Origin of the sequence: Pseudonocardia sp. ICBG1034 (genome assembly GCF_020131375.1) — a bacterium.
GTDB classification, from domain to species: domain Bacteria; phylum Actinomycetota; class Actinomycetes; order Mycobacteriales; family Pseudonocardiaceae; genus Pseudonocardia; species Pseudonocardia alni.
In genome coordinates, this window is the sequence record NZ_JAHLEK010000017.1 from 1 (window position 1) to 56,304 (window position 56,304).

General features: G+C 75.4%; 55 protein-coding genes (1 of these 55 only partly in view). 32 read left to right on the forward strand and 23 right to left on the reverse strand.

Features of this window, described 5'->3' with window-relative positions:
- Positions 1–109 precede the first annotated feature (109 nt).
- From KPF22_RS14900 to KPF22_RS32120, 4 genes are read right to left on the reverse strand one after another with little or no spacing between them, the layout of a single operon-like run.
- Positions 110–760, reverse strand: a complete 651-nt coding sequence (locus KPF22_RS14900; protein WP_224400882.1) for an alpha/beta fold hydrolase — start codon at positions 758–760, stop codon at positions 110–112.
- Positions 761–799: 39 nt separating this feature from the next.
- Complete coding sequence (locus KPF22_RS14905) at positions 800–1,819, reverse strand: site-specific integrase (RefSeq protein WP_208820836.1); 1,020 nt, start codon at positions 1,817–1,819, stop codon at positions 800–802.
- A 4-nt stretch (positions 1,820–1,823) separates the two neighbouring features.
- Entirely contained in the window at positions 1,824–2,495 is a 672-nt protein-coding gene (locus tag KPF22_RS14910) for a class I SAM-dependent methyltransferase (protein WP_224400883.1), read from the reverse strand.
- Between the two features lie 2 nt (positions 2,496–2,497).
- Positions 2,498–2,623 (reverse strand): hypothetical protein, encoded by a 126-nt coding sequence (locus tag KPF22_RS32120; protein ID WP_255623970.1) that lies wholly within the window; start codon positions 2,621–2,623, stop codon positions 2,498–2,500.
- Positions 2,624–2,873: 250 nt separating this feature from the next.
- Here KPF22_RS32120 and KPF22_RS14915 point away from each other — a divergent pair, with 250 nt between their 5' ends.
- Positions 2,874–3,917 carry a response regulator receiver protein gene (locus KPF22_RS14915; protein ID WP_224400884.1) on the forward strand — a complete coding sequence of 348 codons (1,044 nt, stop codon included), beginning with the start codon at positions 2,874–2,876 and terminating at the stop codon, positions 3,915–3,917.
- A gap of 55 nt (positions 3,918–3,972) precedes the next feature.
- Here KPF22_RS14915 and KPF22_RS14920 read toward each other — a convergent pair whose 3' ends face one another.
- Positions 3,973–5,553: an alpha/beta hydrolase gene (locus KPF22_RS14920; RefSeq protein WP_224400885.1), complete on the reverse strand. Its 1,581-nt coding sequence runs from the start codon at positions 5,551–5,553 to the stop codon at positions 3,973–3,975.
- A 143-nt stretch (positions 5,554–5,696) separates the two neighbouring features.
- Here KPF22_RS14920 and KPF22_RS32690 point away from each other — a divergent pair, with 143 nt between their 5' ends.
- On the forward strand, positions 5,697–6,848 hold the full coding sequence (locus KPF22_RS32690; protein ID WP_208820838.1) for a sensor histidine kinase: 1,152 nt from the start codon (positions 5,697–5,699) through the stop codon (positions 6,846–6,848).
- On the forward strand, positions 6,845–7,519 hold the full coding sequence (locus KPF22_RS14930) for a response regulator (protein ID WP_374107439.1): 675 nt from the start codon (positions 6,845–6,847) through the stop codon (positions 7,517–7,519). The genes KPF22_RS32690 and KPF22_RS14930 overlap by 4 nt, the downstream gene beginning before the upstream one ends.
- A gap of 7 nt (positions 7,520–7,526) precedes the next feature.
- Here the strand turns inward: KPF22_RS14930 and KPF22_RS14935 are convergent, their stop codons facing one another.
- On the reverse strand, positions 7,527–8,321 hold the full coding sequence (locus tag KPF22_RS14935) for a potassium channel family protein (RefSeq protein ID WP_224402443.1): 795 nt from the start codon (positions 8,319–8,321) through the stop codon (positions 7,527–7,529).
- 9 nt (positions 8,322–8,330) lie between these two features.
- On the reverse strand, positions 8,331–9,536 hold the full coding sequence (locus KPF22_RS14940) for an FAD-binding oxidoreductase (RefSeq protein ID WP_224402444.1): 1,206 nt from the start codon (positions 9,534–9,536) through the stop codon (positions 8,331–8,333).
- Between the two features lie 71 nt (positions 9,537–9,607).
- Here KPF22_RS14940 and KPF22_RS14945 point away from each other — a divergent pair, with 71 nt between their 5' ends.
- Positions 9,608–10,492: a LysR family transcriptional regulator gene (locus KPF22_RS14945; RefSeq protein ID WP_208820844.1), complete on the forward strand. Its 885-nt coding sequence runs from the start codon at positions 9,608–9,610 to the stop codon at positions 10,490–10,492.
- A 15-nt stretch (positions 10,493–10,507) separates the two neighbouring features.
- Here KPF22_RS14945 and KPF22_RS14950 read toward each other — a convergent pair whose 3' ends face one another.
- Positions 10,508–11,302, reverse strand: coding sequence for a hypothetical protein (locus KPF22_RS14950; protein WP_224402445.1), 795 nt, complete (start codon positions 11,300–11,302; stop codon positions 10,508–10,510).
- Positions 11,303–11,447: 145 nt separating this feature from the next.
- Here KPF22_RS14950 and KPF22_RS14955 point away from each other — a divergent pair, with 145 nt between their 5' ends.
- From KPF22_RS14955 to KPF22_RS14965, 3 genes are all read left to right on the forward strand, one after another.
- Entirely contained in the window at positions 11,448–12,287 is an 840-nt protein-coding gene (locus tag KPF22_RS14955) for a DUF3097 domain-containing protein (RefSeq protein ID WP_224402446.1), read from the forward strand.
- A 113-nt stretch (positions 12,288–12,400) separates the two neighbouring features.
- On the forward strand, positions 12,401–12,850 hold the full coding sequence (locus KPF22_RS14960) for an NfeD family protein (protein WP_224402447.1): 450 nt from the start codon (positions 12,401–12,403) through the stop codon (positions 12,848–12,850).
- An 88-nt stretch (positions 12,851–12,938) separates the two neighbouring features.
- A complete protein-coding gene (locus KPF22_RS14965; RefSeq protein ID WP_208820852.1) occupies positions 12,939–14,189 on the forward strand; it encodes an SPFH domain-containing protein in 1,251 nt (416 codons plus the stop codon).
- 191 nt (positions 14,190–14,380) lie between these two features.
- Here KPF22_RS14965 and KPF22_RS14970 read toward each other — a convergent pair whose 3' ends face one another.
- The 5 genes from KPF22_RS14970 to KPF22_RS14990 all read right to left on the reverse strand — a co-directional run bounded on the left by KPF22_RS14970 (position 14,381) and on the right by KPF22_RS14990 (position 18,015).
- Entirely contained in the window at positions 14,381–15,124 is a 744-nt protein-coding gene (locus tag KPF22_RS14970) for an energy-coupling factor ABC transporter ATP-binding protein (protein WP_208820854.1), read from the reverse strand.
- On the reverse strand, positions 15,121–15,885 hold the full coding sequence (gene cbiQ / locus KPF22_RS14975; protein WP_062395227.1) for a cobalt ECF transporter T component CbiQ: 765 nt from the start codon (positions 15,883–15,885) through the stop codon (positions 15,121–15,123). The genes KPF22_RS14970 and cbiQ overlap by 4 nt, the downstream gene beginning before the upstream one ends.
- Positions 15,885–16,235, reverse strand: coding sequence for a PDGLE domain-containing protein (locus KPF22_RS14980; RefSeq protein WP_073574795.1), 351 nt, complete (start codon positions 16,233–16,235; stop codon positions 15,885–15,887). The genes cbiQ and KPF22_RS14980 overlap by 1 nt, the downstream gene beginning before the upstream one ends.
- Positions 16,232–16,945 carry an energy-coupling factor ABC transporter permease gene (locus KPF22_RS14985; protein WP_174525502.1) on the reverse strand — a complete coding sequence of 238 codons (714 nt, stop codon included), beginning with the start codon at positions 16,943–16,945 and terminating at the stop codon, positions 16,232–16,234. Before KPF22_RS14985 ends, KPF22_RS14980 begins: the two co-directional genes overlap by 4 nt.
- Before the next feature lie 188 nt (positions 16,946–17,133).
- Positions 17,134–18,015, reverse strand: a complete 882-nt coding sequence (locus KPF22_RS14990; protein WP_208820856.1) for a glycosyltransferase — start codon at positions 18,013–18,015, stop codon at positions 17,134–17,136.
- Between the two features lie 558 nt (positions 18,016–18,573).
- On the opposite strand from KPF22_RS14990, the gene KPF22_RS14995 reads away from it, so the two are divergent.
- From KPF22_RS14995 to KPF22_RS15015, 5 genes are all read left to right on the forward strand, one after another.
- Positions 18,574–19,653, forward strand: a complete 1,080-nt coding sequence (locus KPF22_RS14995) for a glycosyltransferase family 2 protein (protein WP_224402448.1) — start codon at positions 18,574–18,576, stop codon at positions 19,651–19,653.
- Between the two features lie 100 nt (positions 19,654–19,753).
- Positions 19,754–20,131 carry a hypothetical protein gene (locus KPF22_RS15000; protein WP_062395221.1) on the forward strand — a complete coding sequence of 126 codons (378 nt, stop codon included), beginning with the start codon at positions 19,754–19,756 and terminating at the stop codon, positions 20,129–20,131.
- A gap of 13 nt (positions 20,132–20,144) precedes the next feature.
- Complete coding sequence (locus KPF22_RS15005; RefSeq protein ID WP_208820858.1) at positions 20,145–21,701, forward strand: lipopolysaccharide biosynthesis protein; 1,557 nt, start codon at positions 20,145–20,147, stop codon at positions 21,699–21,701.
- Positions 21,698–23,767, forward strand: coding sequence for a hypothetical protein (locus tag KPF22_RS15010; protein WP_208820860.1), 2,070 nt, complete (start codon positions 21,698–21,700; stop codon positions 23,765–23,767). The genes KPF22_RS15005 and KPF22_RS15010 overlap by 4 nt, the downstream gene beginning before the upstream one ends.
- Complete coding sequence (locus KPF22_RS15015; RefSeq protein ID WP_208820862.1) at positions 23,764–24,099, forward strand: hypothetical protein; 336 nt, start codon at positions 23,764–23,766, stop codon at positions 24,097–24,099. The genes KPF22_RS15010 and KPF22_RS15015 overlap by 4 nt, the downstream gene beginning before the upstream one ends.
- A 64-nt stretch (positions 24,100–24,163) precedes the next feature.
- Here KPF22_RS15015 and KPF22_RS15020 read toward each other — a convergent pair whose 3' ends face one another.
- On the reverse strand, positions 24,164–25,636 hold the full coding sequence (locus KPF22_RS15020; protein ID WP_208820864.1) for an NAD-dependent succinate-semialdehyde dehydrogenase: 1,473 nt from the start codon (positions 25,634–25,636) through the stop codon (positions 24,164–24,166).
- A gap of 67 nt (positions 25,637–25,703) precedes the next feature.
- On the opposite strand from KPF22_RS15020, the gene KPF22_RS15025 reads away from it, so the two are divergent.
- Positions 25,704–26,900, forward strand: a complete 1,197-nt coding sequence (locus tag KPF22_RS15025; RefSeq protein ID WP_224402946.1) for an acyl-CoA dehydrogenase family protein — start codon at positions 25,704–25,706, stop codon at positions 26,898–26,900.
- Complete coding sequence (locus KPF22_RS15030; RefSeq protein ID WP_224402449.1) at positions 26,900–27,961, forward strand: acyl-CoA dehydrogenase family protein; 1,062 nt, start codon at positions 26,900–26,902, stop codon at positions 27,959–27,961. Before KPF22_RS15025 ends, KPF22_RS15030 begins: the two co-directional genes overlap by 1 nt.
- Before the next feature lie 10 nt (positions 27,962–27,971).
- Here KPF22_RS15030 and KPF22_RS15035 read toward each other — a convergent pair whose 3' ends face one another.
- On the reverse strand, positions 27,972–29,717 hold the full coding sequence (locus KPF22_RS15035) for a sigma-54-dependent Fis family transcriptional regulator (protein WP_224402450.1): 1,746 nt from the start codon (positions 29,715–29,717) through the stop codon (positions 27,972–27,974).
- Between the two features lie 83 nt (positions 29,718–29,800).
- Between KPF22_RS15035 and KPF22_RS15040 the strand changes: the two genes are divergently transcribed.
- Positions 29,801–30,844 (forward strand): alpha/beta hydrolase, encoded by a 1,044-nt coding sequence (locus KPF22_RS15040; protein ID WP_224402451.1) that lies wholly within the window; start codon positions 29,801–29,803, stop codon positions 30,842–30,844.
- A gap of 27 nt (positions 30,845–30,871) precedes the next feature.
- Positions 30,872–32,491, forward strand: coding sequence for an NAD(P)/FAD-dependent oxidoreductase (locus KPF22_RS15045; protein ID WP_224402452.1), 1,620 nt, complete (start codon positions 30,872–30,874; stop codon positions 32,489–32,491).
- Between the two features lie 58 nt (positions 32,492–32,549).
- Here KPF22_RS15045 and KPF22_RS15050 read toward each other — a convergent pair whose 3' ends face one another.
- Entirely contained in the window at positions 32,550–33,008 is a 459-nt protein-coding gene (locus KPF22_RS15050) for a pyridoxamine 5'-phosphate oxidase family protein (protein WP_208820872.1), read from the reverse strand.
- A gap of 71 nt (positions 33,009–33,079) precedes the next feature.
- On the opposite strand from KPF22_RS15050, the gene KPF22_RS15055 reads away from it, so the two are divergent.
- From KPF22_RS15055 to KPF22_RS15095, 9 genes are all read left to right on the forward strand, one after another.
- Positions 33,080–34,237 carry a type III PLP-dependent enzyme gene (locus tag KPF22_RS15055; protein ID WP_255624808.1) on the forward strand — a complete coding sequence of 386 codons (1,158 nt, stop codon included), beginning with the start codon at positions 33,080–33,082 and terminating at the stop codon, positions 34,235–34,237.
- A gap of 11 nt (positions 34,238–34,248) precedes the next feature.
- Complete coding sequence (gene speD, locus KPF22_RS15060) at positions 34,249–35,565, forward strand: adenosylmethionine decarboxylase (protein WP_224402454.1); 1,317 nt, start codon at positions 34,249–34,251, stop codon at positions 35,563–35,565.
- A 194-nt stretch (positions 35,566–35,759) separates the two neighbouring features.
- A complete protein-coding gene (locus tag KPF22_RS15065; protein WP_224402947.1) occupies positions 35,760–36,743 on the forward strand; it encodes an SGNH/GDSL hydrolase family protein in 984 nt (327 codons plus the stop codon).
- 41 nt (positions 36,744–36,784) lie between these two features.
- A complete protein-coding gene (locus tag KPF22_RS33155) occupies positions 36,785–39,112 on the forward strand; it encodes an FUSC family protein (protein WP_224402455.1) in 2,328 nt (775 codons plus the stop codon).
- A gap of 9 nt (positions 39,113–39,121) precedes the next feature.
- Positions 39,122–39,862 carry an enoyl-CoA hydratase gene (locus tag KPF22_RS15075; RefSeq protein ID WP_224402456.1) on the forward strand — a complete coding sequence of 247 codons (741 nt, stop codon included), beginning with the start codon at positions 39,122–39,124 and terminating at the stop codon, positions 39,860–39,862.
- A 188-nt stretch (positions 39,863–40,050) separates the two neighbouring features.
- On the forward strand, positions 40,051–40,560 hold the full coding sequence (locus tag KPF22_RS15080; RefSeq protein WP_224402457.1) for a L,D-transpeptidase: 510 nt from the start codon (positions 40,051–40,053) through the stop codon (positions 40,558–40,560).
- A gap of 74 nt (positions 40,561–40,634) precedes the next feature.
- Positions 40,635–40,976, forward strand: a complete 342-nt coding sequence (locus tag KPF22_RS15085; RefSeq protein ID WP_100880464.1) for a BlaI/MecI/CopY family transcriptional regulator — start codon at positions 40,635–40,637, stop codon at positions 40,974–40,976.
- Between the two features lie 79 nt (positions 40,977–41,055).
- The gene (locus KPF22_RS15090; RefSeq protein WP_208820880.1) at positions 41,056–41,961 is read left to right on the forward strand and encodes a M56 family metallopeptidase; all 906 of its coding nucleotides are present in this window, start codon (positions 41,056–41,058) and stop codon (positions 41,959–41,961) included.
- Positions 41,958–42,737, forward strand: coding sequence for a hypothetical protein (locus KPF22_RS15095; protein WP_224402458.1), 780 nt, complete (start codon positions 41,958–41,960; stop codon positions 42,735–42,737). Before KPF22_RS15090 ends, KPF22_RS15095 begins: the two co-directional genes overlap by 4 nt.
- 2 nt (positions 42,738–42,739) lie before the next feature.
- On the opposite strand, the gene KPF22_RS15100 is transcribed toward KPF22_RS15095, so the two are convergent.
- Both KPF22_RS15100 and KPF22_RS15105 read right to left on the reverse strand, forming a co-directional pair.
- Positions 42,740–43,915, reverse strand: a complete 1,176-nt coding sequence (locus tag KPF22_RS15100) for an oxygenase MpaB family protein (RefSeq protein WP_208820884.1) — start codon at positions 43,913–43,915, stop codon at positions 42,740–42,742.
- The gene (locus tag KPF22_RS15105; RefSeq protein WP_208820886.1) at positions 43,912–44,562 is read right to left on the reverse strand and encodes a TetR/AcrR family transcriptional regulator; all 651 of its coding nucleotides are present in this window, start codon (positions 44,560–44,562) and stop codon (positions 43,912–43,914) included. The genes KPF22_RS15100 and KPF22_RS15105 overlap by 4 nt, the downstream gene beginning before the upstream one ends.
- 105 nt (positions 44,563–44,667) lie before the next feature.
- Here KPF22_RS15105 and KPF22_RS15110 point away from each other — a divergent pair, with 105 nt between their 5' ends.
- Together KPF22_RS15110 and KPF22_RS15115 are read left to right on the forward strand one after the other, a co-directional pair.
- Positions 44,668–46,062: a sigma 54-interacting transcriptional regulator gene (locus KPF22_RS15110; RefSeq protein ID WP_178373746.1), complete on the forward strand. Its 1,395-nt coding sequence runs from the start codon at positions 44,668–44,670 to the stop codon at positions 46,060–46,062.
- Positions 46,055–48,013: a VWA domain-containing protein gene (locus KPF22_RS15115; protein WP_224402459.1), complete on the forward strand. Its 1,959-nt coding sequence runs from the start codon at positions 46,055–46,057 to the stop codon at positions 48,011–48,013. The genes KPF22_RS15110 and KPF22_RS15115 overlap by 8 nt, the downstream gene beginning before the upstream one ends.
- Before the next feature lie 154 nt (positions 48,014–48,167).
- Here KPF22_RS15115 and KPF22_RS15120 read toward each other — a convergent pair whose 3' ends face one another.
- The 3 genes from KPF22_RS15120 to KPF22_RS15130 all read right to left on the reverse strand — a co-directional run bounded on the left by KPF22_RS15120 (position 48,168) and on the right by KPF22_RS15130 (position 50,811).
- Positions 48,168–49,049, reverse strand: coding sequence for an NAD(P)H-binding protein (locus tag KPF22_RS15120; protein ID WP_208820890.1), 882 nt, complete (start codon positions 49,047–49,049; stop codon positions 48,168–48,170).
- 95 nt (positions 49,050–49,144) lie between these two features.
- Positions 49,145–49,924 (reverse strand): transporter substrate-binding domain-containing protein, encoded by a 780-nt coding sequence (locus KPF22_RS15125; RefSeq protein ID WP_374107492.1) that lies wholly within the window; start codon positions 49,922–49,924, stop codon positions 49,145–49,147.
- A gap of 11 nt (positions 49,925–49,935) precedes the next feature.
- Positions 49,936–50,811, reverse strand: a complete 876-nt coding sequence (locus tag KPF22_RS15130) for a LysR family transcriptional regulator (RefSeq protein ID WP_224402460.1) — start codon at positions 50,809–50,811, stop codon at positions 49,936–49,938.
- Positions 50,812–50,891: 80 nt separating this feature from the next.
- On the opposite strand from KPF22_RS15130, the gene KPF22_RS15135 reads away from it, so the two are divergent.
- From KPF22_RS15135 to KPF22_RS15150, 4 genes are all read left to right on the forward strand, one after another.
- Positions 50,892–51,884: a bile acid:sodium symporter family protein gene (locus KPF22_RS15135; RefSeq protein WP_224402461.1), complete on the forward strand. Its 993-nt coding sequence runs from the start codon at positions 50,892–50,894 to the stop codon at positions 51,882–51,884.
- A complete protein-coding gene (locus KPF22_RS15140) occupies positions 51,881–52,060 on the forward strand; it encodes a hypothetical protein (RefSeq protein WP_224402462.1) in 180 nt (59 codons plus the stop codon). The genes KPF22_RS15135 and KPF22_RS15140 overlap by 4 nt, the downstream gene beginning before the upstream one ends.
- Before the next feature lie 88 nt (positions 52,061–52,148).
- Positions 52,149–53,387, forward strand: a complete 1,239-nt coding sequence (gene mshC / locus KPF22_RS15145; RefSeq protein ID WP_208820898.1) for a cysteine--1-D-myo-inosityl 2-amino-2-deoxy-alpha-D-glucopyranoside ligase — start codon at positions 52,149–52,151, stop codon at positions 53,385–53,387.
- A gap of 53 nt (positions 53,388–53,440) precedes the next feature.
- A complete protein-coding gene (locus KPF22_RS15150; RefSeq protein WP_208820900.1) occupies positions 53,441–53,800 on the forward strand; it encodes a DUF2237 family protein in 360 nt (119 codons plus the stop codon).
- A gap of 3 nt (positions 53,801–53,803) precedes the next feature.
- Here KPF22_RS15150 and KPF22_RS15155 read toward each other — a convergent pair whose 3' ends face one another.
- Complete coding sequence (locus KPF22_RS15155; protein ID WP_224402463.1) at positions 53,804–54,928, reverse strand: MFS transporter; 1,125 nt, start codon at positions 54,926–54,928, stop codon at positions 53,804–53,806.
- A 16-nt stretch (positions 54,929–54,944) separates the two neighbouring features.
- On the reverse strand, positions 54,945–55,835 hold the full coding sequence (locus KPF22_RS15160; RefSeq protein ID WP_062395159.1) for a PAC2 family protein: 891 nt from the start codon (positions 55,833–55,835) through the stop codon (positions 54,945–54,947).
- A gap of 99 nt (positions 55,836–55,934) precedes the next feature.
- Here KPF22_RS15160 and metH point away from each other — a divergent pair, with 99 nt between their 5' ends.
- Positions 55,935–56,304, forward strand: partial view of a methionine synthase gene (metH, locus tag KPF22_RS15165; RefSeq protein ID WP_224402464.1) — the 5' portion only. The gene runs 3,326 nt beyond the window's last position; only the first 370 of its 3,696 coding nucleotides appear in the window; it begins with the start codon at positions 55,935–55,937; its stop codon lies off the right edge, out of view.

Below are 56,304 nucleotides of genomic sequence, written 5' to 3' on the forward strand. Positions count from 1 at the left end.
AAACGACGACAACCGAACCGCCAAGACCGGGAGAGGCCGGCGCCGGCCGGGGAGGTCCGGTGGCCGGGCCGGCGACCGGTGTGCGGTGTGGTGTGGTGCGGACCCCGGGTCAGCGGGTCGCCGGGTCCTCGGAGCGTCGGCTCGGCCGGTGGCCCGGTGCGAGGGAGACGTGGGTGTCCTCCCAGCGGCACCACTCGCGGGCGGCGTCCTCGCGCACGGCCGGGTCGGGGTCGGCGAGCAGGGTCGCGTAGGCGTCCACGAGGCGGATGCCACGCAGGTGGGCGGGCACGGCGCCGGCGAAGCGGTCCCACGCGGAGGGGAAGATGCGGCGCATGTCCTCGGTGACCCAGCGGACCTCCCGCCCGGTCGTCGTGGTGACCGCGGCGAGGACGAGCGCGTCGACGCGCTGTGGGTGGGCCTGGGCGTAGGCGAGGGCGAGGGTGCTGCCCCAGGAGCCGCCCCGCACGACCCAGGAGTGGATGGCCAGCAGCTCGCGGAGCCGCTCGATGTCGTCGAGGAGCAGCTGTGTGGTCTGCGTGCGCCCCAGGTCGACGCCCGGGTCGGAGGCGAGCGGTCTGCTGCGGCCGCAGCCGCGCTGGTCGAGCAGCACGATCCGGTACCGCTCGGGGTCGTAGTACCGGCGGGCCCCGGCCGAGGCACCCGATCCGGGGCCCGCCGTGCAGGTCCAGCGCGGGTCGTCCGTCGGGGTTGCCGCAGGTCTCCCAGTAGAGGGCCTGGCCGTCGTCGGTGGTGAGGACACCGGCGTCGTGGGGCTCGATCGGCGGGTGGAGGGGCACGGCTACAGACCTGCCAGCAGGGCGGCGGAGTTGTCCTCCCAGGCGTTGTCGATGCGGATGTAGGCGCCGACGGTGGCCAGGGAGCGGTGTCGGGTCTGGTGGGCGATGGCCCGGTCGGAGGCGCCGCGCTGGTGGGCGTAGGTGACGTGGCCCGCGCGCAGGGAGTGCGCCGACCAGGGGCCGGGGCCGATGTCGGCACGGGCCACCGCGCGCTGGACGATCTCGTTGACCGACTCCGGGTGCAGCGGCCGGTCGGTCACCCGGTTGCCGCGGGTGACCTTGCGCAGCACCGGGCCCTCGGTGATCCCGGCTGCGTCGAGCCAGGTCCGCAGCGCGGTGACCGGGCAGCGCGCGGCCCGGTGCGCGTGCGGGAGGACGACGAGCTCGGGTTCGGTGCCGTACGGGTTGGTCTTGGAGCGGGGGATCGACAGGACGCGGCCGCGCGGGTGGTCGGCGACGTCGGCGACGGTGAGCGCGGCCAGCTCGGAGCGGCGCAGCGCGGAGAAGAACCCGACCAGCAGCAGGGCCCGGTCGCGCAGGCCGGCGAGGTCGTCCTCACCCGGGCGGGTCGCGTAGCTGCGGGTGGTGGGGCAGGCGTCGACGACGTCGTCGAGGTCGGGGGGCATCAGCGGCCGGGCCTGGACCGGCGGGGCGCCGTGGGTGCGGCGGATGCCTTCCCAGACGGCGGTGACGCGGCGGGCGTCGGTGGGGTCGGGCAGGTCGCGCATGACGTGCACGAACCGGATCGAGGACAGCCGGCGGCTGATGGTCCCGACCTTCGCCCCGGCCCCGGCGAGCTCGGTGATGTAGCCGGACAGCGCCTCGGGGGCGGCAGGCAGGGCCTCGTGCCCGTGCCGGGCGCACCAGCCGCTGAACTCCCGCCAGTCCGAGGCGTAGCCGCGACGGGTGTTGGCCGACCGGGCGGCCGCGACGTAGGCGGCCTCCTGCTCGGTCAGTGGCAGGTCCACCTGTGGTGCGAGCAGCTCGGCGCCGGGGACGCCGGTGGGGGCGGGGTCGGTCACGGGGTCATCCTGCCGGTCCCGGTGCCCGCGCCATGATCACCACGCCCGGGCCGGTCCGTTCGTCGGGATGCAGGAGGAGCTCGGCCTCGGGGTGCAGTCCGGCCCGCCCGAGGAGGTCGCGCAGCTGCTCGGGCCGCCACAGGTGGGTGGTCCAGCGGACGGGCACGCCGCCGTAGCACTCGGTGCGTTCGAGCTCGCCGTCGCCGACGTGGGTCGCCAGGATCAGCCGCCCACCGGGGGCGAGGGCGCGGGTGAAGGAGGCCAGGACGTGCGGAAGGACGTCGCGGGGCAGGTGGAACAGCGACCACCAGCCCAGGACCCCGGCGAGCGAGGCGTCGGGGACCGCGAGCTCGGTGGCCGAGCCGACCGAGAACCGGCAGTGCGGGTACAGCCGCCGGGCGTGGGCGACCATGGCGGGGGAGAGGTCCATCCCGGACGCGTCGACGCCGCGCTCCACGAGGTGGGCGGTGACCTGCCCCGGCCCGCAGCCGACGTCGAGGACCGGCCCGCGGCCCGCGACGGCGTCGGCGAAGGTGTCCATGGCGGCCCGGAGCCAGGGATGGGTGCGGACGTCACCGAGGCCGGTGGTGACGACCATGTCGACGTAGTTGTCGGCGACGCGGTCGTAGGAGTCGCGGACGGCGTCGAGGTCGGCGGGGCGCGGGACCGGGTGCACGGTCAGTGCACGACCGGGACGACGAGCAGTGCGGCGGCGGACGCCGCCGTCACCACCCGGCCCTGCCGGGTCTGCGGGCGCAGCCCCCACCCGACCCGCTTCGGCCCGATCCACGGTGTCCTGCCCATCGCTGCTCCTCCCGCCCGGGTCACGACCAGGCTATCGCCGGTGACCGGGGCCCGACGCCGCGCGGCCACGCTCGATCCCTCCGCCGCCCCCCGGTTCCCCGCGTGCTCCCGCGCGCCCCGGCGACGGTCGATGCACCCGTGGCTCGGCCGACCCGGGATTCTCTGCATTATCCCGTGTTGTGCTAGTTCAGGTAACTGAACCAAGAACCGTGCAGCAGTTCGTATGAACCGAACCGGTAGCATGGCCGACGTGACGGACACGGTGGTGCGGTGCGGATACAGCCGGTGCCGGGCGGAGCTGCCCCCGCCCGGGCCGCAGGGCGGCCGTCCGCGGTCGTTCTGCCGGGATACCCGGTGGGAGCAGGGGCGGACGTGCGCGCAGATGGCCCGCGCCGAGCGGGAGGCCCTCGGTGCTCTCGGCCTCGACACCGGGACCGGGGCGTTCGCGCTCGACGCGGACCGGCTCCGCGAGCACGTCGGCGCGCTCGCCGGGCCGGTGGCCGAGCTGTCCGGGGCGCTGACCGCTGTGCTGGACCGGCTCGACGAGATCGAGCGCGACGCCCTGGCCGCCACCGAGGCGGCCCGCGCGGGCGCCGCCGAGTCCGACGCCGCCCGTCGGCAGGCCGACACCGCCCGGGAGACGGCCGAGCGCCGGGCCCGCGAGGCGGACCGGGCCGCGACCGAGGCCCGGCAGGAGCGGGCGGAGGCGGTGACCCGGGCCGAGGAGGCCGCCGCCACCGCCCTCGCGGCGACCGAGGCCCTCGGTGCGGCGCGGCAGCAGGCCGCCGACGCCGTCGCCGCCCGGGACGCCGCCGTCGCCGACGCCCGCGAGGCCCGGGACACCGCCGCGACCGCCACCCGGGACCGGGAGGCCGCGCTGCTCGCCGCCCGGACCGCCGAGCACGAGCGCGATACCGCCCTCGCCCGCGCCGACGCCGCCACCCGCGACCGGGACCGCCTGGACGCCGACCTGACGGCGCTGCGGGCCGACCACGCCGCGGTCGTCGCCGACCGGGCGGGTCTGGTCGAGACCGTCGTCGAGCAGCGCAGCCGGCTCGCCGCGCAGCGCGACCTGCTGACCGAGGCCCGCGCCGTCGCCGAGGGGCTGCGTGCGCAGCACGAGAGCGCCCGCACCGCGGTCGAGGAGCTGACCCGCCGGCTCGACGACACCCGCCGGGAGCGGGACGGGCTCGCCGCGGAACGGGACCGGCTGCGTGCCGCGGCACCGGAGCCGGTCCCGGCCCGGATGCACCCCGACGACCTCGCGGCCCTCGCGGCCGCGGTGCGGGGGTGAGGCCCGGCGACGTCGTCGCCCACCTCGCCGTGCACGGGCACACGCACGGCTGACCTCAGCCACCCGGGACCGCCCCGGGACGGGTGGTGGCCCGCGGCGGTGTGCACACGGTGCCCGCCGCCGGCAGCGTGGTGTCGAGCAGCGTGGCCTCCACCGCGGCGTCGACGCAGGGGTCGGTGCCGTACGAGCCGTGCCCGACACCCTCGCGGGTCAGCAGGACCGCCCGGTCCAGGGTGTCGGCCGTCCGCTCCGCCCAGGCGTGGGGCGTGACCGGGTCGAGCCTGCCGCCGACCACCAGCGTCGGCGGGGCGCCCGCGCCGGTCAGCGGTGCGGTGACCCGGTCGGTGTTCGGCGCGGGCCACACCGCGCAGGCCAGCGCGCTGTAGGCGGCGCGGGTGCCGATCCGCGGTGCGTGCTCGACCGCGCGCTCGGCGGCCGCGGTGTGCGCGCCGACGTCGGCCGGGGTGTTCCAGTCCGCGCAGCGCACCGCGGTGTGCTGCTCCTGCGTCGCGGTCGGGACACCGAACGGCGAGACCGTCAGGTTGCGGTGGAGCAGGTGGGCGAGGGTGCCGTCGCCCTGTTGCGCGGTCGCCAGCGTCGTCGTCAGCACCGGCCAGAGGGTGCGTTCGCCCGCCGCGCCGCGGGCGGTCTCCAGCAGCATGGCGCCGTCGACGACGCCGGCCGGGGCGAGGCCCTCCACCACCCGGGCCGGGGCGGGGCGCCGCTCGAGACCGGCGACGAGCGCGTCGAACGCGGCGGCCGGGTCGCCGGCGCCGAACGGACAGACCGCGGCACCGTCCGTACGGCAGGTGTCGAACCAGGCGCCGAGGGTCCGCTCGCTCGCGACGGCGACCTCGTCGAGGAACTCCAGGGGGTCCCCGGTCCACAGCGTGGTGTCGACGGGCGCGTCGAGGACCATCTGCCGGACCCGGTCCGGGAACAGGGTGGCGTACATCGGGCCGACGACGGTGCCGTAGGAGATGCCGTAGTAGGTGATCGTCTCCTCGCCGAGCGCGGTGCGGAGCCGGTCCAGGTCGCGGGCGACGTTGTCGGTGGACAGGCTCGCCAGGAACGCCGGGGTCCGGTGCGTCGCGCAGCCCTCGGCCAGCGCCCTCGCCTCGGCGAGCAGGGTCGGCAGCGGGGCGCCGCCGGGGACGGCGGGGTCGGCGGCGGTGCTCGCGGCGGCCGTGGCGCGCTCGGCGTCGGTGCGGCAGCGCACCGCCGACGAGGCGCCGACGCCGCGTGGGTCCATCGCGACGACGTCGAAGCGCGCCAGCACCTCCGGCCCGAACGTGCCCGCCGACCCCGGGGTGGCGGGCATCGCGCGCAGCGTGTCGGTCGCGGCGACCCCGGGGCCGCCCGGGTTGAAGAACAGGGTGCCGATCCGGCGCTGGGGATCCGTGGCGCGGTGCCGCATCACCGCGAGGGCGACCCGGGGGCCGTCGGGGTCGGTGTACTCCTGGGGGACCTCGAGGGTGCCGCACTCCAGGCCGGGACCGCACCCGGTCCAGGTGACCGGGTCGGGCGGCGGGACGGCGGGTGCGGCGGGTACGGCCGCGGCGCAGCCGGTGACGGCCAGTGCGACGGCGGCGGCGAGTACGGCGAGCGGTCGGAGGCGTCGGTGCGGGGCGGGCATCGGGCCGATGCTGCGGCGGCCACCCGGCCGTCCGGATCGGTCCGGGGGAGTGTCCTGCCCGTGCGGGGTCCGTCCGAAGGATGAGTGCGTCCGGGCCTCGGGACGGAGGCGTCCGCACCGGTACGGGCCCTAGCCTCGGCGGCATGACCGATGTCGCGGCGTACCGGCGGTGGGTCGTCGACGGCCTGGTGGTCGTGGTGACGGCCCTGATCGGGCTGCTCATGGCCCGGTTGCGGGTGGTGTCGTCGCCGGGCGGGCCCGAGCTGCTGCTGGGTGTCGACGTCGTGGCGGGGATGCTCGCCTGCGTCGCGCTCTGGTGGCGGCGCCGCTACCCGCTGCCGGTGGCCGTGGGCGTCGTCGTGCTGTGCACGTTCTCCGAGTTCGCGTCCGTCCCGGGGCTGGTCGCGCTGTTCGCGGTCGCCGCCCGCTGCCCGGCCCGGGTCTCGGCCGCGGTGTTCCTGGGCAGCTTCGCGTCGTTCGCGGTGTACTACCTCTGGCGGCCCGCGCCGGAGGCCCCGCTGTGGCTGCTGGTCGGGGCGCTGGTGGCGGGACACGCGGCGGTGTTCGGCTGGGGGCTGGTCGTGCGCAGCCGCCGGCTGCTGGTCGAGTCGCTGCACGAGCGGGCCGCGATGGCCGAGTCCGCTGCGGCGCTGCGGGCCGAGAGCACCGCGCACGAGGCGCGGGAGGCGCTGGCCCGGGAGATGCACGACGTGCTCGGGCACCGGCTGTCGCTGCTCAGCGTGCACGCCGGGGCGCTGGCGTTCCACCGCGACGCGCCGGCGGAGGAGACCGCGCGGGCCGCCGAGGTCGTGCGGGAGAACGCCCACCGCGCCCTGCAGGACCTGCGGGAGGTCATCGGGGTGCTCCGGGCGCCGGTGGGGGAGCTGCCGCTGCCCGGGATCACCGACGTCGGGGAGCTGCTCGAGGAGACCCGCCGGACCGGGACCGCGGTCGTCCTGCACGACGGGCCCGGCGTCACCACCGGGGAGCACCCGGTGCCCGAGACCGCGGGGCGCACCGCCTACCGGCTGGTGCAGGAGGCCCTCACCAACGCGCGCACGTACGCGCCGGGTGCCCCGGTCACGGTGACGGTCACCGGCGGGGCCGGGGACGGGCTCGTCGTCGAGGTGGCGAACCCGGCACCGGCCCGGCCCGCCCGCGCCGACCGGCCGGGGGCCGGGCAGGGGCTGCGGGGGCTGGCCGAGCGGGCGACGCTCGTCGGGGGCCGGCTGGACCACGGCCCGACCCCGGACGGCGGGTGGCGGACCGGGATGCGGCTACCGTGGCCGTCGTGACCACCTCCGACCCCGTCGCGGTGCTCATCGTCGACGACGACCCGGTCGTCCGCTTCGGACTGTCGATGATGCTGCGCGGCGCCGACGGCCTGACCGTCGTCGCCGAGGCCGGGGACGGGGCCGAGGGGGTCGCGCTGGCCGAGCGGCACCGGCCCGACGTCGTGCTGATGGACATCCGGATGCCGGGCACCGACGGGCTCACCGCCACCGAGACGCTGCGCCGCCGCCCCGGCGCGCCGCAGGTCGTCGTGCTGACCACCTTCGACGCCGACGCCCACGTGCTGCGCGCGCTGCGGGCCGGCGCCGCCGGGTTCCTGCTGAAGGACACCCCGCCCGACGAGCTCGTGCTCGCCGTCCGGCACGCCGCCGCGGGCCGTCCGGTGCTCTCGCCGGAGGTGACCCGCCGGCTCATCGACCGGGTCGCCGAGACCGACCGGGACAGCACCCGGGCCGCGGCCCGGCGACGGCTGGAGCGCCTCGCCGAGCGGGAGCGCACCATCGCCCTCGATCTCGGCGCGGGCCGGTCCAACGCCGAGATCGCCGCCCGTCACCACATCAGCGTGGCGACGGTGAAGACCCATGTCTCGGCGATCCTGACCAAGCTGGACCTGAACAACCGGGTCCAGGTGGCGCTGCTGGTGCACGACGCCGGGTTGTCCCCGCCGGTCTGACGCGGCGTCAGCCGGGCGGCTGCCCGGGGGCCGCCTCCAGCTCGTCGAGGCGGGAGCGCAGCCGGCGGAGCTCGGCGAGGAGTTCGGTCCAGGTGGCCGGGTCGGGGGTGCCCGGCCCGGCGGGGTCGGGCTCGTCGCGGCGGGCGGCCTCGGTACGGGACCGCTGGATCTGCTCGGTGAACCAGCTGGCGATGGTCGCGGTCACGGTGCCCAGCACGGCGATCCCGGCGATCATCAGGCCGGCCGCGACCAGCCTGCCCTCGGTCGTCACCGGGTAGCGGTCGCCGTAACCGACGGTCGTGATCGTGGTCAGGACCCACCACAGGGCGTCGGCGAAGGTCGTGATCGTTGCGTCGGGCACGTCGCGTTCGGCCTCGTAGACGCCGAGCGCCGCGACGAACCCCAGCAGCGACACGGTGACGACGAGGTAGGCGCTGACCCGGCCGCGTAGGTCGTCCCGCAGCGTCCGGGTCAGCACCGACACCGCGCCGACCAGCCGGACCAGGCGCAGGAACCGCAGGAACGGGGCGAGCAGGACCAGGACGTCGAGGGGGTTGTCGAGCAGGAACCGCCACCGGTCGCGGGCCAGCCACAGCCGGATCGCGACGTCGGCGACGAACACCGCCCACAGCACCCACAGGAGGGTTTCCAGGGCCCGCCACGCCGGCGACCCGGGGCGGGTCAGCAGCACCTCGCAGGCGTAGAGCAGCAGGAACCCGGCGGAGAGCACCGTCAGACCGACGTCGGTCCGTGCTTCCCACGCCCGCAGGCGTGGTTCCGGTCGGGGCGCGGCACGCGTCATGGGCGGAGACTACGAGGCCGGGACACCGCGGGGCGGCCCGAACCGGAACGCCGGGTGCGACCACTCGCGGGTCGCGCGGGCGGCGAACCCGTCCAGGACGTGGTCGACCTCCCGCCAGGCGACCTGCGTGGGCACGGCGTCGTCGCCGAACGGGGCCAGGACGTTCACGCAGTACGCGGCGTCGCGGCCGCGGACGGTGTCGGCGACGGCCGGGGCCCGCCCGGCCCTGCCGCCCAGGTGCCGGATCCCGGTCACGACCATCGGCCCGGTGCGGGAGACGACCCGGTCGAGGCCGTCGCGGTCGAGCCCGTCGACCAGCACGTCGTCGCCGAGGTAGGCGTGCGGGAACTCCGGCTCGGCGTACACCCGGGCCGACGCGCGCGGGTCCAGCGGGGCGACGGTGTCGTCGTCCCAGGCGACGGCGGCGCGCAGCGGCGCGAGCAGCGCGTCGGTCCGGCCGGGCCCGCCGGTGCCGACGACCCCGACCCGCAGGACGCGACGTCCGCGCAGGTGGGCGGGCAGGAACGGCAGGTCCGGGTAGGGGACGACGGACACCCCGGAGGTGACGTCGTCGGGTAGGGCCGAGCTCCAGTCCGCCCAGGCGTGCAGTGCGGCCGGGTCGCCGGGGGCGTCCGCGTCGCCGAGGACGCGCACGAGCCCGCCGCCGACCAGGCCGTCGGAGCCGAGCAGCCCGACGACGACCGCGGTGACGACGTCGCCGTCGTCGGGGCCCGTGCCGCGCAGCCGGGCGAAGTAGCGGGGGTCCGACGCCGCGGACACCCGGACGGTGCCGCCGGCGCGGGCGAGCTCGACGGCGTGGACGTGGTCGGCGGCCCAGCCGTCGGCGCGGACGGCGAGGCCGAGCCCGCCGCCGGACAGGTACCCGACGACGCCGACCGACGGTGCGCTGCCGTGCGGCGGGCGCAGGCCGTGCGGCGCAGCCGCGGCGACGACGTCGCCCCAGGTCGCGCCGACCCCGGCGCGGGCGGTGCGTGCGACCGGGTCGACCGTCACCTCCGCCATCGGCGCGGTGTCGATCAGCAGGCCGCCGTCGCACGGACGGCGCAGGCCGTGCCCGGTGGCGTGCACGGTGACGGCGAGACCGTCGCGGCCGGCCCGGGCCAGCGCGGCGACGACGTCGTCCGCGCCGGTGACGGCCGCGACGGCCGAGGGGCGGTGGGTGATGCCGGTCTGGAAGCTGCGCGTGCTGGTCATGGCTCCGAGCCTGGGCCCGCCCGCGGCAGAAGTCGAAGAGATGGATCGTCTACCGGTTAGCATCGCTGCTTATGGAACTGCGACACCTGCGCTACCTCGTCGCGGTCGTCGACTCCGGGACCGTCACCGCGGCCGCCGCGGCGCTGCACGTCGCGCAGCCCGGGGTGAGCGCGCAGCTGCGGCAGCTGGAACGCGAGCTCGGCGCGCCCCTGGTCGAACGCGGCCCGCGCGCGGTCACGCCCACCGAGGCCGGGCTGGCGGTGCTGCCGCACGCCCGCGCCGCGCTCGCCGCCGTGGAGGACGCCCGCGACGCCGTCGCCGCGCTGCGCGGGCTGCTGCGCGGCCGGGTCGCGGTCGGCATGGCCACCTCGCTGCCCGACACCGTGCTCGCCGACCCGGTCGGGGACTTCGCCGCCGCACACCCGCAGCTGGAGGTGACGCTGCGGGAGGGGACCACCGACGAGCTGGTCGGCGAGCTGCGGGCCGGGCGGCTCGACGTCGCCGTGCTGGGGTTCCCGCACGCCCCGCCCGACGGCCTCGACGGACGGGTGCTGGTCGAGTCCCCCCTGGTCGCGGCGGTCGCGGCGGACGACCCGTTCGCCGGACAGGCCGCGGTGACCCTGGACGAGCTCGCGGCCCGGCCGCTGATCTGCCTGCCCCGCGGGCACGGCCTGCGCGCCGCGCTGGACGCGGCACTGGCGGCCCGGTCGCTCACCGCCCGGGTGGGGTTCGAGTCCGGCGCGATGACATTGCTGCTGCGCCTGGCCGCGCGCGGGGCGGGGGTGGCGGTGGTCCCGGAACCCGCGCTCGGTGCGGCCGGGGTGGCGGCCCTGGCCCGGCCGCCGGTCGCGGTGCCGATCACCCCGGAGATCCGGACGCGGCTGCACCTGGTCTGGCGCTCGGGCGGGCCCGGCGGACCGGCGGCGCGGGCGCTGCTGGAGTCCCTGCTCCGGTGACGCCCGGCGCGGGGATCAGCGGGGGACCGACACCAGGACCCGGACGGCCTCGGCGACCGCGGCGCGCCGGGCGACCCGCACCGCGGTGGCGATGGGGCGCAGCGCGTCGGAGCGGGCGACGGCCGCCGACGCCGACAGCGCGCCGCCGGGCTCGTCGCCGGAGGCGGCGGACAGGATCGCGTCCACCTCGTCGGCCTGCTGCAGCACCCGCAGCGCCTGCGGGGGCATCCCGCCGGGCCACAGCGCCTGCGGGCGGCGGCGCAGCCAGGCCGCGATCTCCTCGCGCACGCCGGGCCGGTGCCGGGCCACGCCCAGGTCGGTCAGCGCCGCGGCGGCGGCCCGCACCTGGCCGCGCAGCTCCCGTTCGGCCTCGTTCAGCGCCACGTACTCGGGGACCGGGCCGGGGTCGGCGACGGCGTGCGCGGTCCAGCGGACCACCCCGTCGGCGATCGGTGACGGCACGACGCCGAACCCGGCGTCGGCGAACAGCACGCCCTCGCCCGCGGTGATCGCGGCGTCGGAGAACGGGCCCGGGCCGGGCAGGCCGCGCACGTCCCCGGGGGCCGGCAGCACCAGCCGGGCCTGTCCGCGCGGGGCGCCGCGGCGGACGGCGGCCAGCAGCATCGCCGTCGAGGTCGGCGCAGACCCGGGGCCGGGCAGTCCGGTCGCGGCGGCGGTGACGTCGTCGGCGGCGAGCACGTCGTGCGCCTCCGACCACGGCGCGAGCGCGTCGAGGACGTCGTCGGGTGCGGCGGACCCGGCCAGCCAGGCCGAGGCCCACACGGCGAAGGTCGTGGAGGCACAGGACACGGCGGTCAGGCTAACGGCCCGTCCCGCGTCGCACACCCGGCACGTGGGTGACACAGCGCTACGAGGGTCACGCTGTGCGTGACCACCGGAGTGTGGGCGTGTCGTGCCCCGGTCACCGACCGGCGTCGACCGATACTGGCTCACCATGAGCCGGACCCACGATTACCGGGGCATGTTCGACACCGCGGGCACCCGTGCGCCGCGGGAGAGCCGGGTGACCGAGATCGCCGCCGAGCCGGGCCTGGTCGTCGAGGACCCGGCCAGCGGGTTCTGCGGTGCCGTGGTGACCGTCACCGGCTCGGAGGTGACGCTGGAGGACCGCTTCGGCGGCCGGCGGATCTTCCCGCTGCGCCCCGCCGGTTTCCTGTACGAGGGCCGCCCCGCGACGCTGGTGCGTCCGCAGGCCGCCCCCGCGGGCCGCACGTTGTCCGCGTCCGGCTCGGTGCACGTCGCGAACCTGAAGGCGCGCACCGCGCGCGCCGCCCGGATCTGGGTGGAGGGCCTGCACGACGCGACACTGGTCGAGCAGGTGTGGGGGCACGACCTGCGCGTCGAGGGCGTGGTCGTGGAGCCGCTGCACGGCGTCGACGACCTCGCCGCCGCGGTCCGCGACTTCGACCCGGGCCCGCACCGGCGCCTCGGCATCCTCGTCGACCACCTGGTGGAGGGCACCAAGGAGACCCGCCAGGCCCGCGAGGCCTACCGGGCGACCCGCGACGCGCAGCAGCACGTCCTGGTCACCGGCCACCCCTACGTCGACGTCTGGCAGGCCGTGAAGCCCTCGGTCGTCGGGATCCGCGAGTGGCCGGTGATCCCGCGCGGCACCGACTGGAAGACCGGGGTCTGCGCGGCGCTGCGGTGGGGCGAGCCCGCCGACGGTGCCCGCCGGGTGCTCGGCGCGGTCCGCAGCTACCGCGACCTGGAGACCCCGATGATCGGCGCGGTCGAGCGCCTCATCGACTTCGTCACCGCCGAGGGGGCCTGACCCCGACACCCGGGGGCGGACTCCGGCACCGACCGGTAACGATCGGGCCAAGCGGTGCGGAGCACACCGACGAAACGCCGACAGGGAATCGGACATTCTGGCACCCTGGGGCGATGGACCCGGCACTGATCTGGCTGCTCATCGGTCTCGTACTGATCGGCAGCGAGGTCGTGTCCGGGGAGCTGTTCCTCGTCATGCTCGGCGGCGGCGCACTCGCCGCGGCGGCCGGGGCCGCACTCGGGTTGACGCTCCTCCCGGCAGCCGGGGTGGGCGGCGCCGTCGCGGTACTGCTGCTGCTGGCCGTGCGACCGGTGGCGAAACGCAGGCTGGCCGAGCACATGGGCACGTTCGAACGCCACCAGGACCGGTTCGTCGGCGCCTCCGCCGAGGTCGTGCAGCGGGTCGACGGCGAGCGCGGGCAGGTGCGGATCGGACGCGAGGTGTGGTCGGCGCGGTCGATGGACGGGGTGGAGGTCCTCGAGACCGGCGCCACCGTCACGATCCTGCAGGTGACCGGGGCGGCCGTGCTCGTCACCGGTCGGGGGGAGCTACCGCCGTCCTGACCGCCACCGCGGCGGGACGGCCACGACGCCCCGGGGACTCCGGGGCGACACGGGCGCCGGTTCTCCGGCGCGCAGGAGGGGAGAGCACATGGGCGCCGAGTTCATCATCGGCATCGTCCTGCTCGTGCTGGTCGTGACGATCGTCGTCAAGTCGGTCGTCATCGTCCCGCAGGAGTGGGCCTACATCATCGAACGGCTGGGTCGGTACCACAGCATCCGGGAGGGCGGCCCCGCCATCCTGGTGCCGTTCGTCGACCGCACCCGCGAGCGTGTCGACCTGCGTGAGCAGGTCGTGTCGTTCCCGCCGCAGCCGGTCATCACGCAGGACAACCTGACCGTCAACATCGACACGGTCGTGTACTTCAAGGTCAACGACGCCAAGGCGGCGGTCTACGAGATCGCGAACTACATCGCCGGTGTCGAGCAGATCACCACCACGACGCTGCGCAACGTGGTCGGTGGCATGACGCTGGAGCAGACGCTGACCTCGCGCGACCGGATCAACACGGCGCTGCGCGGCGAGCTGGACGAGGCCACCGAGCGCTGGGGCATCCGGGTCGCCCGGGTCGAGATCAAGGCGATCGACCCGCCGCCCTCGATCCAGAACTCGATGGAACAGCAGATGAAGGCCGACCGCGAGAAGCGGGCAATGATCCTCACCGCGGAGGGCCAGCGGGAGTCGGCCATCCGCAGCGCCGAGGGCAACAAGCAGTCCCAGATCCTCACCGCGGAGGGCGCCAAGCAGGCCGCCATCCTCGCCGCCGAGGCCGAGCGGCAGTCGGAGATCCTGCGGGCGCAGGGCCGCCGGGCCGCGCTGTACCTCGAGGCGCAGGGTGAGTCGAAGGCGATCGAGAAGAAGTTCGCCGCGATCAAGGCCGGAAAGCCCACCCCGGAGCTGCTCGCCTACGAGTACCTGCAGACGCTGCCGCAGATGGCCGAGGGCGAGGCCAGCAAGCTGTGGGTCGTCCCGTCCGACTTCGGGAAGGCCCTGGAGGGCTTCACCCGGATGCTGGGTGCGCCCGGCGAGGACGGCGTCTTCCGCTACGAGCCCAGCCCGGACGACGGCACCGTCTCCCGGCCCGCCGAGGACGACGGCGTCGAGGACTGGTTCGACACCTCGTCCGACCCGGAGATCGCCAAGCAGGTCGCGGCGGCCACCGCGGCGGCCCAGCAGGAGGTCCCGCCGGTCGGCTCGGACGTCCCGCCGGTCCCCGGCACCGAGACCGGCAACGGCGGCGGTGCGGCCCCGGCCCGGCTGGAGGCCTCCCGCGAGGTCCCCGGCATCGGATCCCCGGGCGCGGTGCAGGGCCACCCGAACGGCCAGGAACAGCGCGGCTGAGCCACCCCGGCCGCACGTCACCGTCGACGGTGACCGCACCGCCCCATCCGGTTCGCCGGGTGGGGCGGTGCCGTGTACGACGCCGGCCGGTCGTCGTCGGAGCCGCCGGCTGCGCAGGAGTCCGTCGTGCTCGGCGCACCGGCCGTGACCCTGCCGGCAATGCCCGGGCTGCGCCGCCGGGTGGGCCGGGATCAGGCGAGCACGAAGCCGTAGGGCAGCTCCAGGCGGTGCCGGGCGAGCAGCTCGGCGTCGGCCAGCAGGTCGCGGGTCGGCCCGTCGGCGACGACGGTGCCCCCGTCGAGCACGACGCTGCGCGGGCACAGCTGCAGCGCGTACGGCAGGTCGTGGGTGACCATGAGCATGGTCCGGCCCAGCCCCAGCAGCACCTCGGCCAGCTCACGGCGGGCCACCGGGTCCAGGTTCGACGACGGCTCGTCGAGCACCAGGATCTCCGGGTCGCACGCCAGCACCGTGGCCAGCGCGACCCGGCGGCGCTGCCCGCCGGACAGGTGCAGCGGGGAACGGTCGGCGGCGTCGGCCATCCCCACCGCGGCCAGGGCCTCGTCGACCCGCTCGCGCAGCGCGGGCCCGCGCAGCCCGAAGTTCGCCGGGCCGAAGGCCACGTCCTCGGCGACGGTGGGCATGAACAGCTGGTCGTCCGGGTCCTGGAAGACGATCCCGACCCGGCGGCGGATCTCGCGCAGGTGCCGCTTCTCCACCCGGAGCCCGCCGACCTCGACGGTGCCAGCCGCGCCGTCCCCGCCGCCGAGGATCCCGTTGAGGTGCAGCACCAGGGTGGTCTTCCCGGCGCCGTTCGGGCCGAGCAGCGCGACCCGCTCGCCGGGGGCGATCGTCAGGTCGACGCCGAACAGCGCCTGGTGGCCGTCGGGGTAGGCGAAGGCGAGGTCGGTCAGCCGCAGCGACGGCGGGCTCATGCGGCCACCCAGCCGGACCCGGCCAGCAGCACCGCGACCCCGGCGACGGTCAGCCCGGCCAGCCACTGCCGTGACGTGGTCGGGGCGTCGCCCGAGGGCGGCATGGTGCCGGTCCAGCCGCGCGACAGCATCGCCAGGTGCACCCGCTCGCCGCGCTCGTAGGACCGTACGAACAGCGAGCCGATCCCGCGGGCGGTCGCCCCGGCCTGCCACAGGAACCGCGGGTCGTGGCCGCGGGAGATCCGGGACAGCCGCATCCGGCGGGCCTCGCCGGTGATCACGTCGGCGTAGCGCAGCATCAGGGTGGCGATCGTGGTGACGATCGCCGGGGCGTGCAGGCGCTGCAGGCCGACGAGCAGGTCGCGCATCGGCGTCGTCGCCGCGAGGGTCAGCGAGGTCAGGACGCCGAGGGTGCCCTTGACCAGGATGTTCCACGCCCCGAGCAGCCCCGGCTGGGACAGCGTGAGGCCGAGCCAGTCCAGCGTCGGCGCCGGGCCGGTGAACGGCAGCAGCACCGCGAGCACCACGAACGGCAGCTCGATCACCGAGCGCCGCAGGATCCAGCCCGGGCGCACCCCGGCCAGGCCCCACACCGCGGCCAGCAGCAGCGCGAACCCGCCGAACACCGCGAACGCCTCGCGCGGGGTCGCGACCACGCACACCACCACCAGCAGCGCCGAGACGATCTTCACCTCGGGTGGGAGCCGGTGGACGGGGGAGTCGCGGTGCAGGTACAGCGGGTGCGCGTGTCCGGCGCCCATCAGCCGTCCCGGCGGCGCAGCAGCAGGAACACCCCGCCCGCGACGACGACCGTGACCAGCACCCCGGCCACCCCGGCCACGCCGGTGGTGCCCTCGCCGCCCACGACCGAGTACCCGGCGAGCGGGCTCGACGCCATGGCGTGGTCGCTCTCGTGGGTCGCGATGCAGGTGCCCTCCAGCCGCTCCTCACCGTCCGGGGTCGCGACGGCGGTGCAGCCGTCCCGGGCGACGGTGTCCAGGCCGTCGGGGTCGGGGGAGGCGAAGGACGAGACCAGCCCGGCCACGACCAGGGACACGATCAGGAACCCGGCGAAGAACAGCAGCGGGCGACGGCGGGCGGTGGCGCTCATCGCGCACCCTCCTCGGAGGTCGAGCGGCGGGCCAGTGGGCGCCCGGTGCCGCGCAGCAGGTACACCAGGTCCGGCCGGGCGGCGGCCACCGCGCCCACGGTGGCCGCGGTGATCACGCCCTCACCGATGCCGATCAGCACGTGCAGCCCGCCCATCAGCGCGAACACCGTGCCGAGGGTGGCGCCGCCGGCGCCTCCGATCGCGTACTCCAGGACGAAGCCCATCGCCGCGACGACGGTGTTGAGCAGGGCCGCGACGAAGGCGACGGCGACCAGCCCGCCGCGGGACCGCACCGCGAACCGGCGCAGCGAGCGCGCCACCAGCCAGCCGACGACCACCCCGATCACGGCCATGTTCGTGATGTTGAGGCCCAGTGCGGTGATGCCGCCGTCGGCGAACAGCAGCGCCTGCACCACGAGCACGATCGAGATCGCGATCATGCCCACCCACGGGCCGACCAGGATCGCGACGAGCGCCCCGCCCAGCAGGTGCCCGCTGGCCCCGGGAAGGATCGGGAAGTTGATCATCTGGACGGCGAAGACGAACGCCGTGACCAGCCCGGCCATCGGCGCGGTGCGGTCGTCGAGGTCCGCGCGGGCGCGCAGGACGGCGACCGTCAGCGCGATCACCGCGACGACGGCGAACAGCAGCGCCGTCGGGCCGTTCACCAGCCCGTCGCTCATGTGCATGGCGACCGCGTGCGTCTGCATCGCGCCCCCTCCCCGGTCGGACCGGCCGCCACCCGGCCGGGTGAGGGGATTCAACGCGACGGCCGTGCTGCCGCACAGTCCTGGCAGTAGATAGGCGACTGCATGTCCCGGATGTCCGGTATCGGCCCCGCCGATCGGAGAGTCCCGGATGCCGTCCGTCCGGTCGGCGCGCGGTCGGGCGCCCGCGGTCAGCGGGCGTCGGCCGCCGCGGCCTCGTCGCGCTCGGCGATCAGCTTGTCGTCCTTGCGGGCGGCGATGCGCGAGACCTTGAACAGCGCCTTGCGCCGGGCCCGGCCCAGCGGGAGGGCGAGCCGGCCGATCCGCACGTCGATCGGGCGGACGTCGAACACCCCGGAGTCGCCCAGCTCGTCGAACAGCAGCTGCTGCTCCTCGGAGATCTGCTGCTCGAACTCCGAGGAGACCGAGCCGCGGGCGATCCGGAACGCGGCGAGGGTCTCCGGGACGCCGAGGAAGTCGCCGTACTGGAGCAGGCGCATCCAGAGGTCGAGGTCCATGATGAAGCGCCGCTCCGGGCGCCACCCGCCCGCGGTGACGAACTGCTCGCGACGGAACAGGACGTTGCCCGGCTCGCCGATCGGGTTCGCGCCGTTGCGGATGACCCGCCGTGCGACCTCGCTGCCCGAGTGCAGCCCGACCAGGCCGCCGCCGAGGCCGCGGCGCGGGACGATGACCCGGCTCTGCTCGTCGATCATGTGCCGGCGCGAGGCGACCACCGACAGCGACGGGTCGTCGCGCATCGGCGGCACCTGCAGCTCCAGGCAGCGCGGGTGCAGCAGGTCGTCGGCGCAGACCAGCTTCACCAGCGGTGCGCGGCACAGTTCGACGGCGCGGTTCCAGTTGTCGCCCTGCGGCAGGGTCTGCCGGTTGCGCTCGACCCGGATCCGCGGATCGCGGAACGAGGTCGCGATCTCCCAGCTCGCGTCGGTGCTGCCGTTCTCGAGCACGACGAGCTCGAAGTCCCGCCAGGTCTGCTCCAGCACGCTGCGGATGGTCTCGGCGAGATAGGTCTCGCCGTTGTGGACCGGGATGCAGACGGACACGCTGGGCACAAAGCCGCCGGGCCTCATCGGGTACCTCGCAGGGGTGGAACGGATCGGACGAGCAGGCGGCGAGCCACGCTACCCGCCCCGGTCGGCGGGCCGGACGGCGGCGCGGACGAGCGACGTCCGACCGGGACCATCGGGACGGAACGGATACGCGCTGTGATCGTCGGCCGGACGTCCCGCCGCTCGCCGCCCGACGATCACCGCTCGTCGGCCGGGGTCCCGGTGGGCCGGTCCCGCACCGCGGCGGCCCGGACGACGTCCGTAGTATCCGTCGTCGTGTTCGCGTGGTCGTTCCACGCCGCGGCGACGGAGTCCGGAGGCCATGCGCCGTCCGGGCGACACCCGATGCGGTGCGGGTCACGTAACGCGACCGACGGCGCCGGAGATAAGCCGGATGACCCCCGTTGTGGGGTAACGGATCCGGTCGATGTCGGCATCGTCGTCACGACCGGACACGTACTGCTCGCCAACCGCGCGCCAGGACCGATCGATTCGGGGGAGAGACCGGTGAACAAGCGCCCTGACCACGGACCACGTCGTCCGAACCAACCGAGGGTGTCGGTGATCGTGCCGACCCGCAACGAGGCACGGAACCTCGAGGTGGTCCTGCCGGCCGTCGCGGCCGTGCGTCCCGCCGTGCACGAGGTGATCGTCGTCGACGGCGACTCCAAGGACGGCACCGTCGAGACAGCACGCCGTGTCCTGCCCGGCGTCCGGATCGTCCGCCAGACCCGCAAGGGCAAGGGCAACGCGATGGCCTGCGGTTTCGCCGCGGCCACCGGCGACGCCATCGTCATGTTCGACGCGGACGGCTCGGCCGACCCGCAGGAGATCCCGCGCTTCGTCGCCGCGCTCGTCGAGGGCGCCGACTTCGCGAAGGGCAGCCGGTTCACCAAGGGGGGCGGCAGCGACGACATCACGTTGCTCCGCAAGGGTGGCAACGCCGGTCTGAACCTGATCGCGAACACGCTGTTCGGGACCCGTTACAGCGACCTCTGCTACGGCTACAACGCCTTCTGGGCCGACATCCTGCCGCTGCTGGAGCTGCCCGCGGTCGACATGCCGCCGCACCCGGACGGCGGGATGTACTGGGGCGACGGGTTCGAGATCGAGACGGTCCTGAACTGCCGCGTCGCCGCCGCCGGTCTGTCGATCACCGAGGTCCCCTCGGTGGAGAAGGAGCGGATGTTCGGCGAGACGAACCTGCGCACCTTCGCCGACGGCACCCGCGTCCTGCGGACCCTCGCCGCCGAGCGGCGTCGGGCCGGTCGCGACGACCGGCCCGCCGCACCCGCCACGGCCGTCCCCGGCCCCGCAGCGGTGGTCCCGCCCGCCGGGCACCCGGCGGTGCCCGCCACCCCGGCCACGGCGCCGGTGCCGCCCGCGGTGCCGGACCGCGCCGTCCCGGCGGCGCAGCCGCAGCGCCCGGCCCCGCGGCCGCACGCCGACGCACCGCGCCCGCACCAGCAGCCGTCGCGTCCGGCCCCGCAGTCGCAGCCCGGGGCGGGCCGCCCCGCCCCGCAGCAGCCGGCCCCGTCGCCGGTCGCCCGCGAGCAGCGACCCGTCGGCGCCGAGCGCGACGGGTCCGCCCGCCCCGAGCGGACCGGCGTGCGGTACGCATGGGGGGAAGAGGCGTCCTGAGCGCCCCGGGACCGGATCGGGCCGGTCCGTGCCCCACCGGCCCACGCCCCACGAGGGGTGTGGCGCCGGGAGAACCACCAGTGAAGAGGAGTGAGCCGCGGTGAGCGTGCAGTCCGCAGCCGAGCTGACCCGCGCGAGGACCGCGCGGCGGTACGTGGCGATCCTGCTCGTCGCCGCCGGCGTCATCGCCTGCGGCCTGAGCATCGCCGGGATCAGCGGGGGCGCTCTGGGCGAGTTCCGCCTGCTGGTCACCATCGGCTTCCTGCTGCTCGGTCCCGGCTGGGCCGCCGCGGGCTTCCTGCGCCGCGCGCCCGCCGCGCACGTCTGGCTGCTGACGCTGGGGGTCGGCACCGCCGTCACCCTGATCGGCGGCCAGCTCATGGTCAGCCTGGGGCTCTGGTACCCGAGCGTCGCCCTGTTCGTCGTCACGCTCCTGTCGGTCCCGTTCCTGCTGCGCCACGCCGTGGTGGCCCAGTGAGCGGGACCTCCCGGTGAGGCCGGTCGGGCCGGCGCGTCCCCGCCCCGCCGCGGGTACGGCCGGTCCCGGCCCCGTCCCCGGACCGCAGGCGGCGGGCGTCGACCCGGACGCCCCGACCCAGCGTCTCGCCACCGCCCACGCCCGGGCGCACTCGCGCCGCAACGCCGAGCAGCACACCGAGTACCTCCCGCCGCTGGTCGGGCTGCGCGGGCCCGGCGAGAACCCGCCGACCCCGCCGCCCACCCCACCGCCCGGACCGGGCGGCGGAGACGGCGGCGGTGAGGACGGCGAGCAGGTCCCGGACCGCAACGGCGGCATCGGCGACGGCATCGCGCTGACCCTGTGCTCGGGCTTCGGCTCGGTCGCCGGGCTGCTCGGCGTGCTGATCGCGACCCGGATCATGCCTCAGGCCGAGGTCGGCCGGGCCTCGGAGTTCGTGTCGGCCTTTCAGCTGATCGGCGGCGTCGCCCAGCTCAACCTGGGACTGGCGCTGCTGCGCTGGCTCCCCGGGGCCGGCCGCAAGTCGGTCCGGCTCACCTTCGGCTCGCTGCTGCTGATCATGCCGCTGTCCGGGCTGATCGGCCTGATCTACGGCACGCTCGTGCCCCGGGTCGCGGAGGCCGCGGGTGGCGGATCGTTCGGCTGGGGCCTGGTCGTCCTGGTCCTGACCTGCGCCGGCTGGTGCGTGTTCGTCGTCCACGACTTCGTCATGGTCGCCATCGGACGGCCGTGGGTGGCGGTGTGGCGCAACGGCACCTTCGCCGTGACCCGGATCGTGCTGCTGCTGGCACTGGGCACCACGCTCGCCTCCGAGGCGCTGGTGCTGTCCTGGGCGATCCCGGTCGTGCTGTGGATCGCCGCGGGCACCGTGCTGCTCTGGTTCATGGTGCGGCGCTTCGCCCGCGCCGCTGGGCCGGGCACGCTGCCGTCGCGCCCGGAGATGATCGCGTTCCTGGCGCCGACCGCGCTGGCGCAGTGCGGCAACGCGCTGCTCTACAACCAGGTCCCGCTGTTCGCGAACTTCCGGATGGGCAACGAGATCGGCGCGGTCTTCTTCATCTGCTGGCAGGCGGTGACCGTCATCGACCTGGCCGCGACGTTCTTCACCAACTCCCTGACCGTGCAGACCGCCCGGGAACCGCACCGCGCCGAGGAGTTCGCCCGCGTCGCCCGGCGCCGGATGCTCCTGCTGTTCGTCCCGGCGCTCGGGCTCGGCGCGGCACTGGGCTACCCGGTGCTGTCGCTGCTCGGCGAGGGCTACGCGCCCGGCGCCCCGGCGCTGGCCGTGCTCATGGGCGGCCTGTTCTTCCGGCTGATCGTCGTGTTCGAGCTCGCCCGTCGCCAGGCCGACGGCGACGGGATGGGCTACGCGAAGATCCAGCTGCTCAACACCGGCCTGGTCGTGGTCTTCGCCGGACTGGTCCCGCTGCCGGACCCCGGAACCGCATCGGTCAGCATGACCATGCTGCCGGTCGTCCTCGGCTACGTCGGTGCGCAGATCCTCTGCGCACTGGCACTCAGATTCGTCCCGGCGTGGAACCGCCGGAGCACACCGGAGGTGAAGTCGTGACGTCGGAGACCCGCCGGACGGGCGGCCCCGACCCGTCCACCCGCGGCCACCGCGGCGAGGAGCCCGCCGTCGCGCGGACCCGCGTCGCGGAGGAGAGCGCGAGCGAGCGGACCCAGTTCGTCACGCCGCCCGGCCCGGACTCGCCGACCATGGCCGTCCGCGGCCCGGTCCCGCGCCCGCCCGGTGACGGCCCGCCGCCGCCCCCGCCGCCCGCACCCGAGACCGCCGAGCCGCTGTCCCCGCTGTGGGTCTGGGGCGCGCCGGTCCTGGCCGTGCTCGCGGTGCTGCTGCTGCCCGTCGCCGCGGCGACGACCGACCTGTCCGACCTGGGCGGCTGGGGTCTGGCCCCGGCGCTGAGCCCGTTCGCGTGGGTCGCGTTGCTGCTCGCCATCGGCGCCTGCCTGCTCGAGCTGTGGTCGCGCCGCCCGCGCATCCCGATGCTGGGTGCCGCGACGGGTGTGCTGCTGCTGTGCTCCACCGGCCTGCCCTCGGTCGTGCAGCCCCAGGCCCGGTTCACCACCGCCTGGCTGATCTCCGGGTTCGTCGACGCGGTCGCCCGCAACAACGGTGTCCCGCCCACCGGCGTGGACGCGCGGTTCTACTGGCCCGCGTTCTTCGCCCAGTGGGCCTGGATCCGCGACGCCGCGGGCGCCGACCAGCTCGACACCATCCTGCGCTGGTACCCGCCCGCGGTCACCGCGGTGTGGGCGATCGGCGTCTACGCCCTGGCCCGCTCGATGCTCGGGGGCACCCGCGCGCCGTGGGTCGCGGCCTGGCTGTTCATCGGCCTGAACTGGATCGAGCAGGACTACTTCTCCCCGCAGGCGACCGCCATCGTGCTGCTGCTGACGGTGCTGACCTTCGCGCTCGGCCCGCTGGCGACCCGCCGCGTCGACAACGCCGGGGTCCCGGGCTGGCCACGGGCGCACCGCGGGGCGCCACCGCTGCCCCGGTGGCGGCGCTGGCTGGTGTCGGCGCTGACCCCGCCGAACACGCCGACGCTGCCCGCCCGGCAGCTGCTGCTGATCTACTTCTGCGCGGCGCTGTGCGTCATCGCCGTCGCCCCGGCCCACCAGCTGACCCCGTTCGCCATCATCGGCCAGCTGGCCGTGCTGGCCGTCGTCGGCCGGTTCCGCGGACGCGGGCTGGTGATCGTCGCGATCGCCGCGGTGACGGTGTTCGTGCTGATCGGCGCCCGCGACTTCTGGATGAACCAGATCAGCATGATCATCGGTAGCGGCGACGACGGCAGCGCGCTGCAGGCCGGTGTCGCGGACCGCTTCCAGGGCGACACGGGCCAGCTCGTCGGCAAGGGTTTCCGGGTCGCGATGACCGGTTTGACCTACGTCCTCGGCTTCGCCGGCGCCTGGGTCTACTGGCGCCGCCGCCGCGACCTCGTGCCGATCCTGCTGGCGATCATCCCCATGGGGATGGCGGTCGTGCAGAGCTACGGCGGCGAGCTGCTCCTGCGCGTGCTGCTCTACGGCCTGCCGATCCTGTCGATCCTGGCCGTCGACGCGCTGCGGGCCTTCGCCCGTGTCGACCGCAAGCGCGAACGGCTGCTCGCGGTGGGCATGGTGGTCGTCTTCGGTCTGCTGATCTTCATCCGCGGCGGTAACGAGGCCTACACCGACGTCACCACCGAGGACGTCCAGATGACCCGCAAGGCCTACGCCGAGGCGCCGCCCGGGGCGACGGTGCAGCCGTTGTCGACGGTCGGGCCCTACGCCCTGGAGGGCGTCGGCGAGAACAACAACATGGCCTCGGGCGGTCAGGGCTGCGCGGTCCTCGCCGCGGACCCGTTCCGCTGCATCGACCAGGTCCAGCCGCAGACGATCCTGTTCTACCCGGCGATCGAGAAGCAGGGCGTCGTCCTCAACGACCGCGAGCCGGGCTGGACGATCGAGATCCGCAACCAGCTCATCGCGTCGGGCCAGTACCGCGCGACCTACGAGAGCGGCTTCGACGCGATCCTGGTGCGCAACGAGCCGCTCCCGGCGCCGGGCGTCCCGGCACCGGTGACGGCCCCGGCCCCGGCGGCCGGCGGGGAGGTGCCGAACCCGTGAACGGATTCCTCCTGACCTGGCTCGCGTTCGGCCTGATGCTGGCCGTGTTCGCCGCCCGCGCCTGGGTGGTGGAGACCAGCCGTGGCCGGTTGGTCACCAGCGGGTCCGCGCAGCGCGGGCTCACCGCGGCCGCCGTCGCCTCGGTGGCGCTGGTGGTGGTGATGCTGACCCTCAACGGCGGCGTCGAGCTGGTCGAGCTCGTCTCGGGGGGCCGGGCCGACGTGACCCAGCCCGCCGAGCCGCTGCCCGGGCAGGACCCGGCGGTGCCGATCCAGCCGCAGGCCCCGGCACCCGCGGCCCCGGCGGCGCCGCCCGCGGCCCCGGCCAACTGACCGACCCGCGACACACGAGGGCCCCGGTGCCGTACGGCACCGGGGCCCTCGGTCGCGCGTGGGGTCAGCCGCTGTAGCCGATGGCCACGTACTTGGTCTCCAGGAACTCGTCGATGCCGACGGTGCCGCCCTCGCGGCCCAGCCCGGACTCCTTGACGCCGCCGAACGGGGCGGCCGGGTTCGACACCAGACCGGTGTTGAGCCCGATCATGCCGCTGTCGAGGTTCTCGGCGATGTGCAGCGCCCGGTTCAGGTCGCGCGTGTACACGTAGTTGACCAGGCCGAACTCGGTCGCGTTGGCCGCGGCCAGTGCCTCGTCGGCGCTGTCGACGACGGTGATCGGCGCGACCGGGCCGAAGATCTCCTCGTGGTTGAGCCGGGAGTTCACCGGCACGTCGGTGAGCACGGTCGGCGGGTAGAAGTAACCCGGCCCGTCCTGGGCCTTCCCGCCGATCGCGACCGAGGCACCGGCGGCGACGGCGTCGGCGACCAGGTCGGTGACCTTGTCCAGGCCCTTCGCGTCGATCAGCGGGCCCACGTTCACGCCCTCCTCGGTGCCGCGCCCGACCTTGAGCGCGCCCATCCGCTCGGCGAGCTTCGCCGTGAACTCCTCGGCGACGCCGCGCTGGACGTAGAACCGGTTCGCGGCGGTGCAGGCCTCGCCCATGTTCCGCATCTTCGCGATCATGGCGCCCTCGACGGCGGCGTCGACGTCGGCGTCGTCGAGCACGATGAACGAGGCGTTGCCGCCCAGCTCCAGCGACGAGCGCATGACCTTGTCCGAGGCCTGGGACAGCAGCAGCTTCCCGACCGGGGTGGACCCGGTGAACGACATCTTGCGGGCGCGGCCGTCGCGCAGGATCGGCTCCATCACCGCGCCGGCGTCGGTGGCGTTGATGACGTTCAGGGCGCCGTCGGGCAGGCCGGCGTCGGCCAGTACCTGCGCGAACGCGAGCATGGTCAGCGGCGTCTGCGGCGCGGGCTTGATCACCGACGCACAGCCGGCGGCGACCGCCGGGGCGATCTTGCGGGTGCCCATGGCCAGCGGGAAGTTCCACGGGGTCACGAACACGCAGACGCCGACGGGCTGGCGGATGGTGAGGAAGCGGGTCTGGCCGTTCGGGGCGACCTGGTAGCCGCCGTCGATGCGCACGGCCTCCTCGGAGAACCAGCGCAGGAACTCCGAGGCGTAGACGACCTCGCCCTTGGCCTCGGCGAAGGGCTTGCCCATCTCCAGGGTCATGAGCAGGGCCAGGTCGTCGATCCGCTCGTGGAGCAGGTCGTAGGCGCGGCGCAGGATCTCGCTGCGCTCCCGCGGCGCCATCGCGGCGATCGTGGGCTGCGCGGCGTGCGCGGCGGCGAGGGCGTCCATGCCGTCGGCGGGGGAGGCGTCGGCGACCTCGGTCAGCACCTCTCCGGTGGCGGGGTCCTCCACCTTCGCGGTCGCGCCGTTCTCCGCCGGCCGCCACCGGCCGCCGATGAACAGGCCGGTGGGGACGGCATCCAGCACCCTGCGCTCGTCAGCATTGGTGGTCATGCCCGGAACGTACCCCGGTGAGCCGGCCCATAGACACCGGCGGCGCCGGCGGGGCTGGGTCATGATGATGCCCGTGGCAGCGACATCGACACCGGCAGCGGCCCTGCCCGAGCTCGTGCCCGACCCGGTCGAGCTCCCCGCCGGGCTGGCGGACCTGCGGGCCGAGGTCCGGTCCTTCCTCGACGACGAGCGCAACGCCGCCCGCTGGACCCCGCGTGCGGACGTGTGGCTCTCCGGCTGGGACGAGTCGTTCTCGCGGCGGCTGGGGGAACGCGGCTGGCTCGGGATGACCATCCCCACCGAGTACGGCGGGCACGGCCGGACCGCGCTGGAGCGCTACGTCGTCACCGAGGAGCTGCTCGCCGCGGGCGCCCCGGTGGCCGCGCACTGGATCTCCGACCGCCAGATCGGGCCGTCGCTGCTGCGCCACGGCACCGAGGAGCAGCGCCGCGCGTTCCTGCCCGGCATCGCTCGCGGCGAGGTGTACTTCGGCATCGGCATGTCGGAGCCGGACTCGGGCTCCGACCTGGCGTCGGTGCGGACCCGGGCGACCCGCGTCGACGGCGGGTGGCGGCTGTCGGGCACCAAGGTGTGGACGTCCGGGGCGCACCACGCGCACGCGTTCTTCGCGCTGGTGCGCACCGAGCCGCGCGACGACGCGCACCGGCACGCGGGGCTGTCCCAGTTCCTGGTGGAGCTGGACTCGCCCGGGGTGGAGATCCGCCCGATCCCGCTCCTCACGGGGGCGCACCACTTCAACGAGGTGCGCTTCGACGACGTGTTCATCCCCGACGCGCGGGTCTTCGGCGAGCTGGGCAACGGCTGGGCCCAGGTCACCGGTGAGCTCGCGTTCGAGCGCTCCGGACCGGAGCGGTTCCTGTCGACCTATCCGCTGCTGGCGTCGCTGGTCGGCGAGCTCGCCGGGGCCGGCCGTGCCGACGCCGGCACCCGTCGTCGCGTGGGGTCGCTGGTGTCGCGGCTGTGGACGCTGCGGGCCATGTCGCTGGCCGTCGCCGGGGCACTGGAGTCCGGCCGGGCCCCCGAGCTGGCCGCGGCCCTGGTCAAGGACCTCGGTACCCGCTACGAGAACGAGATCGTCGACGCCGCCCGGCTGCTGGTCGACATCCCGCCGGACCCCGGCGCGGAGTCCGGGTTCGCCCGGCTGCTCGCCGACGCCGTGCTGCACGCGCCCGGGTTCACCCTGCGCGGCGGCACCAACGAGGTCCTGCGCGGCATCGTCGCGCGGGGGATGGGACTGCGCTGATGGCCCGCAACAGCGACCTGGCCGACCTGGCCGCCTCGATCCTCGCCGCCGGCTCCGACGACCGTGACGGTACCGGCCTGGACGCGGCGGCCTGGAAGGCGTGTGCCGGGGCCGGGCTGACCTCGCTGACCGACCCGGACACCGGCGGCACCCTCGACGACGCCGCCGTGCTGCTGGAGGTCGCCGGCGCCGACGCGGCCCGCCTGCCGCTGGCCGAGACCGACCTGCTCGCCGGGTGGCTGGCCCGCGCCGCCGGGCTCCCCGTGCCGGACGGGCCGCTGGCCGCCGTCGTCACCGACGCGACCGGCGGCGACCGCCCGGCCGGGACCGCCGGGGGCACGGTGACCGGCAGCGGCGGCCCGGCCGGCGCGGTGTCGGCGGCCCTGACCCGGGTGCCGTGGGGCCGTTCGCTGGCCGCGGTCGTCGTCCTCGACGGCGACCGGGTCCTCGTGCTCGACACGGGCGCGGCGGCGGTCACCGAGGGCTCCAACCTCGCCGAGGAGCCCCGCGACGGCCTCACCCTCGACGGGGTCACGCCGCTGGCGACCGGTACCGCCCCCGCCGGGGCGGCGGCGGAGCTGACCCTGCGGGCGGCGCTGGCGCGGTCACTGCTGCTCGCCGGCGCGGCCCGCGGCGCACTGGCCCGCTCGGTCGCCTACGCCGGGGAGCGCACCCAGTTCGGTCGTCCCATCGGCCGCTTCCAGGCCGTGCAGCAGATGCTCGCCGAGGCGGGCGCCGAGGTGGCCGCCGCCTCCGCCGCCTCCGCCGCTGCCACCTCGACCGCGCGGCGCGCGGGGTTCGCCGCCCCGGAGACCGCGTTCGCCGTCGCCGCGGCGAAGGCCCGCTGCTCGGAGGCGGCGACGGCCGTCGCGCGGATCGCCCACCAGGTGCACGGCGCCATCGGGTTCACCCGTGAGCACGCGTTGCGGCTGGTCACGACCCGGCTGTGGGCCTGGCGCGACGAGGACGGTGACGAGGCGTTCTGGAACGACCGGGTCGGGGCGGCCGCGCTGGACGCGGGCGCCGACGGGCTCTGGCCGCTGGTGACCGGGCGGCCCTGAACGCCGCCGGTCAGGACACCCCGAACTCGCGCAGCTTCCGGTAGAGGGTGTTGCGCCCGATCCCGAGCGTGCGGGCGGCCCGGGTGCGGTTCCCGCCCGCCGCGCGCAGGGCGTCGACCACGGCGTCGCGTTCGGCGGCCTCCAGCAGACCGAGCTCCCGGCCGGCGGTGCGCAGGCGGTCGGGGAGGTCGGCCTCGCCGGCCGTACCGCCGTCGGCGCGGCGGGCCGCCGCCGTGACCACGGTGCGGAGCTCGGCCAGGTCACCGGGCCAGTGCCAGGCCCGGAGCCGGTCCAGGGCCGCGCCGGACAGCCGGGACCCCGAGGCGGGCGGGGGCAGCTCCGCGAGCAGCGTCTCCACCAGCGCCGGGAGGTGCTCGCGGCCCGCCGCCAGCGCCGGGAGGCGGACGGTGGTGGCGACCTGGCCGAGGAGGGCGGGGGTGGTGTCGTCGGTGGGGTCGGCGTCGGCGGTGAGGACGAACGGGACGCCGGTCGCGGCCAGGTCCCGCAGGAGCGCCGGGCGCGGCCCCGGTGACAGGTGCACCCGCCGCAGGACGAGCCCGCGACCGGCGTCCAGCGCCGCGCGGGCCGTCTCCCACCACTCGCGTTCCCGGTGCGGCTCGACGACCACGGCGCCGTCGTGGCCCAGGCGGGACAGCACGCGGCGGGCGGTCCGCAGCTTCCCGCTGCCGCCGGGGCCGGTCACGGCGACGGTCTCCCGGTGGGAGACGGCCTCGCGGAGCCGGTGGTCGACCTCCGGGTCGTGGTGGAGCGCGGCTCCCCGGACGGTGGCCGGGGCCGCCACCGCGGGGGCCGCCCGGCGGGGCGCCAGCCGGACGCTGAACGCGGTCCCCCCGGTGCCCTCGACCGGGGCGACGACCGCGTCGTGCGGGCCGTCGGGCATCGGCACCCGCATCCGGCGTGGCCGGTCCGGACCCCCGTCGCGCAGGAGGTCCCACAGCAGGGTGTGCAGGTCCGGGCCGGCGTGGGCCAGCGCGTGCCGGTCGGCCAGGACGGTGTCGGCGTCGACGACCAGCGCCCCGGTCGTGGCCCGCTCCAGCGCGAGGTAGGCCCGCACCAGCCTGCGACGGTGTTCGCCCGCCTCGTCGAGCAGCCGGGCCTCGATCTGGCGGCCGATGTCGGCGGCCATCACCGCCATGAGCGGGTGCACGTCACGCACCGCGCAGGCCAGCGAGAGCGAGCCCACCGTCCGGCCGGTCCCGGGCTCGACCAGCGGGGTGCCCGCGCAGGTGAGGTTCTCCAGGAGGGCGTTGTAGTGCTCGGGGCCCCGGACCAGGACCGGGCGTCGTTCGACCAGCACCGTGCCGATGCCGTTGGTGCCCACCGACCGCTCGGAGAAGTCCGAGCCCTCCACCGCGCTCGCCCGGTCCATGAGCGTGCGCTGGCGCCGGACACCGACGTGGCGGCGGACGATGCGCCCGGTCGCGTCGGACAGCACCATGGCCACCGGGACATCGGCGAAGCTGTCCACGAGCCGCTCCAGCACGGGCGCCGCGGCCCGGCGCAGCGCGGTGTGGTCGTCGCCGGGGTCGGCGTAGCCGATGCGCTCCGGCGCCGTCGGCACCGCCTCGCCGATGCAGCGCCGCCAGCTCTGCTCGATCAGCGGCGGCACGCCCGCGTGGCCGGGTGGCAGCGCCAGCAGCCCCCCGTCGACGAGCGTCTCGCGGCTGCGCCGGATGCGCAGGCGCTGCCCGGCCGACAGGGCCGGCACCGCCGTGTCCTCGTCCCGACGCGTCATCGCCCCGATCCGCCCCTCGCCGCCCGTTGCGGACACGTCCACGGTGCCCCAGGTCACACCATCCTGGCCAGGGGGAGTGGCCGGTGGGCGTTCCAGAACGGAACACCCGCGGTGCCTCCGCGGTGCCCACCATCGACGGCCACGCCACCGCCGGCGCGGCGCCCGCCGTCGCTCCGGCCGACCGGAGGAGGACCGCGATGACGACGGCACCACCGACCCGCCCGACGGGCGCGTCCACGGAGTCCGACGCGCTGCGCGCGCTCTACGCCGACTGGTCCGCCCTCATCGCGGCGACCCCGGACCTGACCACGCGGCTGTTCCGCAGCATCTTCGACGAGTGGCACCAGGCCACCCGTGAACCCGAGGACGTGACCTACCGGGAGGAGTCGCTCGGGGGTGTCCCGGGGATCTGGGCGCTGCCGGTCGGGGCGGATCCCGCGCAGGTCCTGCTCTACACCCACGGCGGCGGGTTCGCCGTCGGCTCGGCGTCGAGCCATCGCAAGCTCGCGGGGCACGTCGCGCGGGCCGTCGGCGCCACGGCGTTCGTGGCGGACTACCGTCGCGCGCCGGAACACCGGCACCCGGCACAGGTGGAGGACACCGTCGCGGTGTTCGAGGCGCTCCTGGCCCGGGGGACCGCCCCCGCGGACGTGACGACCATCGGTGACTCCGCGGGCGGGAACCTGGCGGTCGCCACCGTGCTCGCCCTGCGCGACGCGGGCCGGCCGCTGCCGGGCCGGGTCGTCGCGTTCTCGCCGTGGCTGGACATGGAGAACACCGGCGCCACGCTCGTCACCAACGCCGCCTCGGACGCCCTGGTCACGGTGCCCCTGCTGGAGGGGATGATCGCCGGCGTCCTGGGGGAGGGGCACGTCGACCGGCGGGCACCGCTGGCGAACCCGTTGCACGCCGACCTCACCGGCCTCCCCCGGCTCTACGTCGACGCCGGGGGTGCCGAGGCGCTGCTCGACGACGCCGTCCGGCTCGCCGATCGGGCCCGGGCCGCCGGTGTCGACGTGACGCTGTCGGTCGTCGCGGGCATGCAGCACGTCTTCCCGTTCCTCGCCGGCACCGCGCCCGAGGCGGACGAGGAGCTCGCCGCCCTCGCCGCCTGGTACCGCGGCTGATCCCTCGACACCCACCGGGAGCACACCATGACCACGTCCACCACCGCCGATGTCGACGCCGTCGTCGTCGGCGCCGGGTTCGGCGGGATCTACATGCTGCACACGCTGCGGGACCGGCTCGGCCTGAGCGTCCGCGCCTTCGAGAAGGGCGACGGCGTCGGCGGCACCTGGTACTTCAACCGGTACCCCGGCGCGAAGTCCGACACCGAGGGGTTCGTCTACCGCTACTCGTTCGACCGGGACCTGCTGCAGGAATGGAACTGGAGCACCCGCTACCTGGACCAGCCCGACGTCCTGGCCTACCTCGAGCACGTCGTCGACCGGTACGGGCTGCGCCGGGACATCACGCTGGGCACCGAGGTGACCGCCGCGGTCTACGACGAGGACGCCGGTCTCTGGCGGGTGCGCACCTCCGGCGGCGAGACGGTGCGCTGCCGCTACCTGGTCAACGCCCTGGGGTTGCTGGCCCGCAGCAACATCCCCGCCCTCCCCGGGCTGGACACCTTCGCCGGGCGCACCGTCCACACCAACGCCTGGCCCGACGACCTCGACATCACCGGGCGGCGGGTCGGCGTCGTCGGGACCGGCTCGACCGGTGCCCAGTTCATCGTCGCGGCGGCACCGCGCGCAGCTCACCTCACCGTCTTCCAGCGCAGCCCGCAGTACAACGTGCCCTCCGGCAACCGACCGGTCACCCAGGACGAGGTCGACCGCACCAAGGAGCACTTCCCCGAGATCTGGGACCAGGTGCGCGGTTCGGTCGTGGCGTTCGGGTTCGAGGAGAGCGCCGTCGAGGCGATGAGCGTGTCCGCGCAGGAGCGCGAGCGCGTCTTCCAGGAGAACTGGGACGCCGGCAACGGGTTCCGGTTCATGTTCGGCACGTTCTGCGACATCGCGACCGATCCCGAGGCCAACGCCGCGGCCGCCGCGTTCATCCGGCGCAAGATCTCCGAGATCGTCGTGGACCCGGAGACCGCCCGGAAGCTCACACCGACCGACCTCTACGCCAAGCGCCCGATCTGCAACGAGGGGTACTACGAGACCTTCAACCGCGACGACGTCGAGCTGGTCTCGATCCGGGAGAACCCGATCGCGGAGGTCACCCCGGCCGGGGTGCGCACCGCCGACGGTGTCGTGCACGAGCTCGACGTGCTCGTCCTCGCGACCGGTTTCGACGCCGTCGACGGCAACTACCGGGCGATGGACCTGCGCGGCCGCGGGGGCCGCCACATCGACGACCACTGGACCGACGGGCCGTCGAGCTACCTCGGCGTGTCGAAGGCGGGCTTCCCCAACATGTTCATGATCCTGGGGCCGAACGGGCCGTTCACCAACCTGCCGCCGAGCATCGAGGCCCAGGTCGAGTGGATCGGTGAGCTGATCGGGCACGCGGAGCGCAGCGGTATCGGCACGATCGAGCCGACGGCCGAGGCCGAGCAGGGCTGGTCCCGGCTCTGCCGGGAGATCGCCGACGCCACGCTGTTCCCGAAGGCCGACTCGTGGATCTTCGGGGCGAACATCCCCGGCAAGCCGAACGCGGTGATGTTCTACATGGCCGGGCACAAGGCCTACCGCGAGGAGCTGTCCACCGTGGCCCGCGACGGGTACCGCGGGTTCGCGATGCACGGCCCGGGACGCTCCCGGTGATCGCCACCGGTGAGGGGTCCGGTGCCGGATGCGGTACCGGACCCCTCACACCCGGTGATCACATCTTGCGGAAGTCCCAGCTGGTGATCTTCTCCGGGCGCAGCCGCAGCCACGCGTGCCGTCCGTCGATCACGACCTGGCCGCCGGTGTAGCGCGCGGCGAAGGCCTGCTCGACCCGCTCCAGCTCCGGGTTCGGCTCGCCGGTGCGGGGCACCTCGCCGACGACCTCGACGGAGCCGCGCAGCTCGACCCCGCGCAGCTCGGCGTAGTCGTGCCCGGCGTCGACGACCACGGCGATCCGCGGGTCGCGCTGCAGGTCCGCCCAGCGCTGCGAGCGCGAGAGCGAGGTCAGCCAGAGCGCCTCGCCGTCCCACAGGTACCAGAGCGGGGTGGCGTGCGGGCCGTTCACGCCGTTGGTGGCGACCCGGCAGGTGCGCTCGGCGTCGAGGAAGGCGGTGACCTCCTCCGGGGTCATCGCGATCTTCCGGGCGCGGCGCTGCGGCTTCGGTGCGGTCATCGTCCGAACCTAGATCAGACCCCGGCCGGTGCGGGTGGTGCGGCCGGGGAGAGCATCACCACGTGCACGACCTGAGCCCCGCCCTGGAGCAGCTGCTCGCCACCGACCGTCCCACGCCGTACCTGGCGCTGGACCCCTCCGTCGCCGGGGAGCGGTACCGCGCGCTGGCCGCCGCGTTCGGCGACGCCCGGATCCTCTACGCCGTCAAGGCCTGCCCGGAGCCCGCCGTGCTGCGCGCCCTCGTCGCGGCCGGGGCCGGGTTCGACGTCGCCTCGCAGGCCGAGATCGACCTGTGCCTGGCCGCCGGTGCGGACCCGGCGACGCTGCAGCACGGGAACCCGGTGCGTGGCCCCGGGGCCGCCGCCCGGGCCGCCCGCGACGGCGTCACCCGGTTCGTCACCGACAGCGCCGAGGACGTCGACGCCCTCGCCGCCGAGGTCCCCGGCGCCCGGGTGCAGGTCCGGCTCTCGGTCGACGACACCGGCTCGGCGACGCCGTTCCACGGCAAGTTCGGGGCGCCGCCCGACGCCGCCGTCGCGCTGCTGGGCCGGGTCGCCGACCGTGGCCTGGTCGCCGCCGGGGTCACCTTCCACGCGGGCTCCCAGCAGACCCGCCCCGCCACCTACGCCGGGGCCGTCGCGCTCGCGCTGGCGACCGCCGGGCGGGCCGGGCTGCGCCGTCCCGAGCTCGACCTGGGCGGCGGCTGGCCGGTGGCCTACCGCGCCGCCGTCGCGCCCGCGCAGGACTACGTCGCGGCCGTGCGCGCCGCGGTGGCCACGGCCGTCGACGCCGGGCACGTGGACGGCGCGACGCTGCTGCTGGAACCGGGCCGCGCGCTGGTCGCCCCCGCCGGGGTGCTGCGCGCCCGGGTGCTGCGCGTGTCCCGCCGCCCGGGCGTGGACCACCGCCGCTGGGTGTACCTCGACGTCGGCCGCTACCAGGGTCTCGCCGAGACCGAGGGCGAGGCGATCGCCTACCCGCTGCGCGTGCCCGGGCGCAGCGGCCCGCGCGGACCCGTCGTCGTCGCGGGTCCCACCTGTGACGGCGACGACGTCCTCTACCGTCGCACCCCGGTCGCGCTGCCGCTGGACCTGGCCGCGGGCGACGTGGTCGACCTGCTCGGGGCCGGCGCCTACACCTCGAGCTACGCCTCGGTCGGGTTCAACGGGTTCGGCCCGCTGGAGGTGCTCGTCGCGGGGGAGGGGGCGTCGCTCCCACATCCCGGTTAACGTGTCCGGACGTGTCATCCTCCATCTCGCCGATCATGTCCGTGCCCGCCGCCGCGGCCGGAGAACTGCATCCGGCCGTCGGGCTCGGGACGGGCGCACCCGCGCTGCCCACCACGTCGTCACCGGTCGGCAGACACGTCCTGGCCGAGCTCGGCGGCATCGCCCCCGAGGTCCTCGACGACTGCGACCGCCTGCGCAGCGACCTGACCGCCGCGCTGACCGAGGCCGGGGCCCAGGTCCGCCAGGTGGTCGTCGAGCGCTTCGAGCCGCAGGGGGCGACCGTCGTCGCGGTCCTGGCCGAGTCGCACGCCTCGATCCACACCTGGCCCGAGCACGGCGGCATGCACGTCGACGTGTTCACCTGCGGTGAGAGCGCCGACCCGGTCGACGCCGTGCGCCGCCTCGCCGAGCGTGTCGGCGCGACCGACACCGCGTTGCAGGTGGTGGACCGCGGCGGTGCCCCGCGCACCGTCACCGAGCCCATCTCGCCCGGCCTGACCCGGCGCTGGGACCTCGGCCGGGTCCACCACGTCGCGCACACCGGGTTCCAGCACGTAGTGGTCGCCGACACCGCGCACGGCGTCACCCTCTTCTGCGACGACGAGCGCCAGTCCACCGAGCACACCCAGCTCACCTACCACGAGGCGCTGGTGTGGCCCGGCGCCCTGCTGGCCCGCGAGCTGGACCGGGTGCTGATCGTCGGCTCCTCCGAGGGTGTCGCGTCGGAGATGGCGGTCGCCGCCGGTGCGAGCCGGGTCGACCACGTCGACATCGACGCCGAGGCCGTCCGGATCTGCGCCGAGTACCTGCCCTACGGCTACACCCCCGAGTCCCTCGCCGCGGCCGAGCGCGGCGACGGCCCGGTGCACCTGACCTACGGCGACGGACGGCAGTTCGTCCTGGAGTCCGACGAGCACTGGGACCTGGTGGTCGTCGACCTGCCCGACGAGCGCCCCGACGAGCCCGACGCCCAGATCAACCGGCTCTACGAGGAGGACTTCGTCCGCGCCTGCGCGCAGCGGCTCACCCCCGGCGGGGTCCTGGTGTTCCAGGCGGGCAGCCCGGCGGTGTGGCGGGACGCGACGCTGCGTTCGGCCTGGCAGCGCTTCGCCGCGGTGTTCGGCGAGACCGGCGGGCGCGGGGTCTACATCGGCTGCGAGGAGCACGAATGGGCCTTCCTCGCCGGTGTCCGCGAGCCGATGGACGACCCCGGCGCGGTCGCCGCCGGGCGGCTCGCGTCGATGCCGTCGCAGCCGGAGCTCTGGGACGCGACCGCGCTGCGGCACCGCCTGGTGGCACCGCTGTCGCTGCGCAGGCTCACCGACTGAGCGAGCCCCCGCCCACGGTGCGTGACGGGCCGGGTCGTACCCGGCCCGTCACGTGCGCCGAACGGGGCGTAACCGGTCGGCGACGATGATCGTTGGTCGGTCAGGACCGGCGTGCCCACGCCGGCGACGTCCGACCGGAGGTCCGAGAGCCCGTGCGCCGTCCCCGTCCGTCCCGGTGGCTCGCCGTGGCGACCATGACCCTGCTGAGCTCGGCGGGGATGAGCGCCCTCGCGCCCGCGCAGGCGGAGGCGCCGACCACGTTCGCCGAGACCACGCTGTCCGCGCGCAACCTCGACACCGCCCCGGTCGGGCGCTTCGTCGCCCTGGGCGACTCCTATGCCGCGGGCCCGCTGGTCCCGGTGCAGCAGGGCACGCCGTCCGGGTGCCTGCGCTCGAACCAGAACTACCCGTCGGTGCTCGCGCGCTCGGCCGGCATCGGCCGCTTCACCGACGTGTCCTGCAGCGGCGCGACGACCGAGGACATGACCGCCCCGCAGCAGGTCCAGGCCGGCCCGAACCCGCCGCAGCTCGACGCCCTCGACGGTTCCGAGTCGCTGGTCACCCTGACCATCGGCGGCAACGACATCGGATTCTCCGGGATCATCAGCGAGTGCGTGCGCCGCTCCTCGGCGAACCTGTTCGGCGCGGCCTGCAAGGACTTCTACACCGCGGGCGGCACCGACCAGCTCGCCGAGCGGATCGACGACACCGAGTCCGAGGTCTCCGACGTGCTCGCACGGATCCGCGACCGGTCGCCCGCCGCACGGGTCGCCGTCGTCGGGTACCCGTCGATCCTGCCGGACACCGGTCCCGGCTGCTACCCGGTCATCCCGTTCAGCCCGGGCGACACGGCCTACCTGCGCGAGACCGAGAAGAAGCTCAACGCGATGCTGGCCGACGCCGCCCGCGACGCCGGTGTCGACTACGTCGACACCTACACCCCGACCATCGGTCACGACGCCTGCACGCTGCCCGGCGTGAAGTGGGTCGAGGGCCTGGTCCCGACCTCGCCCGCCGCGCCGGTGCACCCCAACGCCCAGGGGATGCGCGCGATGGCCGCGGCCGCCGGTGACGTGCTCGGCATCCGGGTCGCCCGGCCCACCTCGCAGCCGGTCCCGGGGGCGACCAACCCGGTGCCGACCGCGTCGCTGCCGCCGCAGGCCCGCACCGCGAACTGAGGGAGGGACCTCCGGGCCGCGGTGCGTGTCAGACTCGCACCGTGACGGGGACGGTCGAGCGGGGTCGCCGCCTGCCGGTGCCGGCCCGGTGGGGCGAGCTGCGGACGTGGGCGGCCGCGGTCGACCCCGGCCACACCCGCCTGCACCTGGCCTCGGTCGCGACCGCGGCGATGCTGCTGGCCGCGGTCGCCGCGAGCGTGCTGCGTGCGCTGACCGGGCAGCCGATCACGATCGTGCTGTTCTCCGTGGTGCTGGCGATGATCAGCAACCTGGCGGTGAACGAGAACGACCTGCGGCGACGGCGGGTCACCACCGCCCTGATGGTCGTGCCCGCCGCGGCGTCGGCGACGGTGTCCGCGCTGCTGGCGACGGACCGGGTCGCGGCCGACGTCGTGTTCGTCCTGGTCATGATGGTCGCCGTCGCGGTCCGGCGGTACGGGCCACGCGGGGTCGCGCTCGGCATGGCGGCGTTCATGCCGTTCTTCTTCGTGCAGTTCCTGCACGCCGGCCCCGGCGAGCTGCCGTTCCTGCTGGCCGGGGCGGTGATCGGCATCGGCAGCACCTTCCTGCTGCGCTGCCTGGTGTTCACCCGCCGCTCCGAGGCCGTGCTGGACGCGTTGTTCCGGGCGTTCGAGGCGCGGCTGCACGCGCTGCTGCTCACCGCGGTCGAGGCGGTGGAGACCACCGCCGGTGAGCCCGACCTCGACCCGCTGGTGCGCGCCCAGGCCCGGCTCAACGAGACCGCGCTGCTGGTGACCGACCGGCTCGACGACACCGACGACGGCCCCGACGGCGCGGCCGGCCCCGTCGCGGGCCTGCGACAGTGGATCATCGACTCCGAGCTCGCCGCCGAACGGGTCGCCATGTCGGTCCGCCGGTCGGTCGAGCACCACGACCCGATCCCCGACGACGACCGCGCCGAACTGGCCGAGGGGCTGCGGGCCCTCGCCGCGGCCACCGCCGTCGGGACGCCCGGCGCGATCGCCGCCCGCCTCTACGACGGCGCACGGTCCGCCGTCGCCGACATCGTGGACCGGCCGGCCGGGGTCGGGCCCGCCGCGCGCGAGCAGCGCATCGGGTTCGCCGTCGTCCGGCTCGCCGACGCGATGCAGACCACGGTCGAGCAGGCCCGCCTGCGGATCGCCGAGCACCACGACACCGACCGGGAGACCGCGGGCGGCGACCCGGCACCCGAGCCCGTCCCCGGACGGGTGCCGCCGCCGGCGGGCCGGGACCGGTTCGGCGGGCTCGCGCTGCACACCCGCCAGGCCGTGCAGGTCGGCGTCGCCACCAGCCTCGCGATCGTCGTCGGCGAGCTGGTCTCCCCGGCCCGCTGGTACTGGGCGGTGATCGCCGCGTTCGTGGTGTTCGCCGGCACCGCCAGCCGCGGCGACGTCCTGAGCCGCGGCTGGGCCCGCGCGGTCGGCACCGCGGGTGGGGTCGTGGCGGGGATGCTGCTGGCGCTGCTGGTGGGCGGCAACGTCGTCGCCAGCCTGGCGCTGCTGTTCGTCTGCGTGTTCCTCGCCCTGTACCTGGTGCGGATCTCGCAGGCGATGATGGCGTTCTGGATCACCGCGGTGCTGGCCCTGCTCTACGGCGTGATCGGCCAGTTCAGCGTGCAGACCCTGGTGCTGCGGGGCGAGGAGACCGTCGTCGGCGGCGCGCTGGGGATGCTCGCCGCCTACCTGATCCTGCCCACCCGGTCGCGCACGGCCTTCGCCGAGGCCCTCGACGACGCCCTCACCGCCGTCGACGTCTCCCTGCGCACCTCGGTCGACGCGGCGCTGGGCCGCCCCGGCGCCGGTGACCCGCTGGAGAAGGCCCGCGCCGTGGACACCGCGGTGGCCACCGTGCGGACCCGCGCGGTGCCGCTGCAGCACCCCGTCGCCCGCAGGCCGCTGCGCCGCGGGGTGCACCACACCGTGCGGGTCGTCGGCGCCGTCGACCACTACACCCGCCAGCTCGCCGCCCAGGCCGCGACCGCGTCGGTGCCCGGCTGGGCCGCGACCCTGGAGCCCGCGGCCGAGCGGGTCCGCGCCGACCTCGACGGCCTGCGCCGCATCCTCGACGACGCCTGGGGCCCCGCCGACGGGCGCGAGCACCCGAGCGGCGCGGGCCCCGCCGACTACGGCGTCGGCTCCGCGGAGGAGCTGCTCGACGCCGCCGAGGCGGACGCGGCGTCACGGACCGCCGCCGGTCCCGGGACCGAGCGGACGCGCCGGCTGACCGCGGCGCGGCTGCTGCGCCGGATCGACCAGCTCGCCGTCGGGCTGGCCCGGGAGCTGTGCGGGCAGACCTGGAGCGAGCCCGCCCCCGCCGCGCGCGGCGCCGGTCACGCGGACGGGTCCGGGGCCGCGGCGGCGGGTTAGGGTCCGGCCGTGATCTCCGTGAGCACCCACGACGACGTCGGTCTGATCGAGCTGAACCGCCCCGAGCGCCGCAACGCCCTGGACATCGCGACCTGCCAGCAGCTGGTCGACGCCGCGGCCGAGGTCCGCGCGGCCGGCGCGCGGGCGGTGGTCGTCGCCGGGAACGGGCCGGCGTTCTGCTCCGGCGCCGACTTCGGCGAGGTCTACACCGACGAGTTCCTCGACGCGCTCTACACCGGGCTGCACGCGGTCGCCGACCTGCCGATGCCGACCGTGGCCGCGGTGACCGGACCCGCGATCGGCGGCGGGCTGCAGCTGGCCCTGGCCTGCGACCTGCGGGTCGCCGCCCCGGAGGCGGTGTTCGGGCTGCCGACCGCGCGGCTCGGTCTGGCCGTGGACCCGTGGACGATCGAGCGCCTGGTGCAGATCGCCGGCGGCGGCACGGCCCGCAGCCTGCTGCTGGCCTGCGCCACCGTCGACGCCGCCACCGCCCACGCCCGCGGTCTCGCCGACACCCTCGGCGACCGCGACGCCGCACACGCCCTGGCCCGCGACATCGCGACCATGGCCCCGCTGACCCTGGCCTACAACAAGCGTTCGGTGGACGCGTTCGGCCGTGGCGGCCACACCGACCCGGCGGTGGTCGACGGCCTCACCGCGGAGTTCCGCGGATGCTGGGCCGCCGAGGACATCGCCGAGGGGCGCGCCGCCCGGACCGAGAAGCGCGCACCGGCGTTCCGGGGCCGCTGACCGCGGGACCGGACGGCGCAGCGACCGTCCGACGCTTCTCGTGCACCGCCGATCGGCGGTATCGGACTCGTCCGTTCAGCTCAAGATCATGTTGGGCTACCGTGGGGATCCAGCCGGTCGCACTGTGCATCCGGTCGGCCCCGACGGGCCGAGGACGTGGGCCGTGCGCCCGGCGGAGGGGCGGACGGATGCGGGCACGGGGACGGAGCCGGACCGCCGGGTTCCGCGCGGTGGGCGTCGCCCTGACCGGCGCCCTGACCGCCGGGCTCCTGGCGGGCCACGCCCTGGCCGAGCCGTCGGAGCAGCCCGATCCCACCGACCGGCAGGTCGCCACCGGCGCGCTCGTCCCGGGCACACCGTGCACCTCCTCGGCGCGGGCCTGTGTGGATCTGGCGAGCCGCTCCACCTGGCTGTTCGACGCCGGTCAGGTCGTCGCCGGACCGGTCGCGATGCGCCCCGGCGACCCGGAGGCCCCGACACCGACCGGGACCTTCGCCGTGCAGTGGAAGGCCGAGCAGTGGACCAGCCGGGAGCGGCTGACCCAGATGCCGTGGTCGGTGTTCTTCGCCCAGGGCGGTATCGCCTTCCACCAGGGCGACCTCTCGACCCCGTCGGCCGGCTGCGTGAAGCTCGCCGAGACCGATGCGCGCCAGTGGTTCGGCTACCTGCAGGTCGGCGACCAGGTGCAGGTCCACTGAGTCGCGCCGCGGGTGTGAGCCATCTCCCGCAGGGGTTCTACGCGCAGTAGAAAGGTTCGCGTAGGATGACCTTCGTGACGAGTCTGGGCGAGTTGGAGCGGGCGGTCATGAACGTCCTCTGGGAGACCGACCGGGACATGACCGCCCGTGAGGTGCAGGATCAGCTCGCCGACCGCGACCTGGCCACGACGACCGTGCTCACCGTCCTCGGCCGGCTCGAGCGCAAGCAGCTGGTCCGGCGCATCCGCGACGGCCGCGCCCACCACTACCGCCCGGTGGCCAGCCGGGAGGACCACGTGGCCGAGCTGATGACCGACGCGCTCGACGACGCGTCCGACCGGGGTGCCGCCCTCGCGCGGTTCCTCGGCTCGATGTCGGAGGAGGAGCGGTCGCGGTTGCGTGACCTGCTCGGCTGAGCCGCCGGCGATCCACGAGCCCGTCCGGTCGCGGGGGTGATGCAGCGCCGCGCCGCGCACTCCGCGACGATGTGAGGCGATGCAGCTGACCGCGCTCGGACTCGGACTGCTCGGCGTACTGCTCGCCGAGCCGGTCAGCCGTGCCCTGGCCCGGGCGCGCTGGCCCGGCCGCGACCCCGTCGGAGCGCTGCTGCTGTGGCAGGCCGTCGGGCTCGGCGGCGGGATCTCGCTGTTCGGTGCGGGGCTGGCCTACGGGCTCTCGCCGATGGGGCACAGTCTGCCCACCGCGGCGGCGGCGCTGTCGGCTTCGGTGGCGGCGGGCGAGTGGCCGGACCGGATGGACCCGCTGCACGTGGGTGCCCTGTTGATCGCGCTCGGGGTGCTGGTGCGGCTGCTGTCGGTCCTGGTGGTCACCACGGTGCGGACGCTGCGGGCCCGCCGTCGCCACCGCGACCTGCTCGACGTGCTCGCCACGCCGTGGCCGCACGCCTCCGGTACGCGTGTCCTCGACCATCCCGTCCCGGTCGCCTACTGCCTGCCCGGGCGCAGCTCCCGGCTCGTGGTGTCGGCGGGGGTGCTGGACGCTCTGGACACCGCCGGGGTGGTCGCGGTGCTGGCCCACGAGCGGGCGCACCTGCGTGAGCGGCACGACCTGGTCGTGCTGCCCTTCGTCGCGTGGGGGGCGACGGCGCCGTTCGTGCGCGGCATGGTGCACGCCCAGCTCGCGGTGGCCCGGCTGATCGAGATGCGGGCCGACGACGTCGCCCGCAGGCTGTGCGACCCCACCGAGCTGGCGACCGCGCTCAAGGCCGTCGGCGGGTCCGCGCCGGCGGCGGCGCTGTCGTCGTTCACCGACGCGTTGGAGGCACGCGTCGACCGGATCACCGCCCCGCCCCCCGCGCTGCCCCGCGTCGTGCACGGGCTGATCCGGCTGGTCGCCCTCGCGCTGGTCGCGGTGCCGGTGTGGCTGCTGGTCGCCCCGTGAGCACTCCGGTGCCCGGCCCGGTCCGTCCGTTCCCCGGGGCGGAGACGCTGCTGCGGGTGCACGCGGCGGCGCTGCCCCAGCCCGACCAGCTGGCCGGGCCGTTCGTCGCCCGGATGCTCGTGGCCGCGCTGTCCTCGCTGCCGGCACCGACGGTCGCCGCCTTCGCGCACGCGGCGGGCACCCGGGTGCGGGCCGGCGACGACGTGTCGTCGCGGCCGCCCGGGGCGCCGGCGGACGCCGACCACCTGCGCGGCCTGCCGGTCGCCGCGGACGACGAGCGGGCGGGCACCCCGGTGGCCGGTCTCGGTCGTGCGGTCGAGGAGTTCTCCGGGGAGTCGCTCGCCGCGGTCCCGGCCGCGGGGGACTGGACGGCCGCGCGCCTGAGCGCGCTGCTCGACGCCGTCACCGCCGACGGCCCGGTCGGCGTGCTGGCCGCGCTGCGGACCGGGGAGCTGGTCGCCGCGGCCACCCCGGTCGCCGACCTCGACGCCGGGGGCCGGCCGGGGCCTGACTGGTCGGTCGCGCACGTCGTCGCGCTGTGGGGGCGCCGGGACGGGCCGGGCGGGCCGCTGCTCGCCGTCGCCGACACCTACCCGCAGCTCGGCTCGCCAGACCTCGGGCCGGGGCTGCACCTGCAGCCGACCGACCGGGTCGCGGCCGCGCTGGACCACGGCGGCGGCCTGGTCCTGGTCGGGCCGGACCGGCGCCGCGACGCGCTGACCGCGGCCGTCGGGGCCGCCGGACTGTCCCCGTGGTGGTGGGACGACCCGGCCTGACCTCAGGCGCCGTGCGTCTCGAACAGGGAAGGGCCGCCGCGGTCCTCGGCGAGCAGCGCCCGGGTGGCGGCGATGTTGCGGACCCGCGCGGCCTCCAGCGACGCCGGGCTGCGCCGGACCCACCGGCGCTGCACCGCGACCACCCGCCCCAGGACGGCGACGGCCACCTCCCAGCCGGGGCTGCGCCGCAGACCCAGCCCGGTGGTCACCGCGGCGCCGTGGAAGCGCCGGGCCAGCGCCTGCAGCAGACGGCGCCCCTGCGGCACGGGCAGACGCAGCGGCTGCACGAGCAGCGCGGCGACGGCCCCGATCAGCGCCCCGGCCAGCGCACGTGACTCGGGGGCCGGCGGCCCGGTGACGGCGGTGACCAGCGCGTCGAGCTCCTCGGCGTCGGCGTGCGAGGTGACGTCGCGGACCAGCTCGGGATCGATGCCGAGCTGGTGGGCCAGCAGCTGCCAGCAGGCGTAGACCTCGGTGGTCTCGGCGGGGGTGAGCCCGAACCCGATCGTCGCCTCGGCCCGCATCGAGACGAGGGTGAAGTCCAGCCAGGTCCGGACCAGGTCGACCTGGTTGACCGGGGTGCCGTGCACGGCCTCGTCGAGGCCGCGGTCGCGGGCGAGCACGCGCATGTGGGCGTGCAGCATGCGGACCTGCAGGGTGCCGACGTAGCCGGGGCTGCCGGGGCGCATGCCGCCGGGCAGGGTGGCGGCGAGCAGCCAGGTGCCGGTCTCGGTGAGGCGGCGCTCGGCGGACTCCACCAGCCGTCCGGTGGTGCCGAGCAGCACCGCGATCGACGGGGAGCCGTAGGTGCGCAGCAACGCCCCGGCCGACAGGGACAGGGTGTGCACCGCGGGCGGTGCGGTGAACATGGGCCGGATCCCGGTGTCGAGGATCGCGGGGTCGGTGCCCGCGGGCACCGACTCGGCCGAGGTGAGCAGGGCCGCGAGGGCGGGGGAGGGCCCGGTCAGCGAGGCGAGCCCGTCGCGGATGCCGCGCTGCAGCGCCGCGGTGAGCGCGCGGCCGCCCTCGCGGCCCGCGGCGCGGATCTCGGCGACGACGGCGTCGGCGAGCGGGTCGCCCGCGGTCCGGGCGCGCACCGCGAGGTCGGCCCGCCGGGGGCCGAAGCGGGCGGCGAGGGCGTCGCGGTCGGGTGCGCCGGGGGGTCGGGTGGCGGTCACGGGAACCGGTCCTCCTGGGTCTCGTGCGGGGTCTCCTGCGGGACGGCGCGGTCGTCGTGGGTGGTGAGCCCGGCTCCGGCGAGCAGCCGGGCCATCCGGGCCCGCAGCTCGGGCTCGCCCGGCGGGACGGGCGCGAACACGGCCAGCGCGGACAGGCCGAAGACCCCGGCGAACAGCTCGCGGGCCCGTTCCCGGTTCCCGACGTGGTCCTGGATGAGGTCGACCAGCGCCGCGTCGGGTTCCGCGGCGGCCGGGCCGGTGGCGGTGCCGCCGTGGCCCCGGGCGACGCGGACGCGCAGCTCCAGCATGGTCAGGAACACCCGGCGGCGGGGGCCGAGCAGGTCGACCAGGTAGGCGGTGCAGGCGTCGAGCAGCGTCAGATCACCGGAGCGGGCCCGGCGGGTCAGCTCGCCCAGCCGTGCGACGGCGTCGTGCTCCAGCTCGACGGCGACCGCCTCCAGCAGCGCCTCGACGGTGCCGAAGTGGTAGGTCGCCGACGCGGCCGAGGCACCGGCCCGGTCCGCGACCTGGCGCAGCGTCAGCCGGTCGAAGCCGTGCGCGGTGACGACGTCGACGGCGGCCCGCACCAGCGCGCGACGGGTGTCGGCGCCGCGTCGTCGTCGCCCGTCGGGGGTGGGATCGGCCATACCCGACAAACTATCTGTACGGCCAGACAGATTCCAGGTCCGGTCCGCGGAACACGGTTCCGCGACGACGCGCTGCGGTCCGGAACCGGGCGTAGCGTGGAGATCGTGCCCGTCACACCTGACCTTCCCCGTACCGTCGGTGCGCTGCGTGCGTCCGGTCACGTACAGCGCCCCGTGAAGCACGAGATCCGCGACAACCTCCTGGTGGCCCTGCGCGAGGGCCGCGACCCCTGGCCCGGCATCGTCGGCTTCGACGACACCGTCGTCCCGCAGCTCGAGCGGGCCCTCATCGCCGGCCACGACCTCGTCCTGCTCGGTGAGCGGGGCCAGGGCAAGACCCGCCTGCTGCGGTCGCTGGCCGGCCTGCTCGACGAGTGGACCCCTGTCATCGAGGGCTCCGAGATCGGCGAGCACCCCTACGAGCCGATCGTGCCCGCCTCGATCCGGCGTGCCGCCGAGCTCGGCGACGACCTGCCGGTCGCCTGGGTGCACCGCGACCACCGCTACACCGAGAAGCTGGCGACGCCCGACACCTCGGTCGCCGACCTGATCGGCGACGTCGACCCGGTCAAGGTCGCCGAGGGCCGCTCGCTGGGCGACCCCGAGACCATCCACTTCGGGCTCGTCCCGCGGTCCCATCGCGGCATCGTCGCCATCAACGAGCTGCCCGACCTGGCCGAACGCATCCAGGTCGCACTGCTCAACGTGATGGAGGAGCGCGACATCCAGGTCCGCGGCTACACGCTGCGGCTGCCGCTGGACGTGCTGCTCGTCGCCAGTGCGAACCCCGAGGACTACACCAACCGCGGGCGGATCATCACCCCGCTCAAGGACCGGTTCGGCGCCGAGGTCCGCACCCACTACCCGCTGGAGCTGGCCCCCGAGGTCGAGCTCGTCGCGCAGGAGGCCGACCTCGTCGCCGAGGTGCCGAGGCACCTGCTCGAGGTCGTCGCCCGGTTCACCCGGCACCTGCGTGACTCGTCCGCGGTCGACCAGGGATCCGGCGTCTCGGCCCGGTTCGCCGTGGCCGCGGCCGAGACCGTCGCCGCCGCGGCGTTGCGCCGTGCCGCGCTGACCGGCGAGGAGACCCCCTACGCCCGGCCCGTCGACCTCGAGTCGGTCCCCGCGGTGCTCCGCGGCAAGATCGAGTTCGCGTCGGGGGAGGAGGGTCGCGAGGACGAGGTGCTCGAGCACCTGCTGCGCCGCGCGACCGCCGACACCGCCCGGTTCGCGCTGCGCGGGGTCGACCTCGACGAGCTGGCCGTCGCGGTCTCGACCCGCCCGGTCCGGACCGGCGAGCGGATCCCGGCGAAGGACGTCGTCGCCGCGCTGCCACAGGTCGACGCCCTCACCGAGATCGCCGCGAAGCTCGGCGCCGCGGGCACCGAGGACCCGGGCCCGATGGCCTCGGCCGCGGAGCTGGCGCTGGAGTACCTGTTCCTGACCCGCAAGCTGGCCAAGGACGAGTCCGACGACGGTGACACGGTGTCGTATGGCTGATCCCAGGCGTCGTCGCCGCCGGTACGCCTACGGCCCCTACGCGGGCGGGCCCGACCCGCTGGCACCGCCGTACGACATCCGGGCGGCGATGGACCAGATCGGCCGCGACGTCATGGAGGGCTCCTCGCCGCGCCAGGCGCTGCAGGAGCTGCTCCGTCGCGGCCTCGACGGACGGCGCGGCCTCGACGACCTCACCCGCCGGGTGTGGGAGCGGCGCCGGGACCTGCAGCGCGACAACCGCATCGACGGGACGCTGCAGGAGGTCCGTGAGCTGCTGCAACGGGCGCTGGACGCCGAGCGCGAGGCGCTGGGCAACGAGGACTCCGACGACGCGCGGTTCCGCGAGATGCAGCTCGACGCCCTGCCGCCCGACACCGGCGGCTCGGTGCGGGAGCTGAGCTCCTACGACTGGCGGTCCTCCGACGCCCGCGAGGCCTACCAGGAGATCCGCGACCTGCTCGGCCGGGAGCTGCTCGACCAGCGCTTCGAGGGCATGAAGCAGGCCATGCAGAACGCCACGCCGGAGGACGTCGAGCGGATCAACGCCATGCTCGACGACCTCAACGACCTGCTCGACCGGCACGCACGCGGCGAGGACACCACCGAGCAGTTCGCCGAGTTCATGGGCAAGCACGGCGAGCACTTCCCGGAGAACCCGCAGAACACCGAGGAACTGGTCGACGCGCTCGCCGCCCGGGCCGCCGCGGCCCAGCGGATGATGAACTCGATGTCGGCCGAGCAGCGCGCCGAGCTGGCCGAGCTGGCCCAGCAGGCGTTCGGCGACCCGCGGCTGTCGCAGTCGCTGGCCCGGCTCGACGCCCAGCTGCAGGGCCTGCGCCCGGGTGAGGACTGGTCGGGGGAGGGCGACTTCCGCGGCGAGAACCCGATGGGCATGGGCGAGGCGACCCGCGCGATGGAGGAGCTGGGGCAGCTCGACGCACTGGCCGAACAGCTCGCGCAGAGCTACCCCGGCGCGCGGATGGAGGACATCGACCTCGACGCGCTCACCGAGATGCTCGGCCCGGAGGCCGCCGCCGACGCCCGCACCCTGGCCGAGCTGGAGCGCGAGCTGCAGCGCCAGGACCTGTTCCGCCGCGCCCCCGACGGGTCGCTGATGCTCTCGCCCAAGGCGCTGCGGACGCTGGGGCAGTCGGTGCTGCGCGACGTCGCGGACCGGATCTCCGGGCGGCAGGGGCAGCGCGACACCCGGCGCTCCGGTGCCGCCGGCGACGCGACCGGGGCGACCCGGCCGTGGGCCTTCGGTGACACCCAGGCCTGGTCGGTGCCGCGGACCCTGCTCAACGCCCAGCTGCGCCGCGCCGGCGGCGACGACCGGGCACTCGACGTGTCCGACGTCGAGATCGTCGAGACCGAGCAGCGCACCCGGGCCGCGGTGACGCTGCTGGTCGACACGTCGTGGTCGATGGTGGCCGAGGGCAGGTGGGTGCCGATGAAGCGCACCGCGCTGGCACTGCACCAGCTCATCTCCACGCGGTTCCGCGGCGACGACCTGTCGCTGATCACCTTCGGGCGGCACGCTCAGACCGTGGACCTGGCCGAGCTGATCGGGCTGGAGGGCGTGTACATGCAGGGCACCAACCTGCACCACGCCCTGCTCCTGGCCCGGGAACGGCTGGCCCGCCGGCCCGACGCGACGCCGGTCGTCCTGGTGGTGACCGACGGCGAGCCGACCTCGCACCTGGAACGCGACGGCGAGGCGTTCTTCGACTACCCGCCCAGCCCGCACACGCTGCGGGCGACCGTGGACGGGCTGGACCGGCTGATCGGGATGGACGCGGCGTTCACGTTCTTCGTGCTCGGCGACGACCCCGGGCTGCTGTCGTTCGTGAACCGGCTCGCCCGCCGGGCCGGGGGACGGGTGGTGCAGCCCGACCTGGACGGCCTCGGTGCCGAGGTGGTGTCGGACTACCTGCGCCGCCGCACCGGCTGAGCAGCAGCAGCGTCGGCTGCCGGCCGGCTGCCGCGGATCGTCGACCCGCGCGGCGGCCCGGTCGCGTGCCGTGGCACCCCGTGCGCCGGGTGCCACGGCACGTCGGCGGCCGCCACGGCGGCGCGGATGGGCCGGACGGCGCTGCCCGCTGCGGTCAGGCGGGTTCCGGGGCGCGCAGGTGTTCGGCGGCCCAGCTCCGCAGGGTCGTCGGGGTCGTCGAGACCCCGTCGCGGCGCTGCTCGGGCACGTACCCGGGGGCGGCGAGCCCCTCCGCCATCCCGGCGACCGCGTCGACCTCGGCCGGGATCATCCCGGCCCCGGCCAGGATCTCCCGGAACTCCCGGCTCCCGAGCGGCACCGCACGGACCGGGTGGCCCAGGACCTCGGTGAGCACCGCCGCCGCGTCGTCGAACGTCAGGTCCGCCGGTCCGTGCACGGCCTGCACCGACCGCCCCGACCACACCGGCCCGAGCAGCCGCACCGCGGCGACGGCGGCGATGTCGGCCGGTGCGACCCACGGCAGGGGGTGGTCGAGCGGCCACGGCGTCGACAGCGTCCCGCCGGCGATCTCGTCGGCCGACATCAGCAGGTTCGACATGAAGTAGCCGCACCGCAGGTGCAGCACCGGGGCGCCGGTCGCGTCGAGCGCCTGCTCGGTCGCGGCCAGGCCGTCGATGTCCCCGGCGCCGCGGCGCAGCTCCGCGCCACCGCTGCTCTGCAGCACCGTCGCGCCGATCCCGTTGCGGCGCACGGCCTCCGCGACGACTGCGGCGCAGGCTCCCTGGTGGGCGAGCGGGTCGGTGCCGGGCGGAGCGGGCGGGTTCACCCAGTACAGCCGGTCCGCGCCGAGCGTGGCGCCGACGACGGCGTCGGCGTCGGTCTGGTCCGCGACCACCGGCTCGACCAGCCCGGCGAGGTCCCGGGGCAGCGTGGCCGGGTCGCGGAGCAGCGCCACCGGCTGCAGCCCGGCCTGTACGAGCAGGCGCAGCAGCCGGGAGCCGACGGTGCCGGTCGGTGTCGTCACCACGATGCGCATGCCCGCACCGTCGCACAGGGGTCCGACAGCCACACCCGTTCACCGGCGACCACACCTGTCGTGACGGGTGTGGCCGCCCGGCAGGGGGTGTGGAGTCAGCCGAGCCAGGGGCGGGCGAGGCGGTCCCAGGTGCCGTCGGTGCGTGCCGTGCGCAGCCAGGTGTTCACCCGCTCGGTGAACGCCGGGTCGCCGGCCGGGGTCAGGTAGGCCTTCTCCGAGTCGGTGAACGGGGCGTCGGGGTGCACCGCGCACAGCACCCCGGGGTGCTGTGCGGCCTGCCAGCGGGTCTCGATCGCGTCGGTGACCATCAGGTCCGCGCGGCCGGCCACGATCTCGTCGAAGATCGTGGAGTTGTCCGGGTGGTCCACGATCGTCGCGCGGGTGAAGGTCGCCCGGGCGAAGCGCTCGTTGGTCCCGCCCGGGTTCACCACGACCCGCACACCGGGCCGGTCGATGTCGGCGACCGTGCCGTAGCGGGCGACGTCGGGGCAGCGCGCGATCGGCGTCTTGCCGTCGCGCAGGTAGGGCTCGGTGAACACGGCCCGCTCCGCGCGGTCGGGGGTGACCGAGACGCCGCCGACGGCGATGTCGCAGCGCCCGGCGACGACGTCGTCGAGCAGGGTCGCCCAGGTCGTGCGGACCAGCTCGGCGCGGGCACCGAGCTCGGCGGCGAGGTCGCGGGCCATGTCGACGTCGATCCCGGACCAGGTGCCGTCCGCGGCCAGTGCGGTCAGCGGCCGGTAGTCCCCGGTGGAGCAGACCCGCAGCACGTGCGACGACGCGACCCGGTCCAGCGTCGGGGACCCCGGTGCGGCGGGCGCACCGCATCCGGCGACCAGCATCGCGAGCAGCAGGACGATCGGCAGGCGGCGCACGGCCCGGGACCCTAGCCGCCGTTCGGGGGTGTCCACGACTCCGGACGGAGGTCTGCGGTGCGGATGCTGCGGACCAGCGCCTCGGCCGGGTCGCTGCGCCGCCGCCCGTGCGCGAGCACCAGCTCGACCGGGCCCAGCTCGGGCAGCCCGGCACGGTCCCCGACGACCTCCAGCCCGTCGGGGACCAGCGTCGCGGCGTGCGCGAGCACGCCCAGACCGGCGAGGGCGGCGGCCCGCAGGCCGGACAGGCTGCCGCTGGTGCAGGCCATCCGCCACGGCCGCCCGACCGCCTCCAGGGCCCCGACGGCGGCGGTGCGCGACAGGCTCGGCGGGGGATAGGCGACGACCGGTACCGGGTCGCCGGGGCCGAGCGGCAGTCCGGGCGCCCCGACCCAGACGAAGCGGTCGCGGCGGACGACCAGCCGGCCGTCGTCGGGGCCGGGGAGGCGCTTGGCGAACATCAGGTCCAGTTCCCCGGCGTCGAGGCGGTGTTCGAGCCCGCCGGCCAGGCCGACGGTCAGCTCCAGGTCGACCTCGGGGTGGCGGCGGCGGAAGTCCGCGAGCACCGCGGGCAGCCGGGTCAGGACCAGGTCCTCCGACACCCCGAACCGCACCCGGCCGTGCACCCGCGACGCCCGGAAGTGCGCCATCGCCCGGTCACCCGCGTCGAGGATGGTGGCGGCGAACTCCAGCATCGCCTCGCCGTCGACGGTGAGCGACACCGAGTGGGTGTCGCGGTCGAGCAGCGGGCCGCCGACCGTCGCCTCCAGGCGCCGCACGTGCTGGCTCACGGTGGACTGGCCGACGCCGAGTGTGGCGGCGGCCCGGGTGAAGCTGCGGGCACGCGCGACGGCGGTGAAGGACCGCAGCTGGACGGGGTCGAGCACCCGGTCATCATAGATCGCGGACACAGTCATGGTGATCAGTCGGTTTCCCGATGAGGTGGACGGCTTGCAGGATGGAACCCATGCGCGTCCGTCCCGATCCGTTCCTGGTGCTGCTCCTCGTGACCGTCGGCGTCGCGTCGCTGTTCCCCGCGCGCGGCGCGATGGTCGGGATCGTCGACGTCGCCGTCACCGCCGCGATCGCCCTGCTGTTCTTCCTCTACGGCGCCCGCCTCTCCGCCGCCGAGGCGCTGGGCGGGCTGCGGAACTGGCGGCTGCACGGCACCGTCCTGGCGGCGACGTTCGTATTGTTCCCACTGCTCGGCCTGTCGGTGCTGCTGCTGCCGGAGTGGCTGCTGCCCGCGCCGCTCGCCGCCGGCGTCGTGTTCCTGTGCTGTCTGCCGTCGACCGTGCAGTCCTCGATCGCCTTCACCGGCATCGCCCGCGGCAACGTGCCCGCCGCGATCGTCGCGGCGTCGGTGTCGAACGTGCTCGGGGTGGTCCTCACCCCCGTGCTGGCCGCGCTGCTGCTGGCCACCAGCGGCGGGTTCGACGCGTCGAGCTTCGGTGACATCGCGCTGCGCCTGCTGGTGCCCTTCCTCGCCGGGCAGGCCGCACGGCCGCTGATCGGGCGGTTCGTGGCCCGGCACAAGAAGCGGCTGTCGCTGGTGGACCGCGGGTCGATCCTGCTCGTCGTCTACGCCGCGTTCAGCGAGGGCGTCGTCGCCGGCATCTGGGGACGGCTCACCCCGGTCTCGCTGCTCGTGCTGCTCGGGATCTGCCTGGTGCTGCTCGCGCTCGCGCTCGTGGTGACCTCGCTCGGGACCCGCGCGCTCGGTTTCGACGACGCCGACCGCATCGCGATCGTGTTCTGCGGGTCGAAGAAGTCGCTGGCCAGCGGGCTGCCGATCGCCGGTGTGCTGTTCGGCGGCCCCGCCGGGGCGCTGGTGGTGCTGCCGCTCATGCTGTTCCACCAGATCCAGCTGATGGCGTGCGCGATGATCGCCGACCGGGTCGGCCGGCGCCGCGCGGCGCTCGACACCGACCGGGCCGCCGGAGCACCATCGCGGGCGTGACGCCGTCCGCCTGTCGTCTCTGTGGCGCCCCCGGTCCCGACGACGCCGGGGTCGCCGCCGTCGCGGGCTGGGTGACCGACCGCGACGAGCGCGGCCGCAACGGCCGGTTGTGCCCGGCCTGCGCCCGCCGGCACGTCCGCGACATCGAGTCCAAGCTCGACGTCGAGTGGTGGTGACCGGCACCCCGTCCCGCACCGGAATCTGCGACGGACGCCGCGCGTTCGCATGCGTGACCGCTTCCGAGAGCTAGGTAGGTTTGACCGCATGGAGACCTGGGCCCCGACCGACGTCCCGGCACTGGAGGGCAGCGGCCCGCCGCTGCGCCTGCACGACACCGCCACCGGCCGGGTCCGTCCCACGGCGCCGGGCCCGGTCGCGACGATGTACGTCTGCGGGATCACCCCCTACGACGCGACCCACCTCGGCCACGCCGCCACCTACCTGACGTTCGACCTGGTCAACCGCTACTGGCGCGACCTCGGCCACGACGTGCACTACGTCCAGAACGTCACCGACATCGACGAGCCGCTGCTGGAGCGCGCCGAGCGCGACCAGGACGACTGGGTCGTGCTGGGCCTGCGCGAGACCGCCCTGTTCCGCGAGGACATGGAGGCGCTGCGGGTCCTGCCGCCCCGCCAGTTCGTCGGTGCCGTCGAGGCGATCCCCGAGATCGCCGAGCTGGTCGAGAAGCTGGTCGCCGCCGGGGCGGCCTACCGGATCGACGACCCGGAGTACCCCGACGTCTACCACGACGTGACCGCCACCGGGCGCTTCGGCTACGAGTCGAACTACGACCTCGACACCATGCTGAGGTTCTCCGCCGAGCGCGGCGGCGACCCGGACCGGCCGGGCAAGCGCAACCGGCTCGACCCGCTGCTGTGGCGCACCGCGCGCCCCGGCGAGCCCGCCTGGGACTCCGGCCTCGGCCGCGGCCGCCCCGGCTGGCACGTGGAGTGCGCCGCGATCGGCCTGAACCGGCTCGGCCCGCAGATCGACCTCAACGGCGGCGGCTCGGACCTGATCTTCCCGCACCACGAGTGCGGCGCCCTGCACACCGAGTCCCTCACCGGTGAGCACCCGTTCGCCCGGCACTACGTGCACACCGGCATGATCGGCCTCGACGGCGAGAAGATGTCGAAGTCCAAGGGCAACCTGGTCTTCGTCTCCAAGCTGCGCAACGCCCGCGTCGACCCGAACGTCATCCGGGTCGCCCTGCTCGACGGGCACTACCGCACCGACCGGTCCTGGACCGACGAGGTGCACGCGAAGGGCGACCGGCGGGTGACGCGCTGGCGCGAGGCCGTCGGCCTCGACGCCGGGCCGGACGCGGCCGAGCTGGTCGCGAAGCTGCGGACCCACCTCGCCGACGACCTCGACACCCCCGGTGCGCTCGCCGCCGTCGACGCCTGGGCCGAGGAGGCGCTGACCCGCCGCGGCACCGACACCACGGCCCCGCAGCAGGTGCGCACCGCGCTGGACGCGCTGCTCGGCGTGACCCTGTAGAACCGGCACCCACCCGACCGGCGGGGCGGGCGCCCGGCCGGGACACTCCAGGGATGGCTCTCAACGTGCTGGGCGGTGAGCTGGAGACCTGCGGGACGGATCCGCTCACCGGCTTCTACCGCAACGGATGCTGCGACACCGGGGGCGAGGACGCGGGCGTGCACACCGTCTGCGCCCGCGTCACCGCCGAGTTCCTCGACTTCTCCCGCGAGCAGGGCAACGACCTGACGACCCCGAACCCGCGGTTCGGGTTCCCCGGCCTGGTGCCGGGGGACCGGTGGTGCCTGTGCGCGAGCCGGTGGGCCGAGGCGCTGCGCGAGGGCGTCGCACCGCCGGTGGTGCTCGAGGCGACGCACGCCCGCACCCTCGAGTGGGTCGACCTCGACGACCTGCGGGCGCACGCGGACGGGTGAGACTCAGGCGCGGCGCGTCCGGTCGACCGCGAGGACGGCCGGCACGCCCGCCGCGAGCAGCGCCGCGGGTGCGAAGAACGCCACCAGCGGGTCCGCGTGGTAGACCGGCGTCAGCGCCACCGGTGACGCGGCCGTCCCGGCGAAGCGCACCGCCTGCACCACCGACACCGCCCCGCCCCCGCCCCCTCCGGCCGGGCCGAGGACCAGTGCGTTCACCCCGACCAGGATCAGCTGGCTGCACACACCGCCCAGCGCCCACAGTGCGACGACCACGCCCAGCACCGGCACCAGTCCGATCAGGGCGACGAGTACGCCGCCCCCGACGGCCCCGGTCAGCACGCAGCGGCGCGGGCCGAGCCGGTCCACCGCGCCGCCGATGAGACGCGCGGTGAGGATTCCGGCCACCCCCAGCGCGGTCAGCACCAGCCCGCGCGGCCCCGCCCCCAGGCCGAACTGCTCCTCCAGGCGCAGGGCGAGCAGGAAGTTCAGCCCGGCCAGACAGCCCCAGCCGATCGCCGCGACCAGCCCGAGCCGCAGCACCGGACCGGTCCACGCCGAGCGCAGCCGGGGGCGGGCGTCGCCGGTGGCGCGGGCCGAGCCGCCGGGGATCCCGACCACACCGAGCAGCAGCGCGACGCCGGCCGCACCCCAGAAGGCCCACCGCCAGTCCACCTCGGCGCCCAGCCCGCCCGCCAGCGGCGCCGAGGTCTGCCCGGCCGCCTGCAGCGACCCGAACCAGCCCAGCGCCCGGCCCAGCCGGTCCGGCTCCACCGCGGCGGCCAGCGCCGCCAGCAGCACCGGAGTGGTGAACGCGTTCGCGACACCCTGCAGCGCCCGCCCGGCCAGGAAGACCGGCCAGGACACCGCCAGCACGCAGGCCAGCGAGGCGACGACGTAGAGCGCGTACCCGGCGACGACGGTGCGCCCCCGTCCCCACCGGTCGCCGAGGGTGCCCGAGACGAGCATGACCCCGGCGAACGGCAGCAGGTACGCGGTGATCGACACCGACGCCGTCGCCGTCGGGACGCCGAAGTCGGCGCCCAGCTCCGGCAGCATCGCCGCGGTCAGGCCACCGCCGAAGGGACCGAGGAAGGCGCCCAGGAACAGCGCCGCCCGGCGCAGCGCCACCACGAGCCGCGGCCGGTCAGGAGTTGGGGCCGCGGCGGCGCAGGTAGCGCTCGAAGTCCGCCGCGATGGAGTCACCGGAGGTCTCGCGCAGCTCGGTGCGGGCCTCCTCGTCGTCGGACTCCGACGCCTGCTCCTCCAGCTGACGCACGTACTCGCGGACCTCGTCGTCGGCGTCGGCCATCTCCGAGACGGTCCGCTCCCACTCCTCGGCCTTCTCCGGCAGCACGCCGAGCGGCACCTCGACGTCGAGGGACTCCTCGATCCGGTGCAGCAGCGCGACCGCGGCCTTCGGGACCTGGGCCTGCGAGACGTAGTGCGGCACCTCGGCCCAGTAGGAGACGGCCGGGATGCCGGCCTGCACGCAGGCCTGCTGGAAGACCGCGACGATCCCGGTCGGGCCCTCGTAGTTCGACGGCTCGGTGCCCATCGCCTTCTGCGACTCCGCGTCCCACGAGGTGCCGTTCACCGGCGTCGGACGGGTGTGCGGGACCTCGGTGAGCAAGGCTCCCAATGTGATGACCTTCGTCACGCCGAGACGCTCCGCGTGGCCCACCAGCTCCGCGCAGAACGTCTTCCACCGCAGGTTCGGCTCGATCCCGTTCACCAGGACGACATGCCGGTCGGTACCCGGCAGCGTCGCCCACGACAGCCGCGTGGTCTGCCACTCGATCCGCCGGGTGACGCCGTCGGAGAGCTTGACGTGCGGGCGCGTGACCTGGAAGTCGTAGTACTCCTCGGGGTCGATCGAGGTCAGAGGCTTCGCGTCCCAGCTGAGCTCGAGGTGCTCCAGCGCGGTGCTCGCGGCCTCACCGGCGTCGTTCCAGCCCTCGAACGCGGCGATGAGGACCGGGTCGACCAGGTGCGGAGTGCTGTCGCCGCCCGTGGTGCTCGGCTCTCGGTCGGTCATCGCCCCAGCCTACGACCCCGCGGGCGCACGGCCGGGTTCCCTCCCCGTCACCAGGTACCGTGGTCGATCGTGTCAGCTACGACGGGAGCGGATCACTCGGTGGGCATCTCTTCGGACGACCACAGCACGACCCGCCCGGTCGACCCCGAACGGGTCGAACGAGCGGCCCGGCGGACCGAGCAGCTGACGGAGCTGCTGGGCCGGCGCATCGGCGTCATCGACGGGGCGTGGGGCACCGTCATCCAGGGCCTCGGCCTCACCCCGGAGGACTACTCCGCGGACTGGCTGCACGGCCACCCCAAGGACACCAACGGCGACCCGGACCTGCTCAACCTCACCCGTCCGGACCTGATCCTCCAGGCGCACCGCAACTACTTCGACGCCGGCGCCGACCTGACGACGACCAACACCTTCACCGCGACCACGATCGGCCAGGCGGACTACGGCCTGGAGTCGAAGGTCGACGAGA

What these genes read in the sequence shown, in the direction of transcription:
- KPF22_RS15090 (WP_208820880.1), top strand. Translation starts at nt 41,056, where the DNA reads ATGCAGCTGACCGCGCTCGGACTCGGACTGCTCGGCGTACTGCTCGCC.
- KPF22_RS15065 (WP_224402947.1), top strand. Translation starts at nt 35,760, where the DNA reads ATGACCCTGCTGAGCTCGGCGGGGATGAGCGCCCTCGCGCCCGCGCAG.
- KPF22_RS15160 (WP_062395159.1), bottom strand. Translation starts at nt 55,835, where the DNA reads ATGACCGACCGAGAGCCGAGCACCACGGGCGGCGACAGCACTCCGCAC.
- KPF22_RS15105 (WP_208820886.1), bottom strand. Translation starts at nt 44,562, where the DNA reads ATGGCCGATCCCACCCCCGACGGGCGACGACGACGCGGCGCCGACACC.
- KPF22_RS15050 (WP_208820872.1), bottom strand. Translation starts at nt 33,008, where the DNA reads ATGACCGCACCGAAGCCGCAGCGCCGCGCCCGGAAGATCGCGATGACC.
- KPF22_RS15150 (WP_208820900.1), top strand. Translation starts at nt 53,441, where the DNA reads ATGGCTCTCAACGTGCTGGGCGGTGAGCTGGAGACCTGCGGGACGGAT.
- KPF22_RS14970 (WP_208820854.1), bottom strand. Translation starts at nt 15,124, where the DNA reads ATGAGCCCGCCGTCGCTGCGGCTGACCGACCTCGCCTTCGCCTACCCC.
- KPF22_RS14920 (WP_224400885.1), bottom strand. Translation starts at nt 5,553, where the DNA reads ATGCCCGCCCCGCACCGACGCCTCCGACCGCTCGCCGTACTCGCCGCC.
- KPF22_RS15080 (WP_224402457.1), top strand. Translation starts at nt 40,051, where the DNA reads ATGCGGGCACGGGGACGGAGCCGGACCGCCGGGTTCCGCGCGGTGGGC.
- KPF22_RS14985 (WP_174525502.1), bottom strand. Translation starts at nt 16,945, where the DNA reads ATGCAGACGCACGCGGTCGCCATGCACATGAGCGACGGGCTGGTGAAC.
- KPF22_RS14980 (WP_073574795.1), bottom strand. Translation starts at nt 16,235, where the DNA reads ATGAGCGCCACCGCCCGCCGTCGCCCGCTGCTGTTCTTCGCCGGGTTC.
- KPF22_RS32690 (WP_208820838.1), top strand. Translation starts at nt 5,697, where the DNA reads ATGACCGATGTCGCGGCGTACCGGCGGTGGGTCGTCGACGGCCTGGTG.
- KPF22_RS15120 (WP_208820890.1), bottom strand. Translation starts at nt 49,049, where the DNA reads ATGCGCATCGTGGTGACGACACCGACCGGCACCGTCGGCTCCCGGCTG.
- KPF22_RS32120 (WP_255623970.1), bottom strand. Translation starts at nt 2,623, where the DNA reads ATGGGCAGGACACCGTGGATCGGGCCGAAGCGGGTCGGGTGGGGGCTG.
- KPF22_RS15020 (WP_208820864.1), bottom strand. Translation starts at nt 25,636, where the DNA reads ATGACCACCAATGCTGACGAGCGCAGGGTGCTGGATGCCGTCCCCACC.
- KPF22_RS15030 (WP_224402449.1), top strand. Translation starts at nt 26,900, where the DNA reads ATGGCCCGCAACAGCGACCTGGCCGACCTGGCCGCCTCGATCCTCGCC.
- KPF22_RS15035 (WP_224402450.1), bottom strand. Translation starts at nt 29,717, where the DNA reads ATGACGCGTCGGGACGAGGACACGGCGGTGCCGGCCCTGTCGGCCGGG.
- KPF22_RS14960 (WP_224402447.1), top strand. Translation starts at nt 12,401, where the DNA reads ATGGACCCGGCACTGATCTGGCTGCTCATCGGTCTCGTACTGATCGGC.
- cbiQ (WP_062395227.1), bottom strand. Translation starts at nt 15,885, where the DNA reads ATGGGCGCCGGACACGCGCACCCGCTGTACCTGCACCGCGACTCCCCC.
- mshC (WP_208820898.1), top strand. Translation starts at nt 52,149, where the DNA reads ATGGAGACCTGGGCCCCGACCGACGTCCCGGCACTGGAGGGCAGCGGC.
- KPF22_RS15025 (WP_224402946.1), top strand. Translation starts at nt 25,704, where the DNA reads ATGCCCGTGGCAGCGACATCGACACCGGCAGCGGCCCTGCCCGAGCTC.
- KPF22_RS14945 (WP_208820844.1), top strand. Translation starts at nt 9,608, where the DNA reads ATGGAACTGCGACACCTGCGCTACCTCGTCGCGGTCGTCGACTCCGGG.
- KPF22_RS14955 (WP_224402446.1), top strand. Translation starts at nt 11,448, where the DNA reads ATGAGCCGGACCCACGATTACCGGGGCATGTTCGACACCGCGGGCACC.
- KPF22_RS14965 (WP_208820852.1), top strand. Translation starts at nt 12,939, where the DNA reads ATGGGCGCCGAGTTCATCATCGGCATCGTCCTGCTCGTGCTGGTCGTG.
- KPF22_RS15115 (WP_224402459.1), top strand. Translation starts at nt 46,055, where the DNA reads ATGGCTGATCCCAGGCGTCGTCGCCGCCGGTACGCCTACGGCCCCTAC.
- KPF22_RS15135 (WP_224402461.1), top strand. Translation starts at nt 50,892, where the DNA reads ATGCGCGTCCGTCCCGATCCGTTCCTGGTGCTGCTCCTCGTGACCGTC.
- KPF22_RS15045 (WP_224402452.1), top strand. Translation starts at nt 30,872, where the DNA reads ATGACCACGTCCACCACCGCCGATGTCGACGCCGTCGTCGTCGGCGCC.
- KPF22_RS14935 (WP_224402443.1), bottom strand. Translation starts at nt 8,321, where the DNA reads ATGACGCGTGCCGCGCCCCGACCGGAACCACGCCTGCGGGCGTGGGAA.
- KPF22_RS14940 (WP_224402444.1), bottom strand. Translation starts at nt 9,536, where the DNA reads ATGACCAGCACGCGCAGCTTCCAGACCGGCATCACCCACCGCCCCTCG.